The sequence below is a fragment of the Hydrocarboniphaga sp. genome, assembly GCF_028291725.1.
Classification (GTDB): domain Bacteria; phylum Pseudomonadota; class Gammaproteobacteria; order Nevskiales; family Nevskiaceae; genus Hydrocarboniphaga.
The window spans coordinates 112137-169807 of sequence record NZ_JAQGNT010000002.1; the positions used below are offsets into that span (position 1 = coordinate 112137).

At 64.1% G+C, this 57671-nt stretch carries 50 protein-coding genes (2 of these 50 cut by a window edge); 22 read left to right on the forward strand and 28 right to left on the reverse strand.

Going from position 1 to position 57671, the window contains the following annotated elements:
- A protein-coding gene (locus JWQ90_RS00635) for a hypothetical protein (protein WP_299687777.1) crosses the window boundary here: on the forward strand, positions 1 to 676 show its 3' portion. 92 nt of this gene lie to the left of the window's left edge; only the last 676 of its 768 coding nucleotides appear in the window; the start codon falls outside the window, past its left edge; it ends in the stop codon at positions 674 to 676.
- A gap of 30 nt (positions 677 to 706) precedes the next feature.
- The gene (locus JWQ90_RS00640) at positions 707 to 979 is read left to right on the forward strand and encodes a hypothetical protein (protein ID WP_299687780.1); all 273 of its coding nucleotides are present in this window, start codon (positions 707 to 709) and stop codon (positions 977 to 979) included.
- Between the two features lie 69 nt (positions 980 to 1048).
- Here the strand turns inward: JWQ90_RS00640 and serS are convergent, their stop codons facing one another.
- The 4 genes from serS to JWQ90_RS00660 all read right to left on the reverse strand — a co-directional run bounded on the left by serS (position 1049) and on the right by JWQ90_RS00660 (position 6950).
- Complete coding sequence (gene serS / locus JWQ90_RS00645; protein ID WP_299687783.1) at positions 1049 to 2335, reverse strand: serine--tRNA ligase; 1287 nt, start codon at positions 2333 to 2335, stop codon at positions 1049 to 1051.
- Between the two features lie 48 nt (positions 2336 to 2383).
- Positions 2384 to 3718 carry a replication-associated recombination protein A gene (locus tag JWQ90_RS00650; protein WP_299687786.1) on the reverse strand — a complete coding sequence of 445 codons (1335 nt, stop codon included), beginning with the start codon at positions 3716 to 3718 and terminating at the stop codon, positions 2384 to 2386.
- Positions 3715 to 4410: an outer membrane lipoprotein chaperone LolA gene (gene lolA, locus JWQ90_RS00655; protein ID WP_299687788.1), complete on the reverse strand. Its 696-nt coding sequence runs from the start codon at positions 4408 to 4410 to the stop codon at positions 3715 to 3717. The genes JWQ90_RS00650 and lolA overlap by 4 nt, the downstream gene beginning before the upstream one ends.
- A gap of 101 nt (positions 4411 to 4511) precedes the next feature.
- Positions 4512 to 6950, reverse strand: a complete 2439-nt coding sequence (locus tag JWQ90_RS00660) for a DNA translocase FtsK (protein ID WP_299687790.1) — start codon at positions 6948 to 6950, stop codon at positions 4512 to 4514.
- A gap of 229 nt (positions 6951 to 7179) precedes the next feature.
- On the opposite strand from JWQ90_RS00660, the gene JWQ90_RS00665 reads away from it, so the two are divergent.
- From JWQ90_RS00665 to infA, 5 genes are all read left to right on the forward strand, one after another.
- On the forward strand, positions 7180 to 7512 hold the full coding sequence (locus tag JWQ90_RS00665; RefSeq protein ID WP_299687794.1) for a hypothetical protein: 333 nt from the start codon (positions 7180 to 7182) through the stop codon (positions 7510 to 7512).
- Positions 7467 to 8696 carry a peptidogalycan biosysnthesis protein gene (locus JWQ90_RS00670; protein ID WP_299687797.1) on the forward strand — a complete coding sequence of 410 codons (1230 nt, stop codon included), beginning with the start codon at positions 7467 to 7469 and terminating at the stop codon, positions 8694 to 8696. Before JWQ90_RS00665 ends, JWQ90_RS00670 begins: the two co-directional genes overlap by 46 nt.
- A 3-nt stretch (positions 8697 to 8699) precedes the next feature.
- Complete coding sequence (gene aat, locus JWQ90_RS00675; RefSeq protein ID WP_299687800.1) at positions 8700 to 9443, forward strand: leucyl/phenylalanyl-tRNA--protein transferase; 744 nt, start codon at positions 8700 to 8702, stop codon at positions 9441 to 9443.
- A 12-nt stretch (positions 9444 to 9455) separates the two neighbouring features.
- Positions 9456 to 10154, forward strand: coding sequence for an arginyltransferase (locus tag JWQ90_RS00680; protein WP_299687802.1), 699 nt, complete (start codon positions 9456 to 9458; stop codon positions 10152 to 10154).
- A 96-nt stretch (positions 10155 to 10250) separates the two neighbouring features.
- Complete coding sequence (infA, locus tag JWQ90_RS00685) at positions 10251 to 10469, forward strand: translation initiation factor IF-1 (RefSeq protein ID WP_007186111.1); 219 nt, start codon at positions 10251 to 10253, stop codon at positions 10467 to 10469.
- A 140-nt stretch (positions 10470 to 10609) separates the two neighbouring features.
- Here infA and clpA read toward each other — a convergent pair whose 3' ends face one another.
- On the reverse strand, positions 10610 to 12895 hold the full coding sequence (gene clpA / locus JWQ90_RS00690) for an ATP-dependent Clp protease ATP-binding subunit ClpA (protein ID WP_299687805.1): 2286 nt from the start codon (positions 12893 to 12895) through the stop codon (positions 10610 to 10612).
- The gene (gene clpS, locus JWQ90_RS00695) at positions 12895 to 13221 is read right to left on the reverse strand and encodes an ATP-dependent Clp protease adapter ClpS (RefSeq protein WP_299687808.1); all 327 of its coding nucleotides are present in this window, start codon (positions 13219 to 13221) and stop codon (positions 12895 to 12897) included. The genes clpA and clpS overlap by 1 nt, the downstream gene beginning before the upstream one ends.
- 339 nt (positions 13222 to 13560) lie before the next feature.
- Here clpS and gspC point away from each other — a divergent pair, with 339 nt between their 5' ends.
- The 4 genes from gspC (at position 13561) to gspF (ending at position 19375) form a co-directional block, all read left to right on the forward strand.
- A complete protein-coding gene (gene gspC / locus JWQ90_RS00700; protein WP_299687811.1) occupies positions 13561 to 14466 on the forward strand; it encodes a type II secretion system protein GspC in 906 nt (301 codons plus the stop codon).
- Between the two features lie 88 nt (positions 14467 to 14554).
- The gene (gene gspD, locus JWQ90_RS00705) at positions 14555 to 16663 is read left to right on the forward strand and encodes a type II secretion system secretin GspD (protein ID WP_299687814.1); all 2109 of its coding nucleotides are present in this window, start codon (positions 14555 to 14557) and stop codon (positions 16661 to 16663) included.
- Between the two features lie 7 nt (positions 16664 to 16670).
- A complete protein-coding gene (gene gspE, locus JWQ90_RS00710) occupies positions 16671 to 18158 on the forward strand; it encodes a type II secretion system ATPase GspE (protein WP_299687817.1) in 1488 nt (495 codons plus the stop codon).
- Entirely contained in the window at positions 18158 to 19375 is a 1218-nt protein-coding gene (gspF, locus tag JWQ90_RS00715) for a type II secretion system inner membrane protein GspF (RefSeq protein ID WP_299687821.1), read from the forward strand. The genes gspE and gspF overlap by 1 nt, the downstream gene beginning before the upstream one ends.
- 84 nt (positions 19376 to 19459) lie before the next feature.
- Here gspF and plsX read toward each other — a convergent pair whose 3' ends face one another.
- Genes plsX through JWQ90_RS00730 form a run of 3 tightly spaced genes read right to left on the reverse strand, consistent with a single transcriptional unit; the run spans position 19460 to position 21261 of the window.
- Complete coding sequence (gene plsX, locus JWQ90_RS00720) at positions 19460 to 20491, reverse strand: phosphate acyltransferase PlsX (RefSeq protein ID WP_299687824.1); 1032 nt, start codon at positions 20489 to 20491, stop codon at positions 19460 to 19462.
- Between the two features lie 26 nt (positions 20492 to 20517).
- Positions 20518 to 20712, reverse strand: coding sequence for a 50S ribosomal protein L32 (gene rpmF / locus JWQ90_RS00725; RefSeq protein WP_299687827.1), 195 nt, complete (start codon positions 20710 to 20712; stop codon positions 20518 to 20520).
- A 39-nt stretch (positions 20713 to 20751) separates the two neighbouring features.
- Positions 20752 to 21261, reverse strand: a complete 510-nt coding sequence (locus JWQ90_RS00730) for a DUF177 domain-containing protein (RefSeq protein WP_299687830.1) — start codon at positions 21259 to 21261, stop codon at positions 20752 to 20754.
- 53 nt (positions 21262 to 21314) lie between these two features.
- Between JWQ90_RS00730 and JWQ90_RS00735 the strand changes: the two genes are divergently transcribed.
- A complete protein-coding gene (locus JWQ90_RS00735) occupies positions 21315 to 21938 on the forward strand; it encodes a nucleoside triphosphate pyrophosphatase (RefSeq protein ID WP_366919395.1) in 624 nt (207 codons plus the stop codon).
- Between the two features lie 72 nt (positions 21939 to 22010).
- Here the strand turns inward: JWQ90_RS00735 and JWQ90_RS00740 are convergent, their stop codons facing one another.
- Both JWQ90_RS00740 and JWQ90_RS00745 read right to left on the reverse strand, forming a co-directional pair.
- Complete coding sequence (locus JWQ90_RS00740) at positions 22011 to 22670, reverse strand: HAD-IA family hydrolase (RefSeq protein ID WP_299687837.1); 660 nt, start codon at positions 22668 to 22670, stop codon at positions 22011 to 22013.
- Positions 22671 to 23627, reverse strand: coding sequence for an RluA family pseudouridine synthase (locus JWQ90_RS00745; RefSeq protein WP_299687840.1), 957 nt, complete (start codon positions 23625 to 23627; stop codon positions 22671 to 22673).
- 331 nt (positions 23628 to 23958) lie between these two features.
- Between JWQ90_RS00745 and JWQ90_RS00750 the strand changes: the two genes are divergently transcribed.
- A complete protein-coding gene (locus JWQ90_RS00750) occupies positions 23959 to 27063 on the forward strand; it encodes an Rne/Rng family ribonuclease (RefSeq protein WP_299687843.1) in 3105 nt (1034 codons plus the stop codon).
- Positions 27064 to 27120: 57 nt separating this feature from the next.
- Here the strand turns inward: JWQ90_RS00750 and kdsB are convergent, their stop codons facing one another.
- From kdsB to msbA, 4 genes are read right to left on the reverse strand one after another with little or no spacing between them, the layout of a single operon-like run.
- Entirely contained in the window at positions 27121 to 27903 is a 783-nt protein-coding gene (gene kdsB / locus JWQ90_RS00755; RefSeq protein WP_299687846.1) for a 3-deoxy-manno-octulosonate cytidylyltransferase, read from the reverse strand.
- Positions 27900 to 28082, reverse strand: a complete 183-nt coding sequence (locus JWQ90_RS00760) for a Trm112 family protein (RefSeq protein ID WP_299687849.1) — start codon at positions 28080 to 28082, stop codon at positions 27900 to 27902. Before JWQ90_RS00760 ends, kdsB begins: the two co-directional genes overlap by 4 nt.
- A gap of 12 nt (positions 28083 to 28094) precedes the next feature.
- Positions 28095 to 29099, reverse strand: a complete 1005-nt coding sequence (gene lpxK, locus JWQ90_RS00765) for a tetraacyldisaccharide 4'-kinase (protein WP_299687852.1) — start codon at positions 29097 to 29099, stop codon at positions 28095 to 28097.
- A gap of 22 nt (positions 29100 to 29121) precedes the next feature.
- Positions 29122 to 30870 carry a lipid A export permease/ATP-binding protein MsbA gene (gene msbA, locus JWQ90_RS00770; protein ID WP_299687856.1) on the reverse strand — a complete coding sequence of 583 codons (1749 nt, stop codon included), beginning with the start codon at positions 30868 to 30870 and terminating at the stop codon, positions 29122 to 29124.
- Between the two features lie 88 nt (positions 30871 to 30958).
- On the opposite strand from msbA, the gene arsC reads away from it, so the two are divergent.
- Entirely contained in the window at positions 30959 to 31315 is a 357-nt protein-coding gene (gene arsC / locus JWQ90_RS00775; RefSeq protein WP_299687859.1) for an arsenate reductase (glutaredoxin), read from the forward strand.
- Between the two features lie 108 nt (positions 31316 to 31423).
- On the opposite strand, the gene JWQ90_RS00780 is transcribed toward arsC, so the two are convergent.
- The 5 genes from JWQ90_RS00780 to gltX all read right to left on the reverse strand — a co-directional run bounded on the left by JWQ90_RS00780 (position 31424) and on the right by gltX (position 36380).
- Positions 31424 to 31876, reverse strand: a complete 453-nt coding sequence (locus JWQ90_RS00780) for a DUF1499 domain-containing protein (RefSeq protein ID WP_299687862.1) — start codon at positions 31874 to 31876, stop codon at positions 31424 to 31426.
- Between the two features lie 15 nt (positions 31877 to 31891).
- Complete coding sequence (locus tag JWQ90_RS00785; RefSeq protein WP_299687865.1) at positions 31892 to 32722, reverse strand: M23 family metallopeptidase; 831 nt, start codon at positions 32720 to 32722, stop codon at positions 31892 to 31894.
- A 35-nt stretch (positions 32723 to 32757) separates the two neighbouring features.
- Positions 32758 to 34677, reverse strand: coding sequence for a threonine--tRNA ligase (thrS, locus tag JWQ90_RS00790; protein ID WP_299687868.1), 1920 nt, complete (start codon positions 34675 to 34677; stop codon positions 32758 to 32760).
- 70 nt (positions 34678 to 34747) lie between these two features.
- Positions 34748 to 34939: a hypothetical protein gene (locus JWQ90_RS00795; protein ID WP_299687872.1), complete on the reverse strand. Its 192-nt coding sequence runs from the start codon at positions 34937 to 34939 to the stop codon at positions 34748 to 34750.
- Between the two features lie 16 nt (positions 34940 to 34955).
- The gene (gene gltX / locus JWQ90_RS00800; RefSeq protein WP_299687875.1) at positions 34956 to 36380 is read right to left on the reverse strand and encodes a glutamate--tRNA ligase; all 1425 of its coding nucleotides are present in this window, start codon (positions 36378 to 36380) and stop codon (positions 34956 to 34958) included.
- 81 nt (positions 36381 to 36461) lie between these two features.
- On the opposite strand from gltX, the gene JWQ90_RS00805 reads away from it, so the two are divergent.
- The 3 genes from JWQ90_RS00805 (at position 36462) to hisI (ending at position 38584) form a co-directional block, all read left to right on the forward strand.
- The gene (locus JWQ90_RS00805) at positions 36462 to 37313 is read left to right on the forward strand and encodes a 6-carboxytetrahydropterin synthase (protein ID WP_299687878.1); all 852 of its coding nucleotides are present in this window, start codon (positions 36462 to 36464) and stop codon (positions 37311 to 37313) included.
- Positions 37314 to 37388: 75 nt separating this feature from the next.
- Entirely contained in the window at positions 37389 to 37985 is a 597-nt protein-coding gene (locus tag JWQ90_RS00810; protein ID WP_299687881.1) for a hypothetical protein, read from the forward strand.
- A gap of 116 nt (positions 37986 to 38101) precedes the next feature.
- Positions 38102 to 38584, forward strand: coding sequence for a phosphoribosyl-AMP cyclohydrolase (hisI, locus tag JWQ90_RS00815; RefSeq protein ID WP_299687884.1), 483 nt, complete (start codon positions 38102 to 38104; stop codon positions 38582 to 38584).
- Between the two features lie 14 nt (positions 38585 to 38598).
- Here hisI and JWQ90_RS00820 read toward each other — a convergent pair whose 3' ends face one another.
- The 3 genes from JWQ90_RS00820 to JWQ90_RS00830 are packed head-to-tail and all read right to left on the reverse strand — an operon-like array spanning position 38599 to position 42786.
- Complete coding sequence (locus JWQ90_RS00820; protein ID WP_299687887.1) at positions 38599 to 40884, reverse strand: DNA internalization-related competence protein ComEC/Rec2; 2286 nt, start codon at positions 40882 to 40884, stop codon at positions 38599 to 38601.
- Positions 40833 to 41546: a lipoprotein-releasing ABC transporter ATP-binding protein LolD gene (gene lolD, locus JWQ90_RS00825; protein ID WP_299687890.1), complete on the reverse strand. Its 714-nt coding sequence runs from the start codon at positions 41544 to 41546 to the stop codon at positions 40833 to 40835. The genes JWQ90_RS00820 and lolD overlap by 52 nt, the downstream gene beginning before the upstream one ends.
- The gene (locus JWQ90_RS00830) at positions 41539 to 42786 is read right to left on the reverse strand and encodes a lipoprotein-releasing ABC transporter permease subunit (RefSeq protein ID WP_299687893.1); all 1248 of its coding nucleotides are present in this window, start codon (positions 42784 to 42786) and stop codon (positions 41539 to 41541) included. Before JWQ90_RS00830 ends, lolD begins: the two co-directional genes overlap by 8 nt.
- Before the next feature lie 107 nt (positions 42787 to 42893).
- Here JWQ90_RS00830 and JWQ90_RS00835 point away from each other — a divergent pair, with 107 nt between their 5' ends.
- The 5 genes from JWQ90_RS00835 (at position 42894) to JWQ90_RS00855 (ending at position 48244) form a co-directional block, all read left to right on the forward strand.
- Positions 42894 to 44000 carry a ferredoxin reductase gene (locus JWQ90_RS00835; RefSeq protein ID WP_299687896.1) on the forward strand — a complete coding sequence of 369 codons (1107 nt, stop codon included), beginning with the start codon at positions 42894 to 42896 and terminating at the stop codon, positions 43998 to 44000.
- A gap of 127 nt (positions 44001 to 44127) precedes the next feature.
- The gene (locus JWQ90_RS00840; protein ID WP_299687899.1) at positions 44128 to 44448 is read left to right on the forward strand and encodes a hypothetical protein; all 321 of its coding nucleotides are present in this window, start codon (positions 44128 to 44130) and stop codon (positions 44446 to 44448) included.
- A gap of 79 nt (positions 44449 to 44527) precedes the next feature.
- A complete protein-coding gene (locus JWQ90_RS00845; protein WP_299687902.1) occupies positions 44528 to 45562 on the forward strand; it encodes an agmatine/peptidylarginine deiminase in 1035 nt (344 codons plus the stop codon).
- Between the two features lie 10 nt (positions 45563 to 45572).
- Positions 45573 to 46466, forward strand: a complete 894-nt coding sequence (locus tag JWQ90_RS00850) for a carbon-nitrogen hydrolase (RefSeq protein WP_299687905.1) — start codon at positions 45573 to 45575, stop codon at positions 46464 to 46466.
- A 119-nt stretch (positions 46467 to 46585) separates the two neighbouring features.
- Complete coding sequence (locus JWQ90_RS00855; RefSeq protein ID WP_299687908.1) at positions 46586 to 48244, forward strand: Calx-beta domain-containing protein; 1659 nt, start codon at positions 46586 to 46588, stop codon at positions 48242 to 48244.
- Positions 48245 to 48325: 81 nt separating this feature from the next.
- Here JWQ90_RS00855 and ald read toward each other — a convergent pair whose 3' ends face one another.
- The 5 genes from ald to JWQ90_RS00880 form a co-directional block, all read right to left on the reverse strand.
- Positions 48326 to 49441, reverse strand: coding sequence for an alanine dehydrogenase (gene ald, locus JWQ90_RS00860; protein ID WP_299687911.1), 1116 nt, complete (start codon positions 49439 to 49441; stop codon positions 48326 to 48328).
- Positions 49442 to 49539: 98 nt separating this feature from the next.
- Positions 49540 to 52389 carry an Ig-like domain-containing protein gene (locus JWQ90_RS00865; RefSeq protein WP_299687914.1) on the reverse strand — a complete coding sequence of 950 codons (2850 nt, stop codon included), beginning with the start codon at positions 52387 to 52389 and terminating at the stop codon, positions 49540 to 49542.
- Between the two features lie 768 nt (positions 52390 to 53157).
- A complete protein-coding gene (locus JWQ90_RS00870; protein WP_299687917.1) occupies positions 53158 to 54858 on the reverse strand; it encodes a type IV secretory system conjugative DNA transfer family protein in 1701 nt (566 codons plus the stop codon).
- Positions 54859 to 54870: 12 nt separating this feature from the next.
- Entirely contained in the window at positions 54871 to 55146 is a 276-nt protein-coding gene (locus JWQ90_RS00875; protein WP_299687919.1) for a hypothetical protein, read from the reverse strand.
- Positions 55147 to 56024: 878 nt separating this feature from the next.
- Positions 56025 to 57671: the 3' portion of an acyl-CoA dehydrogenase family protein gene (locus JWQ90_RS00880; protein ID WP_299687922.1), read on the reverse strand. Its footprint extends 105 nt past the window's final position; the window shows 1647 of its 1752 coding nt (coding positions 106–1752); the start codon falls outside the window, past its right edge; its stop codon occupies positions 56025 to 56027.

The following is a 57671-nucleotide window of genomic DNA, read 5'->3' on the forward strand; positions in this document are numbered from 1 at the left end:
ATCGGCAAGTCGCACGATCCAGGGTTATGCGGCGGCTTCCTTTCAAGCTCCGGTCGGTTTCGGTATGAGTTGGGGCGCCATCGGCGCTGGCGCGTATGCGCAGACGCTGGGCAGCAGCAGTGACGGCGCGGCCGGCATCTCGTTCGGTCTCGGCGATGCCGACAAATACGTCGGCCTGGAAACTTCCGCGGTCTTCTCGTCGCTGACGGGCCACGGCAGCTCCGATTCGTTCGGCGACTCCGGTTCCTTCGGCCTCAAGCTGCACACCAATCTTCCGGGTGACGCAGCGTTCGGCGTTGGCGTCATCGGCACCGGCGAATGGGGCAGCCAAGGCTTTAAAGACGCAAACAGTTCCAGCGTGTACGCAGCCGTCACCAAGGGCGTGCAGGTGGGCAACCACGTCGCGATCCTGAATCTGGGCGTTGGCGACAACCTCTTCAACGAGCCCGGCAAGACCAGCATCGGCGTCTTCGGCTCTGGCGCGTTCTACTTCACCAACTGGCTGTCCGTGATTGGCGAGTACTCCGGCCGCTTCACCAATGCCGCGATCTCGATCGCACCGCTGCCGCAGTTCCTGCCGCTGACGATTACGGTCGGCGCGATCAACCTCGGCAAGCGCTACGGCGGCGATGTCGAACTCGGCGGCACCGTCGGCCTCGGTTACAACTTCAAATAACCGCCAATCGATTTTGGCAGGAGCATCAAAATGTCGAATCTCATCAATTCAGTTCTGAAAACGGCAGTGGCGGCCGCGTTGCTCGGCGCCATGTCGCTTGCATCGGCCGCTAGCGGAACCAGCGGCAGCAGTGGCAGCGCGGGTGCCGGAATCGACACCGGCGGCGGCGGCTCAGCTGCCGGCTCCGGCGCTAGCAGCAATCCGAAGCTGGCGGAGGGTTCAGGCGGGCCGGTCGGCCTGCTGGAAAAAGTGTTCGGCGACACGGACCCGAGCAAGAAGAAAAAGAAGAGGGGAGCCAACTAGTTCTTCATCGGATGTACGCAAAAAAGCGGGCTTCGGCCCGCTTTTTTACATCCGCCGCTCGCAGCGGTCTTAACCGGCAAAAACCTCCGTCGCACCGCCCATGTACGGACGCAGTACGTCGGGAATCTCGATGCTGCCATCGGCACGCTGATAGTTCTCGAGAATCGCAACCAGGGTCCGGCCCACCGCGAGACCGGATCCGTTGAGTGTATGCAGCAGCTCGATCTTGCCGGCAGCCGTGCGATAGCGCGCCAGCATGCGGCGCGCCTGGAAGTCCTCGCAGTTCGAACAGGAGCTGATCTCGCGGTAGCGGTTCTGCGACGGCAGCCAGACTTCGAGGTCGTAAGTCCGCGCCGCCGTTGCACCCATGTCACCGGTGCATAGCGCGAGCACCCGATACGGCAGGCCGAGCTTCTGCAGGATCGCTTCGGCGTGGCCGGTCAGCGACTCCAGCGCGGCCGCGGACTGTTCCGGCTGGACGGCCCACACCAATTCGACTTTCTCGAACTGATGCTGGCGAATCATGCCCTTGGTATCACGTCCCGCAGCGCCGGCCTCGGCACGGAAGCAAGGCGTATGCGCGACGAACCTCAATGGCAGGGACTCGGCCGCGACGATCTCGTCGCGCAGCAGATTGGTCAGCGGCACCTCGGCGGTCGGGATCAGGCGCCAGTCCTGCTGGCTCCCCTCCTCCGACTTCAGCGCGAACAGGTCGTCGCCGAATTTCGGCAGCTGCCCGGTGCCGCGCAGGCTCACGGCGTTGACGATGTACGGAACGTACATTTCCTCGTAGCCATGTTCCTGCGTATGCACGTCGAGCATGAACTGGCTCAGCGCGCGGTGCAGACGCGCAAGGCCACCACGCAACACCGTGAAACGCGCGCCGGTCAGCTTGGCGGCAGCGGCGAAATCCATCAGCCCGAGCGCTTCGCCCAGATCGGCATGATCCTTTGCGCCTTCTGCCGAACGCGGCTGGCCCCAACGGCGCAGTTCGACGTTGTCGTTTTCGTCACGGCCCTCGGGTACGCCTTGCTGCGGCAGATTCGGCAGGCGCAGCAGGAAATCTTCGAAGTCCGCCTGAAGCACCGATAGCGCCTGCTCGTTGGCCGTCAGCTGCGCCTTGATCCTGTCCATGTCGGCCAGGATCGGCGACGCATCCTCGCCCCTGGCCTTGGCCTGTCCGATGCGCTTGGAACCGGCGTTGCGCTCGGCCTGCAGCTGTTCGGTTTCGGTCTGCAACTGCTTGCGGGCCGCCTCGAGTTCGATGAAGCGCGCGGTGTCGAAAGCGAAACCTCGGCGCTGCAGCTGGGTCGCGACCGCTTCAGGATTGGCGCGCAGGCGCTTGGGGTCCAGCATGATGTTCACCGATTGAAAAACCGGGGCGAAGTATAGCGGCCCGGCTCGTCAGCCTTTGCCGGAGGCACGCCGCGCGCGCAGCTGGGCGAGTTTCTCGCCGATCTTCGCCTCGAGCCCGCGCGGCGTCGGCGCATAGAACTCGCTGCCGATCAGAGCGTCCGGAAGAAACTGCTGGCCGGCGGCATTGGCGTCGGCCTCGTTATGGTCGTATCGATAGCCATCCCCATAACCCATGTCCTTCATCAACCGGGTCGGTGCATTGCGGATCGCCATCGGCACTTCAAGCGAGCCGGTTTTTTCGACCAGCGCGCGCACCGCGTTGTACGCGGTATAGACGGCATTGCTTTTCGGAGCGACCGCCAGGTAGACCACCGCCTGGGCCAGGGCCAGTTCGCCTTCGGGGCTGCCCAGCCGCTCATAGGTGTCCCAGGACTCGAGGCACATCGATTGCGCACGCGGATCAGCCAGACCGATGTCTTCCACCGCCATCCGCACCAGCCGGCGAGCGACGTAGCCGGCGTCGACGCCGCCGTCGATCATCCGCGCGAACCAGTACAAGGCCGCATCGGCATCGCTGCCGCGTACCGATTTGTGCAGCGCCGAAATCTGGTCGTAGAAATTCTCGCCCTGTTTGTCGAAGCGACGAAAACCGCGGCCGAGCAGGCGCTCCAGCAGCGCGTCATCGGGCTGTGCATCGTGGTGCCGCGAGCGTTCTGCCCGCCAGAGTTCGACCGCCGTCTCGAGCAGGATCAGCGCACGGCGGCCATCGCCGTCGGCGGCTTCCGCCATCCGCTGCAGCCAGGATGCCGGCAGCGTGTCGTCGGGCTCACCCAGGCCGCGCACCGGGTCGCTCAGCGCGCGTTTCAGCAGGCTGGCGATTGCCGGCTCGTCGAGCGCTCGCAGCACGAACACGCGCAAGCGCGACAGCAGCGCCGAATTCAGTTCAAAAGACGGATTCTCGGTCGTCGCACCGATCAGCACGACGGTGCCGTCTTCGACGAAAGGCAGCAGCGCGTCCTGCTGGCCCTTGTTGAAGCGGTGGATTTCATCGACGAACAACACCGTGCGTTGCGGTGTCAGGCCTTGCAGTGCGGCCTGTGCGCGCTGCGTGGTTTCGCGGATTTCCTTCACGCCGGCGAGCACCGCCGACAAGCTGACGAAATGCGCGTCCACATGCTGCGCAACCAGGCGCGCCAGCGTGGTCTTGCCGACCCCGGGCGGCCCCCAGAACACCATCGACGGCGGCCTGCCGGCCTCCAGCAGGGTGCGCAGCGGCGCGCCTTGCGCCAGCAGGTGATCCTGACCGACGACCTCGTCCAACTTGCGCGGCCGCATCCGCTCCGCCAGAGGAGCCGCCGAGGCCTGGGCGGCGCCTGGACTCATTTTGTGCTCGGCTTCACGATCGGCAGGCTCGGCGGCACGCTCTGCTGGCCGGATTCGACGATCTCGGCGTTCTTCGGCGGCGTGAACTTGAGCAGCGCCTCATCGACCTTGACGTTGACCTTGATGTCGGTAAACGCGACTTCGGTGCGGTTGCCGAGCCGGTCCATGAACACCATGCTTTCGGGCGCGCCGCGGCGCAGCCACATTTCGATCGCCTCGAAATCGCCATCGACATTGCGCGGCTTCAGGCGCACGCCCTGCGTGTCACTGCGGGCGCCGAGGTCTTCGATCGTGAACTCGTCGGTCAAGGTCGAGCGCTGCGCCAGCAAAGCCGCCGGCGTGCCGCTCAGCGTGTCGGCCGCGGGCCGCACCGTGACCTGGGAAAGATCCGGGTCGTACAGCCAGATCTTCTGGCCGTCGCAGACCATCAGCTGCTCATAGGGCTGCTCGTAATTCCAGCGAAACCGGCCCGGGCGCGACAGGATCATCTGCCCCGAACTGCTGGCGAGCTTCTCGCCGCGTTCGTTGATCTGCACCTGGGTGAAATGGGCGGTGACGGTGCGGGTGTCCTTGATGAAGCGGCTCAGCTCTTCTTCGCCACTATTGGCCAACGCGGACGACATGCCAGCCGCGGACAGCGCGAGCAGCAAGGCGGATCGGAACAGACAGTTGCGCATGAAATACCCGGACATGGTGGATTCTTGGGACAGGCGCGGGCGCCAATCGTTCTGGCGGATCGATCTAGGGCCTGTTAACACACGTCGGTCGCTGCGCTGACGTGTGTTAACAGGCCCTAGTCGCCGCTGCGCCCGCCCGGCGCCAGGATTTCGCGATTGCCGCCCGGGCCGCTGGGGCCGACGATGCCCGCGGCCTCCATCTGCTCGACCATGCGCGCGGCGCGGTTGTAGCCGATCTTCAGGCGGCGCTGCACCCAGGACACGCTGGCCTTGCGCGTCTCCAGCACGATCGCGACCGCCTGGTCGTACAGCGCGTCGGACTCGGCATCGTCTTCCCCGCCGCCGCTGCCGGGCGCGTTGACTGGCGCTTCGTCAGCAAGAATGTCCTCGATGTAATCCGGCGCACCGACCTGCTTGAGGTAGGCGACGACCTTGTGTACTTCATGGTCGTCGACAAACGCGCCATGCACCCGCGCCACGCTGGACGCGCCGATCGGCCGATACAGCATGTCGCCGTGGCCAAGCAGCGTCTCGGCGCCCTGCTGATCGAGAATCGTGCGGCTGTCGATGCGCGACGCCACCTGGAACGCGATACGCGACGGAATGTTCGCCTTGATCAGGCCGGTGATCACGTCGACGCTGGGACGCTGCGTGGCGACGATCAGATGGATACCGGCCGCTCGCGCCTTCTGCGCAATGCGCGCAATCAGCTCTTCGACCTTCTTGCCGACCACCATCATCATGTCGGCGAGTTCGTCGATGACGATGACGATGTGCGGCATGTTCTTCAGATAAACCGGCTCGGACAGCGCATCGTCGAACAGCTGCGGCGCATTCTTGGTCGGATCCAGGATCGGTTGACCGGCCGCCTCGGCTTCTTCGATCTTGCGGTTCAGGCCGGCCAGATTACGCACACCCATAGCCGTCATCAGGCGGTAACGGCGCTCCATCTCGGCCACGCACCAGCGCAGCGCGTTGGCGGCGTCCTTCATGTCGGTGACGACCGGTGTCAGCAGATGCGGAATGTCGGCATAAACCGACAATTCCAGCATCTTCGGATCGACGAAGATGAAGCGCACCTGCTCCTTGGTCGCCTTGTACAGCATCGACAGGATCATCACGTTGATCGCCACCGACTTGCCCGCGCCGGTTGTGCCAGCAACCAGCAAGTGCGGCATCTTCGCCATGTCGACCGACACCGGATTGCCGGCGATGTCCTTGCCCAGCGCCATCGTCAGCGGCGAGGTACTGCTCTTGTAGCCCGGCGAATCCAGGATCTCGCGCAGCCACACCATCTCGCGCTTGGTGTTCGGGATTTCGAGGCCGACGTAGGGCTTGCCCTCGATCACCTCGATCACGCGCACGCGCGACACCGACAGCGAGCGCGCGAGGTCGTTGGACAGATTGGTGATCTGCGCGCCCTTCACGCCCGGCGCCGGCTGCAGCTCGAAGCGCGTGATCACCGGGCCCGGCATCGCATTGACGACCGTGGCCTTGATGCCGAAATCCTTCAGGTGATTCTCGACTTCGCGCGACAGCCGCTCCAGTTCTTCCGGCGTGTAGCGCTTGCCGGTGGGCTTGGGCATGTCGAGCAGGCTGAACGGCGGAATCGGGTCGCCATCGAACACGGGCACGGACGGGGCGTCGAGCTTCGCCGGCTTGCGCGGCGGCTTCGGTTTCGCGCGCATCGATGGCGGCTCGTCGAAACTCTCCGGCACATCAAGTTCGGCCACTTCCATCGGCGGCGTGAACACCACCGGCTTGACGTCAGACGCGCCAAGCAGATCCATCTGCGTTTCGGCGGTACCGATCACCGGCGGACGAGTACCGACCTGCGGCGCCTTGCGGCGCTTCAGCCAGGGCAGGTCCTCGTCGACCACCGCAACCGCCGGTGGCGCGTTCTGCCGATCTTCGTCGTCGGCCGCCTGATGGTCATCGGTCACGACATCGGGACGCAGCGCCCAAAGCCGCATCACCATCGCGCCGACCGAATCCAGTACATCGACCCAGGAGAAAATAAGCGCCAGCGGTAGGGCGCAGAGCGTCAGCGTCAGTAGCAGCAGGCTGGAACCGACCGGGTTCAGGACAGCCACCAGCCAGGACCCGAGCGCCTGCCCGGCGATGCCGCCCGCGCCCTGCGGCGGGAACGACGGCCAGGTGCCGACGTGCAGCGCGCACAGGCCGGCAAAACTCGGCAGCAGAATGATCCAGGCCACTGCCCGAAGCGGCCACGGAATACTGGCTGCGTCGTTGCGGCCGCGATAGAAGCGCAGGCCGAGCACGAATACCGCCCATGGCAGGAAGAACGCGACATAGCCGAACAGGCTCAACAGCACGTCGGCGATCCAGGCGCCGACGCCGCCGACGAGGTTGTGCGCCGGGGCGCCAGTGCCCGACGACGACCAGCCGGCGTCGTCCGCATTGAAGCTGATCAACGCAACCAGCAGGAATACCGTGAAGCCGGCGCAGGCCAGCAACACGGCCTCACGCGGCAGCCGCTCCAGCCAACCCGGATCGGCAAGATCGTCAGTGGCCTGAGATTTGCTTTTAACCACTTGAATATTCAGCGCAAGACGCGGTAATGATGGTGCCTGAGTATAGCAAGGCGGCTGTTCTTCACCGGACCGTCGCCTGACAATGGAACTCTTGAATTGATTACGTTCAGCTTCACATACCAGAAAGCTAGCGCGGACAATCATCTGGTGGACATCCAGCAGATGTTTGAAGCGCGATCTCCCTGTAACCATAGTGCCAGCGAGTCTTGAGACTCGGACGAGGACCGACATGAGCAACCACGTGCGGCATTTCGTTCTGACGGGTGATGGACGCATCCGTGAATTTTCACCGGAGCAGGCAGCCCAGGTGGCAGCCGGCGCCAGCCGTATGCCGGAGTTCGCCGAGACGCGCGTCCGTTATCTGCAGTTGACGCTCGAAGATGAAACCGACTCCGAGATCCGCATTCAGAGTGCCGGCGCGAGCATCCGCTTCGACGCCGACGGCACGATGCTCGAGGCCGGCCCGGCAACGCCCGAGGACCAGATCAGCGGCTTCGAACACGATGCCGTCATCCAATGGGTGTTGCGCGACCGCCCCACGGTTGGTCCGACTTTTCACTGATCGCGTCGCTGATCAGCCCCAACGACGACAGAGCCTCGCCAGCCGGGCTGCGATTTTCCTTCGCGGCCGGGCTGTCAGGCGTCCCAGCCTCCGAATGGAATGCACTGTTCGACAGCGGCTATCCCTTCGCTCGCCACGCCTTCCTGTCGGCACTAGAAACCTATTCCTGCGTCGGTGAAAGCACCGGCTGGCTGCCCCGGCACCTGCTGGTGCATCGCGATGGGAAGCTGGTCGGTGCCGCGCCGCTTTATCTGAAGCTGCACTCGTATGGCGAATTCGTTTTCGACTTCGCCTGGGCCGAGGCCAGCCACAGCATTCGCCGGCCCTACTATCCGAAGCTGCTCAACGCGATTCCATTCGTACCGGCGGTTGGCCCTCGCATCGGCGCGATCGATTCCGCTGTTCGCGAGGCCGTCGCCGAGCAATTGACCGCGCTCGTCGAAGCCGAGTCGCTGTCGTCGGCTCATACGCTGTTCGTCGCCGACGATCAGGCCGAGGCCTACCGCCGCGCCCACTGGCTGGAGCGGCACGATCTGCAATTTCAGTGGTTCAACCGCGGCGATGCCGACTTCAGCACCTTCGCCGGGCGCTTTTCCAGCGACAAGCGCAAGAAAATGCTGCGCGAGCGTCGTCGGGTCGCCGAGGCCGGCCTGCGCTTTGAAACCCGCCGCGGCGACGAACTCGACGAAGCCGCGTGGATGGCGGTGTACACGCTCTATGCGAACACCTACGAGGAGCGCGGCCAGGCACCGTATCTGACGCCCGATTTCCTGCTCGGCTACGGCGCCGCGCCGGGCTCGCCGTTCCGCGTAATCCTCGGCTACGAGGGCGCACACTTGATCGCCGCCGCATTGACGCTGCAGGGCGGCGATACGCTGTATGGGCGGCACTGGGGGGCGGCCGATCGATATCACAGCCTGCATTTCGAATGCTGCTACTACCAGGGCATCGAATTGTGCCTGCGCGAAGGCCTGAGGCGCTATGACGCCGGCACCCAGGGCGAACACAAGCTGGCGCGGGGATTCACCCCGGTATTGACCCGTTCCTTGCATCACCTGGCCGAACCCCGGCTTCGAGATGCCGTTGAACACTTCCTGCAGCGCGAACGTCGTGCAGTGGCGGCGCGCGGAGTGGAACTGATGCACCATAGCCCTTACCGCCACGACCCCACGCCGACTGTTTGACCGATGGACAATCCGATCCGCCTGCACTGGCTGGATCCACGCGATCCGAGCCAGAGTTTCCCGTCGCCGCATCTCGCCATGCGCGATCCGAACGGGTTGCTGGCGATCGGCGGCGATTTGTCCGTCACCAGATTGATACGCGCCTATTCGCTCGGCATTTTCCCCTGGTACAACCCGGACGAACCGATCCTGTGGTGGAGCCCGGATCCGCGCGCCGTGCTGATGCCCGGCGGTATGAAAATCTCGCGCTCGCTATCCAAAACCCTGCGCCGCGGCGACTACGCGGTAACGCTCGATACGGCCTATCGCGACGTGCTCGACGCCTGCGCCGGGCCGCGCATGCGCAGCCGCGGCACCTGGCTCGGCAGCGACATGCGCGATGCGTACCAGGAGTTGCATCGACGCGGTTATTCGCACACCGTCGAAGTCTGGCGTGATGGCGAGCTGATCGGCGGTCTTTACGGCGTGGCACTCGGCCGTGCGTTCTTTGGCGAATCGATGTTCTCGCATGCCACGGACGCCTCGAAGATCGCCTTGTATTGGCTGTGCGAGCAGCTGAAAAGCTGGGACTTCCATCTGCTCGACTGCCAGGTCGCGTCCGAGCATCTGCGCACGCTGGGGGCGATCGATATTTCCCGCGAACGCTTCCTGAACCTGCTGCGGCCGGCAACGGCACTGCCGGGACGCACTGGCATCTGGCGTTTCGACATTCCCTCCCCCACACCGCGCGAGCATCTACCTCGGTAAGATGCAATAGCAATGGAACGGATCCGGCTCTACTTAAGCACCGAACATCCCTGCGGCTATCTGCCGCAGAGAACGGCGCGCAGCCTGTTCGTCGATCCGGACTTCACGCTCAATCCGCAGCGCTACGAGATGTTACTGTCGCAGGGTTTTCGGCGCGGTGGCGATCATGTCTATCGGCCACGCTGCAGCGGCTGTGCGGCCTGTATTCCGGCACGGATTCCAGTCCGCGATTTTGCGCCGAATCGTTCGCAGCGTCGCTGCCTGAAAAACAATGACGACCTGGTGATGGAGATCCGCCAGGAGCTTAGTGACGAGCAGTTCGATCTCTACCGGCGCTATCTGCGCGGTCGCCATTCCGGTGGCGGAATGAATCCCGAAGACAAACCCGGCTTCCACAATTTTCTCGATTGCGGCTGGGGCACCGCCGAGTTCTGGGAGATGCGGCTGGATGGCCGGATGGTGGCCTGCGCGGTCGTCGACCGCACACCGCAATCCCTGTCAGCGGTCTACACCTTCTTCGACACCGATCTACCGGACCGCAGCCTCGGTACCTATGCGGTGCTGAGACAGGTCATGCATGCACGCGATGCCGGCATGGACCACGTTTACCTCGGCTACTGGGTGCCGGGCAGCCAGAAGATGGAATACAAGCGCAACTTCCATCCATTGGAGATTCTGGCCAGCCGCGGCTGGCAGGTTCTGGAAACCTGAGATCGCCCGGCATGAAGGCTGAAGACGGCGGTTGCCCGCATCGATGCGAAAGCGGATAATGCCGGGCTATCCCGCATGTCCGAGTACACCTCGCTAATGGCGAAAGAAGATCACATTGAAATGCCCGGCACGGTCGCCGAGACCCTGCCGAACACCACGTTCCGCGTCAAACTCGACAATGGACATGTGGTCACGGCCCATATATCTGGCCGCATGCGCAAGAACTACATCCGCATCCTGACTGGCGACAAAGTCACGGTGCAGCTGACGCCCTACGATTTGACCAAGGGCCGCATCACATTCCGCGACAAGTAGTTCGCGCAACATGAATCAACAAAAAGCCCGCGAAAGCGGGCTTTTTGTTGGCCGTAGGTCGGCAATCCCTTGCCGACGTGTGCTCTCGGTTGCGCAATCGCTGCCTCACGTCGGCAACGGGATTGCCGACCTACATCGCCTCAGACCGGCTCCAGCTGCGCCACTTTCTCTTTGGACTCCATCTCGAACACGAGCTTGTCGTCCTTGACCGAGACATGGACGCTGCCGCCGTGCGCAAGCTTGCCGAACAATAGCTCCTCGGCCAGCGGGCGCTTAAGCGCATCCTGAATCGTGCGCGCCATGGGACGCGCACCCATCTTCGGATCGTAGCCGCGCGTGCCCAACCAGGCGCGCGCATCCTCGTCGATATCCAGCACCACACCTTTGGCGGCGAGCTGCTCTTCGAGCTGAACCAGGAACTTGTCGACAACCCGCGAAATCTCGACCGGCCCCAGCGCGGCAAACGGGATGATCGCGTCGAGACGGTTGCGGAATTCCGGCGTGAACATCTTGCGTATCACTTCCATCGCATCCATCGAGTGGACGTGCTCGACCAGACCGATCGAGCGACGCGAGGACTCCTCGGCGCCGGCGTTGGTCGTCATCACCAGGATAACGTTGCGGAAATCCGCCTTGCGGCCGTTGTTATCGGTCAGCGTGCCGTGGTCCATGACCTGCAGCAGCAGGTTGAAAACATCCGGATGCGCCTTCTCGATTTCATCGAGCAGTACCACGCAATGCGGTTGCTTGATGACCGCCTCGGTCAGCAGACCGCCCTGGTCGAAACCGACATAGCCCGGAGGCGCGCCGATCAGACGGCTGACCGTGTGGCGCTCCATGTACTCGGACATGTCGAAACGGATCAGCTCGATGCCCAACTGCAGCGCGAGCTGGCGCGTGACCTCGGTCTTGCCGACGCCGGTCGGGCCGGCCAGCAGGAAGTTGCCGATCGGTTTGTCCGGATTGCCGAGGCCCGAGCGCGACAGCTTGATGGATGAGGCCAGCTGCTCGATCGCCACGTCCTGACCGTAGATCGTCAGCTTCAGATCGCGTTCCAGCGTCGCCAGCCTGTCACGGTCGTTCGAGGACACGCTCTTCGGAGGAATCCGCGCGATCTTGGCGACGGTCTCTTCGATGTCGCGGACCTGCACGGTCTTGCGGCGCTTGGATTCCGGCAGCAGGCGCAGCCGCGCGGCTGCTTCGTCGATCACGTCGATCGCCTTGTCCGGCAGATGGCGGTCGGTGATGTGGCGCACCGACAACTCCACCGCCGAGCGCAGCGCGCCGCGGGTGAACTGCACATGGTGATGTTCTTCGAAGCGAAGCTTCAGGCCTTCGAGAATCTTGACCGTATCTTCGACGGTCGGCTCGGTGACGTCGATCTTCTGGAAACGGCGCGCCAGCGCGCGATCCTTCTCGAAGATGCCGCGATATTCCTGGTAGGTGGTCGAGCCCATGCAGCGCAGCTCACCCGTGGACAGCAGCGGCTTGAGCAGGTTGGACGCATCCATGACACCGCCGCTGGCCGCGCCGGCACCGATGATCATGTGGATCTCGTCGATGAACACGATCGCGCCCGGCTGCGTGGTCAGCTCGGTCATCACCGCTTTGAAACGCTTCTCGAAGTCGCCGCGATACTTGGTGCCGGCGATCAGGCTGCCGAGATCCAGGCTGTAAACAACGCTGCCGCGCAGCAGATCAGGCACGCGGTCTTCGATGATCAGCCAGGCCAGGCCTTCAGCGATCGCGGTCTTGCCGACGCCGGCCTCCCCAACCAGCAGCGGGTTGTTCTTGCGCCTACGGCACAGCGTCTGCATGACGCGCTCGATTTCCTGCTCACGGCCGATCAGCGGATCGATCTGGCCGCGCGCAGCGCGCTCGTTCAGATTCACCGCGAACTGTTCCAGCGCGGTCTTGCCGCTGGCCTTGCCGTCTTCCTTGTCCTCGTTGTCCTGCGACGCCTCGGGTGCCGGCTGCGGCGCCTGGCTGTTGTTCTTGGCGATGCCGTGGCTGATGAAGTTGACCACGTCGAGCCGCGTTACGCCCTGCTCGTTGAGCAGATAGACCGCGTGGGTGTCTTTTTCGGCGAACAGCGCGACCAGCACGTTGAGCGTGGTGACCTGCTTTTTACCCGCCGCCTGCACGTGGTAGATCGCGCGCTGCAGCACACGCTGGAACGACAGCGTCGGCTGCACTTCGACCTGATCGGCCGATTCGCGGTTGGAGTGGATGTTCTGACGGATGTAGTCGCGCAGTGCCTGCTCGAGTTTTTCGAGATCGGCGCCACCGCCACTCAGCACTTCCGACACGTTGGTATCGGACAACAGGGCCAGCAGCAGATGTTCGACGGTCAGCAGTTCGTGGCCTTCACCACGAGCGGCCAAGAACGCGGCGTCCAATGCTTTCTGGAGTTCATCGCTGAGCATTAAGCTTTCTCCATGACGGTGAGCAGCGGGTGCTGATGCTTACGGGCGTAGGCGTTTACCTGAGCAGTCTTGGTTTCCGCGATCTCCACCGGGAAAATCCCGGCGGTGCCGCGGCCCTTGGTGTGAACGTGGAGCATGATCTGCACCGCCGCCTCCCGGGTGTGATGAAAAAACTGCTGCAAGACCTGGACCACGAACTCCATCGGCGTGAAGTCGTCGTTGACGACGATCACTTTGTACATCGGCGGCTGCTGCAGGCGCGGCTTGGCTTCCTCTACGGCGAGGTCGCGAAGTTCGTCACGCTGGGTATTGCTGCTGCGGCTCATGGTCCTAGTGTAGCGCTGTACATGTAAAAAACGAGGCCGCCGGACATGACAGCTCGCGACTCTTGCGGGCCGGCTCGCGCGCCGCCGCCTGGCCACGCCCGACATCGCCTTGCACGTCTGATGGGACCAAAGCAATCTGGTTTCAGATACCAACAATTCAAGTGCCATTCCAGGCGCCGCCGGCTACGTTACCGATGGCGACGCATGGCAACACTTCGGCAACCACCGGCGCAATTCGTTCCTGCATCACGGTGTTGCGCAGGCTGCGCCGCGGGTTGGAGACCGAACCCGGGTTTATCCCGCTGTTATCCGTAACAAACAGCAGGTTATGATGGCCTTATGACCTCTTTGGCCGATAACCTGCCGCGCACGCTTGCGCTCGCCTACGAGCGCCACGGGCGCTGGCTGCCGGCCGCGGCGAAGGTTCTGTTCGCGCTTTTGCTGGCGCGGCTGCTCGCGGAGTTCGTCTGGCTGTGGGTGCCCGCCCCTGAGGCCAGTGCCTGGAAACCGGCGCCGCCGGCCATCAGCGCCGCCAATACTCCGACGGCGGCCAGCGGCCCCAATGCCGAGCTGATCGCCGGCGCCCATCTGTTCGGTGATTATCAGGCGCCGGCCGATCCGGCGCTCGACCAGATGGACAAGGCGCCGGACACGCGCCTGAGCCTGAACCTGCTCGGCATTCTCGCCGCCGATCGCGACCAGGAGTCGCGCGCGCTGATCGGCACTCAGGATGGCGAGGAGAAGCCCTACTCAGTGGGCGACGATGTCGTCCGCGGCGTTAACCTGCAAGCGATCTTCCCGGACCGCGTAATCCTGGCGCGCAACGGCCAGCTCGAAACCCTGCGCCTGGACAAGGACCGCGCCGGAGCGCCGCTGGCCGCTGGACCGGGCACCGCATCGGCAGTCCAGCAACAGGCCGGCAATCCGGACACCGCCCAGATGCTCGGCAACATCCGCGACCAGCTGCTGAACGACCCGAGCAAGGCTTCGGACTACCTGCGCATCCAGCCCGCCAACGTCAATGGGCAGCAGCGCGGTTATCGTATCTACCCGGGGCGGGACCGCTCGGTATTCAACGGCGCCGGTCTGCGGCCGGGCGACTTGGTGACCTCGGTCAATGGCGTGCAACTGGACGATCCGTCGCGAGCCCTGCAGATGCTGGGCGATCTGAGCTCGGCCAATACGCTGAATCTGACGGTCGAACGCGGCGGTTCGCAGCAGGCGATCACCATCAACATGAATTAAGCGGTCTGATTCAACATAGCGCGCAACGTTCTAACGTTGTTCATTTTCTGATGATTCGTTTTTGTTTCGGGGATCTGTCGAAGCTCTCATGACGCCTTCCATCTATGCGCGGCGCGCACGCGCCGCTGTGCTGCTCCTGCTGGGTTCGATGTGCGCCGTGCTGCCGGCATGGGCGCAGGTGACGCTGAACCTGAAGGACGCCGACATCAACACGCTGATCGCGACGGTCTCCGAGGTCACCGGCAAGAACTTCATCGTCGACCCGCGCGTCAAGGGCAAGGTCACGGTGATTTCGTCGAGCCCGATGGATGCGGCCGGCGTTTATGAAACCTTCCTGGCGGTGCTGCAGGTGCAGGGCTTCGCCGCGATTCCCGCCGGCGAGTCGATCAAGATCGTGCCCGAGACCAATGCGCGCCAGGACGGCGGCAGCTACAACTCCAGCGGCGAGGGCCTGGCGATCGACGAGGTCGTCACCCACGTCTACAACATCCAGAACGTGTCAGCCGCACAGCTGGTGCCGATCCTGCGTCCGCTGGTGCCGCAGTGGGGCCACCTCGCCGCCTACGCGCCGTCGAACATGCTGATCATCTCGGACCGCGCGGCGAACGTCGTTCGCCTCGAGAAGCTGATCCGGCAGATCGACCAGTCCAGCGACCGCGACATCGAGATGGTGCACCTGAAGAATGCCGGCGCCGCCGACATGGTACGCACCTTGACCGCCCTGACCCAGGGCGACAAAAACCAGGACCCGAGCGTCAAGCCGGCGATCGTACTGGCCGACGAGCGCTCCAACAACGTGCTGGTCGGCGGCGACAAGGCCGACCGTCAGAAGATGATCGATATCATCCGGCAGCTCGACGTCGAGATCGGCGAAGGCGGCGCGACCCAGGTCTACTACCTGAACTACGGCAGCGCCGAAAACCTGGCGCCGATCCTGGAGGGCTACGCCCAACAGGTGAATACCGAAGGCAAGACCGGCGCTGCTGCTGCGGCGCCGACTTCGAGCGGGTCCAACGCCAATGGCGTCAAGGTGCTTGCCGACAAGGAAACCAATTCGCTGATCATCACCGCGCCGCCGAAAGCGATGCGCCTGATCCGCGACGTCATCGCGCAGCTCGACGTGCGCCGCTCGCAGGTGCTGGTCGATGGCATCATCGCGGAAGTCAGCGCCGACAAATCCAGCCAGCTCGGCGTCGACTGGGCGGTTTTCAACGGCAACACGATCGCCGCTGCCGGCATCCTCAATCCGACCACGCTGACGGCCATCGCCAGCGCCAGCGCGGCGACCAGCACCACCGCGGCGGTTGCCGGCGCGCTCAGCCAGGGCATCAATATCGGCGGCGGCGCTCTCAGCAGTGGCGGCACCACGTTCGCGCTGTTGCTCAAGGCGCTCAAGGGCGACGGCAACACCAACGTGCTGTCGCAGCCCTCGCTGACCACGCTCGACAACCAGGAAGCCGAATTCTCGGTCGGCCAGGAAGTCCCGTTCCTGACCGGTTCCTACAGCAACACCGGCACCAGCAGCACCAGCGGCTCGGTCAACCCATTCCAGACCATCGAGCGCAAGGACGTCGGCCTGACCCTGGGCATCACGCCGCAGATCAACCAGGGCAATACGATCAAGCTCAAGCTCAAACTCGAGATCTCCAGCCTGGCCGCGAATTCGACCTCGGCCGTCGACCTGGTGACCAACAAGCGCACCTTGAGCAATACCGTCACCGTCGAAGACGGCCAGATCCTCGTGCTGGGCGGGCTGATCGACGACTCGCTCAACGACAGCCGTTCGGGCGTGCCCTTCATCAGCGACATTCCGCTGCTCGGCTCGCTATTCAAGTACCGCTCGGTGCAGCGCACCAAGCGCAACCTGATGGTGTTCATCCGCCCAGCGATCGTACGCACGCAGGCGCAGGGCGATTACTACACACGCCGCAAGTACGACTCGGCGCGCGAAGCGCAGTTGAACGGCACGGCCGGATCGATCCCGCTGATTGGCGGCACGCGTCCGGTGATGCCGGGCTTCGATACCGCTGCGCGCGATCATATGCCGGCCAGCGTACCGCCACCGGGCGCGCTGCCCGGTGCCGCGCCGCCGGCCACACCGGATTCCGAACCGATCAACGTACCGACGACGACCCGGCCCATCCCGCTGCTGCCGGAAGGCGAGAGCACCGTCGTTACGCCGACCGGCCGGCGGTAAACCAATAATGGAACCGATGCTGCGACGTCCGCCGTTCGCGTTTGCCAAACGGCATGGCCTGATCGTCTCCGAGGATCTCGGCGACCACGTGCTGGTCGCGGCGCGTCCCGGCGCGCAAATCGAAGCGCTGCAGGAGACGCGTCGCTTCATCGGCCGCCCGGTGCGCCTGAAGAACCTCACCGTCGCCGAGTTCGACGCACTGCTGTCGCGCACCTACGAAGGCCAGACCGCGGCAACCGCGAGCCTGATGGAAGGGCTCAACGACGAGGAAGACACCGACCTCAACGCAATCGCGCACCAGCTGCAGGAAAACCAGGATCTGCTGGAATCCAGCGACGACGCGCCGGTGATCAAGTTCATCAACGGCCTGCTGGTCGAAGCGATCAAGGAAAATGCCTCGGATATTCACGTCGAGACTTTCGAGAATCGGCTGACGGTGCGCTTCCGCGTCGACGGCGTGCTGCGCGAAATCATGTCGCCGCCGCGCGCGCTGGCGCCGCGCCTGGTGTCGCGCATCAAGGTCATGGCCAAGCTCGACATCGCCGAGAAGCGTCTGCCGCAGGACGGCCGCATCAGTCGTGCGTTCGGCGGCCGCAAGGTCGACGTGCGCGTGTCGACGATCCCGACCGGCGTGAATGCCGAGCGCGTGGTGATGCGTATTCTCGACAAGCAAGCCGATCGCCTGGATCTCGAACACCTGGGTATCGATGCGCAGCAGATCGAAATGCTGCGCCGGATCATCTTCAAGCCCTACGGCATCATGCTGGTCACCGGCCCGACCGGCTCGGGCAAGACGACGACGCTGTACTCGGCGCTGAGCGTGCTGAACGATCGCAGCCGCAACATCATGACGGTCGAAGATCCGATCGAGTACTACATCGACGGCGTCGGCCAGTCGCAGGTCAACACCAAGGTCGAGATGACCTTCGCGCGCGGCCTGCGCGCGATCCTGCGTCAGGATCCGGACGTGGTGATGATCGGTGAAATCCGTGATCTGGAAACCGCCGAAATCGCCGTGCAGGCCTCGCAGACCGGTCACCTGGTGCTGTCGACCTTGCACACCAACACAGCGGTCGGCGCAGTCACGCGCCTGCGCGACATGGGCGTCGAGCCCTATCAGCTGAGTTCGTCGCTGGTCGGCCTGATGGCGCAGCGCCTGGTGCGCACCTTGTGCAAGCACTGTAAACAGCCGTATCAGGCCAGCGTGACCGAAAAGGAACAGCTCGCCGTCGATGTGCATGCGCCGCTGACGCTGTACAAGCCGGTCGGCTGCCCGCTGTGCCGGCACATGGGCTTTCTCGGCCGCAGCGGCATCCACGAAATCATCGAGATGGATCGCAAGCTCGAGAGCATGATCCACGACGGCAGCAGCGAGCAGGCGCTGGAAGACTACGCACGCAGCCGCGGCCCCGGCATCCTGCAGTCCGGCCGCCACAAAGTGATCGCGGGTCACACCACCTTGCGCGAAGTGCTGCGCGTGACCGTCGAAGAGTAATGCCCGCTTACGAGTACAGCGCACTCAACGCCAAAGGTCGCCAGGAAAAAGGACTGATCGAAGGCGACAGCCCACGCCAGGCGCGGCAGGTATTGCGTGACCGCGGGCTGACCGTGCTCGCGGTCGAGCAGGTCTCGGACAAGGCCGCGGCTCAGCAGTCGTCGGTGTTCAACAATCGGGGCAGCATCAGCAGCACCGAGCTGTCGCTGTTCACGCGCCAGCTGGCGACGCTGGTGCGTTCCGGACTTCCGCTGGACGAGTCGCTGGCAGCGGTGTCGCAGCAGAGCGAATCCAAGCGCGTCAAACGCATTGCGCTCGGCGTGCGCAGCGGCGTGCTCGAAGGCAGCACTTTGGCGCTGGCGCTTAACCAGTTTCCGAACGCATTTCCGCCGCTGTTCCGCGCCACTGTCGAGGCCGGCGAGCAGTCCGGCAAACTCGACAACATCCTCGAGCGCCTCGCCGAATACGTCGAGAAACGCCAGGTGATGCGCAACAAGGTGATGCTCGCGGCGGTGTATCCGGCGATCCTGACCCTGGTCGCGATCGGCGTCGTCGTGCTGCTGCTGACCTATGTCGTGCCGCAGGTCGTCGGTGTTTACGCCGACATCAAGGCCGACCTGCCACCGCTGACCACGGGCCTGATCGCGCTGAGCAATTTCCTGCGCGACTACGGCGTGTTTATGGTGATCGGCATCGTCATCGGCGGCTTCAGCTTCAACCGCATGATGCGCAACGACTCATTCAAGCGGAAAATGCATTTGCGCCAGCTCGGCCTGCCGCTGGTCGGCCGGCTGACGCGCGGCGCCAACACCGGCCGTTTCACGCGCACGCTCGGAATCCTGTTTGGCAGCGGCGTGCCGATCCTCGAGGCGATGCGCATCGGAACCCAGGTCGTCACCAACCTGCCGATGCGCGAAGCGATCGAGGTTGCCGCCCGCAAGGTCCGCGAAGGCGGCAGCCTGCATCGCTCACTGGCCGAGAGCAAGCTGTTCCCGCCAATCACCGTGCACCTGATCGCCAGCGGCGAATCATCGGGCCGTCTCGACGAAATGCTCGATCGCGCCGCAGAAAACCAGGAGCGCGAAGTCGAGACCCTGGTCGCCGCAATGATGGGTATTTTCGAGCCCGTGCTGATTCTGGCTATGGGCGGCATCGTGCTGGTGATCGTGCTGGCGATCCTGCTGCCGATCTTCGATTTGAATCAGCTGGTGAAGTAGTGCGCCGATGTTGGGGTTCGCTGTGCTCACCCCAACAAAGGCATCGTAGGTTGGGGTGAGCGCAGCGAACCCCAACAGACACGATCAGGCCTTGAATGCCCCCGGCAACCCGGAACTCGCCAGCAGCTTGCTGATCCGCATCGGCACGTCTTTCTCGACTTCCTTCAGCGCCACTTCGAGCGCACTGCCGAACGACAGCGCGTCGGCGCTGCCATGCGACTTGATCACGATGCCCTGCAGTCCGACGAAGCTGGCGCCGTTGTAGCGCCGCGGATCGATGCGCCGCGACAGCGCTTTCAGTGCCGGCATCGCCGCCGCCGCTCCGGCACGCGTGAACACGTTGCGATCGAATTCCTCGCGCATGAACTGACGGATCAGCTTGGCGACGCCCTCGCCGGTTTTCAGCGCGACGTTGCCGGCGAAACCGTCGCAGACGACGACATCGAGATCCGAGAAGAACACGCCGTCGCCTTCGACGAAGCCGACGTAGTTGATCGTCGATTTCTGCAGCAGCGCGGCGGCGCTGCGGATCGTGTCATTGCCCTTGATTTCTTCGGCACCGATGTTCAGCAACGCCACGCGCGGGCGTTCCACGCCGTTCACCGCCGTGACCAGGGCGGAGCCCATCACCGCGAACTGCACCAGCTGTTCGGGCGTGCATTCGGCATTCGCACCGAGATCCAGCATATGCACCGGGCGAAGCACCGCCGGCAGCGCCGAGACAATCGCCGGGCGATCGATACCGGGCAGCGTTTTCAGCACGAAACGCGCGGTCGCCATCAGCGCGCCGGTATTGCCGGCGGACACCGCGGCGCTGGCCTGCCCGGCCTTGACCAGGTTGATGGCGACGCGCATCGAGGAATCTTTCTTGTGCCGCAGCGCCTTGGCCGGAGACTCGTCCATGGCCACGACTTCGCTGGTGTGCTGCAGGCTCAGGCGCTTGCCCGGCTGCCAGCGCGTATCGAGCAGCGCCGCGCGGAGCCGTACTTGATCGCCTACCAGCACGATATGCAGCTTTTTATGCTGCTCCAGGCACGACAAAGCGGCGGGCACGGTCACTGATAGACCGTGATCGCCGCTCATGGCGTCTACTGCGAGAACGACGGGCGCGGCCATCTTCGGTTACGCGCCGCCTTAGAGGATTAATCCTCGGTTGATTCCGGTGCAGACTTGTCGATCACCTTGCGGCCACGGTAATAACCGTCGGCCGTCACGTGGTGACGCAGATGCGTTTCGCCCGAGGTCGGATCGACCGACAGGGTCGGCGCCGACAGCGCGTCGTGGGAACGACGGTGGCCGCGATAGGAACGGGACTTCTTGGATTTTGCGACTGCCATGACGACTTCCTTCGGGCCTTATTTTTTCGCCCGTAATGTTTACTTCAGCTCTTTCTTCAATTGCGCAAACGGGTTCGGCTTTTTGGCCTTGACCGCTGGCGCCGGCTCCGGCGCATCCGCCGCCGCCTGCTCGCAGGCCTGGCAGCGCGGCAACATCGGCAGCGCCAGCAGCACCTCGTCCTCGACGACCTCCACCAGAGGTAGACGATCATCATCGACCTGATAAGGGTCGGCGTCCTGTAACACTTGCTTTGCTTCGGCCTCGCTGCGTACCAGTCGAAGATCGACATCCACCTTGAGCGGCCAGGCGAACACCGCTTCGCATCGGCTGCACTGCAAATCCAGGCTGCCCCGCAACTCGCCTCTCAGCCAGTTGCCAATAGCGTCCCGCACCAGCCCCAGCGATACCTGCATGCCCTGCGACGGGCCGGCCAGTTCGAGCCTGAGCCGCAGCAATTGCTGCGGGTCGACCTCACCGGCGTATTGCTCGGACCTTGCGAGGCCTTGGCTAACCTTTATGTACTGTGGGAGTGCCATAAGCGGATTCACCAGGGGCGCGGATGATAGAGTTCGCCCCCCACAATGTCAAAGCTTTCCTCACCATGGAATTGGCCCCGGCTCGGCCCGAAAACCCGGTCGTGATCAGCCCCGCAACACCGCTGGTCCTGGCTTCGACCTCGAAGTACCGGGCTGAACTGCTGGCCCGGCTGCAGCTGCCGTTCGTACAGGAGCCTCCGGGCATCGACGAGGCCGACCAGGCCGGCGAACTGCCCGAAAGCCGCGCCCGGCGCCTGGCCGCAGAGAAAGCGCGCGCCGTCGCCGACCGGTGCCCCGGGCAATGGGTGCTGGGCTCCGACCAGGTCGCGTTCTGCGAAGACGAGGTGCTGCACAAACCCGGCTCGCCCGAGGCCAATGTCGAGCAGCTGCTGAGTCTCAGCGGCCGCGAAGTGCACTTTGCCACCGCGCTATGCCTGACCACGGCAGGCGGTATCGAACACCTGGAACTCGATCTGACCGTGGTGCGCTTCCGCCCGCTGGATCGCGCCGCAGTCACCCGCTATGTCGCGGCCGAGCCTGCCCATGACTGCGCCGGAGGCTTCAAGGTTGAAGGCCTCGGAATCAGCCTGTTCGACGCCGTGGAATCGCGCGATCCGACCGCGCTGATCGGCCTGCCGCTGATCGCGCTGCGCCGGATGCTCGAGAAAGTCGGCTCAGCGGTGCCCTAGCCCGCTGAATCACTGGAATCGGACGGTGCTGTCCACCCGAGGCGGGCGTCCCTCACCGCCCATCCCAATGATTCAGCGGACTAGCCACAACGGCAAGTGGGCGGCGTACTCGAGCACCGCTTCCGCGCCAGCCTGGCGCAGACGGTTGTCGTCGTGTACACCGCAAATCACGCCAACCATCGGCATCCCGACCGCTGCCGCCATGTGCGCATCGTATTCAGTATCTCCGACCATCAGCGCCTTGTTGGCCGGCAGATCGAGTTCCTGCAGCAACTCCTTCAGCATCAGCGGATCAGGCTTCGATGCGGTTTCGTCCGCGGTGCGCGACGACACCAGCAGATCGCGGACCTCGGTGTGATGCGCCAGCGAACGGTTCAGGCCAGGCCGTGATTTTCCGGTCGCCACGGCGAGCTGATAACCCTCCGAATGCAATTTGCGCAGTCCCTCGAGCGCGCCGGCGAACAGCGGTGCTTCCGGCGGCAGCTTGCTCAGATAGGCCTCGCGATAGCCGGCGAGCAAGCGCGTCACATCACCGGAATCCAGCTCCGGAAACAGCCGGTAGAGCACGTCGTGCATGCCAAGGCCGATCAGGTCACGGATCTCGTGATCGCTGCGCTCCGGCAGCTTCAAGGCCGCAATCGCGGACTGCATCGAGGTGACGATCTGGGCGGCGGAATCGGCGAGCGTGCCATCCCAATCGAAAATCAGCAGCTCGAATCTTTTGTTCGTCACCTAGCGCCGCTCGGCCGCCGGCAGGCTGCTCAGGAAGTCACGCAACTCGTCCGGCATCGCCGCCGACACGATCAGCTTCGGAAACTCCTCATCCGCCGCCAGTTTCAAGAAATGCGAGTGCAGGAACATGCGTTTCAATCCGCGATCACGCAGCGGCTTGTGAACCTCGCGCTCGCCGTATTTGCGATCGCCAGCGACCGGGTGGCCGAGCGCCAGTGAATGCACGCGGATCTGATGGGTGCGGCCGGAGAAAATCTCGACCTCGCACAAAGTCGCGTCCTTATAACGAGCCTGCGGCGTGAACAGGCTGCGCGAAGGCTTGCCGTCTTCTTCGTCCAGCTCGGTGTAGCCCTCGCCGTTTTCCATCCGGGTCTTCATCAGGGCCGCGTCGACTTCGCGCGCCTCACCCTTCCAGCGGCCGATCAGCAGCGCGAAATAGCGCTTCTCGGCATGGCCGTGCTGAAACGCGCGTTGAGCGCGCAGCAAGGCGGCGCGGGTCTTGGCCAGCAGCAGCACGCCGCTGGTGTCGCGATCGAGGCGGTGAGCCAGTTCGATGAATTCGTAGGCGTCCCAGGCGCGGACCGCTTCGATTACGCCATAAGCCAGGCCACTGCCGCCATGCGAGGCGTAGCCAGCCGGCTTGTTGAGCACCAGATAATGAGCATCCTCGTGGACGATGCTGTCCTTGAGGCGCTGCAGCACCTCGTCCGGCGGCCTGACGACTTCACCCTTCTCGGCGATGCGGACCGGCGGAATCCGGACCTCGTCGCCCTCTTCCAGCTTGCGCGCGGGCTTGGCCCGGCCGCCGTTGATGCGCACCTGGCCGGAGCGAACCAGGCGGTAGACGTGCGACTTTGGCACGCCAGGTAGCTGTTTTATAAGGAAATTATCGATTCTTTGACCGGCGTCCTGAGCCCCGGCGCGGACATAGCGGACTTGCGGCTTGACTTGTGGCAAAATGTTACAACTCCGTGCTTACAAGCCGGAGCCTCTCGCCCGGCGGCGGTTCTAAAATCACACGCCAGGGGGACCACAAGGATCGGGCCGCCGCGATGGCTCGCGCTAAGTCTAGCAGCGCCACGCCCGATCCCGCGGATTGTAAATTTTGAGAGTTATTCAGCCTGCTCGCATGGAAGGACGATCCTCCGGCGTAGCAGATCCCAATGTCATTAGCATCGCTCCCGCAACAGACGGGCAACTTAAAAAGCGCCGGAGACTCCGACCATGATCAACGTGCGCCAGAAAATCACCCGTGTCGCGGTCGAGCGCTCCACCAAAGACCGCCTTAATGAAAAGAATCCTGATCAATGCCACCCAGCGCGAGGAATTGCGCGTGGCCATCGTCGACGGACAGAAGCTTTTTGACCTCGACATCGAACTCGCCAGCCGGGAACAGAAAAAATCCAATATCTACAAGGGCAAAATTACCCGAGTAGAACCAAGCTTAGAAGCCTGCTTCGTCGAATACGGCTCGGAACGCCACGGCTTCCTGCCGCTCAAGGAAATCGCTAAAAACTACTTCAAGCAGCCCAGCGGCAACATCCGCGAGCTGGTCAGCGAAGGCCAGGAGCTGATCGTCCAGGTCGAGAAGGAAGAGCGCGGCAACAAGGGTGCGGCCCTGACCACGTTCATCAGCCTGGCCGGCCGTTACCTGGTGCTGATGCCGAACAACCCGAAGGCCGGTGGCGTCTCGCGCCGCGCCGAGGGCGAGGACCGGGAAGAAGCCAAAGCCGCGCTCGAGCAGCTGCAGATGCCCGACACGATGGGCGTGATCGTGCGCTCGAACGGCGTCGGCCGCACCGCCGAAGAGCTGCAGTGGGACGCCAACTACCTGATCGAAATCTGGACCGCGATCGAGAAGGCCTCGGCCGACCGCAGCGGCGCATTCCTGATCTACCAGGAAAACAACATCATCCTGCGCGCATTGCGCGACTACCTGCGCCCGGACATTGGCGAAGTGGTGATCGACAACGCCGAGATCTACGAGCAGGCGCGTCAGCACATGGAACATGTGATGCCGCAGAACCTGCCGCGCCTGAAGCTCTACGCCGAAGAAGTGCCGCTGTTCTCGCGCTACCAGATCGAATCGCAGATCGAACTCGCGCACGAGCGCACCGTGCGCCTGCCCTCGGGCGGCTCGATCGTCATCGATCACGGTGAAGCGCTGACCGCTATCGACATCAACTCCGCCAAATCCACCGGCGGTGGCAGCATCGAAGACACCGCGCTCAACACCAATCTTGAAGCGGCAGACGAAATCGCGCGCCAGCTGCGCCTGCGCGATCTCGGCGGCCTGGTCGTGATCGATTTCATCGACATGAACAGCTCCAAGAACCAGAAGGACGTCGAGCGCCGCCTGGAGAAAGCCTGCGAAATTGATCGCGCGCGCATCCAGCTTGGCCGCCTGTCGCGCTTCGGCCTGATGGAGATGTCACGTCAGCGTCTGCGCCCGTCCTTGGGTGAACATACCCAGATCACCTGCCCGCGCTGTGAAGGCCGCGGCCAGATCCGCAGCGTCGAGTCGCTGTCGCTGTCGATCCTGCGGCTGATCGAGGAAGAGGCGATGAAGGACCGCACCGGCCGCGTGATCGCGCAGGTTCCGGTCGATGTCGGCACCTTCCTGCTCAACGAGAAGCGCGCGCTGGTGCGCGAGATCGAGGCGCGCTGCCACGTGACGATCGCCTTGATCCCGAACGCGACGATGCACTCGCCGCATTTCGAAATCCGCCGCGTCCGCGCCGATCATCTGCAGCAGGACGACAACGCCGCGCCTAGCCATCTGCTGGCGCGCAATCTGGACGCAAAGGCGCTGGAAGAATCGAACGCACCGCGCCCGGTCGTTCGCCCGGTGGAAGCGGCGGTGAAACAGATCATCCCGTCGGCGCCCGCGCCGACGCCGCCGGCCGCCACTCCGGCTCCGATCCCGCAGATGCAGCCGATAGTCGTGATCCAGGGCGAAGGCCTGTGGACCCGGATCCTGCGCTTCCTCGGCGTCGGGCCGAAGACCGCCGAACCGGTGATCGTCGCACCCGCCAGCCGCAACCCTCAGAGCAGCCGCTCGAGCAGCAGCAACAGCAGTGGGCGTCGCGACGGCAACCGCAGCGCTCGTCCGAACGACTCGCGCCGTGATGGCGGCAATCGCGATTCCGGCCGTGATCAGAGCCGCAGCGAAAGCGGCCGCGATCAGCAGCCACGCCGCGACAGCAACCCGCAGCCGCCGCGCAATCCGGGCGGCAACAATCCGCCGCGTCAGCCACAACCGCAGCCCCAGCAGCCGCGTCGTGACGGTGGTCGTCCGCAACAGCAGCCGCAGCAGCAGCGCGCGACCATCGTCGAAGGCGAGACCGCCGAGCCGAGCGCAGCCGCACCGCGGCCGCAGAATCCGCAGGGCGCGCCGCGCACCGGTGCCGGTGATGAGGAACGCAGCGGCCGCAGCCGTCGCGGTCGTCGCGGCCGCAACCGTGGCGAACGCCGTCCCAGCGAGGAAGGCGCGGAGGGCACCGATGTCAGCCGGGATGCACTGCCGGCCGATCTGGCGGCGGCGCTGACGCCGGCGGCAGCGGCCGCGGTAACGGTAACGCTGCTCAACGCCACCGATTCCGCCGGTGTGCCGATTCCGATGCCGATGGAACCGCCCGCCGGCACCGTGCCGAGCTTCATCCCGGTCGCGATCACGACGGAATCATCAGACAGCGAACGGCGGCCGGTGAATGCCGCCGTGGCACAGGCTTTCGCGCCGGACACGGTGCGCTACTCGCGCGTCGAATCGCGCTTCCCGGTGAACAATCCGGCCGCAGATGTGGACGCACCGACCGCAAGCGACACCGAAACGCTGACAGAAGCCGTCGCGCATGCGCCAGTAGCGGCTTTAGCCCCGGAGTTGAAGGTTCAGCAGGAACTGCTGATCGAGCCGGCCCCGGCCGTCGAGCAGGCTGCGGTGCCAATGGAAGTCGCCGCCGCCGACCCGCAAATGGTCGAAACCGCGGTCGAACAGGCTGCCGTCGTGGAAACGCCGGAAAGCCTAGCGCCGTTCGAGGCGCCGCTTGCCTCAGAGCCGGTGGCCGAGCCGGCCCCGGCCGCTGAAATTGCCGAGGCGGACGTGTTTGCCCAACCGCTACAGGTGTCCGCGCTGGAGATGTCGTCGGAGTCCTTCCCGACTCCGCCGCCGGTCGAAGCCGAGCCGGCAGCCGTTGAGCCGGCCACCGAGCCGCTCGTGGAAGTGGTGGCAGAAGCCGTTGTGGAACCGGCCGCCGAGCCCGTTATCGAAGCCGCTGCCGAGCCGGCGCCGGCAGAAGCGCCGAAGCCGGCCGCGCCGCGTTTCATCCAGGTCGAGACCGCGCATATCGACTCGCCGGCCAACGACTCGGAAGAAGGCAAGCGGCACAACTCGTAGTCGTATTGCGGCAATGAAAAGCCCGCCGGACATCGAGTCCGGCGGGCTTTTTTTGACTCAGCGGCGCGACAAGGCGGCGCTGACGAACGCCAGATCTTCTTCGGTGTCGACACCGCGCGGCGGCGGGTTGTCGGTGAATCCGAGCTTGATGCGCAAACCGTTCGCGAGCGCGCGCAGCTGTTCCAGCGCTTCGCAGTCTTCCAGCGGCGCCGGCGGCAGCGCGCTGAATTCCGCAAGACGCCCGCTGCGGTACGCATACAGGCCGATATGCCGATACGCGAGCCCTTCCGGCAGCAAGGGCTTGTCGCGCGTTGCGCCATCGCGTTTCCACGGGATCGGCGCACGCGAGAAATACAGCGCGTAATGGCGGCGATCGGCAACCACCTTGACCACGTTCGGATTCAGAAACTCTTCGACCGAATGCAACGGATGCGCGAGCGTCGCCAGATCGGCGATCGGATCGTCCGCCAGCAGCGCCGCGGCCTGGCGCAGCAGCGCCGGCGGCATCAGCGGCTCGTCGCCCTGAAGATTGACCACGATCACCTCGTCGGCCCAGCCCTCGATGCGCGCGACTTCGTTGACGCGGTCGGTGCCGGAGTTGTGGCTCGACGAGGTCATGCGCACTTCGGCACCGAAGCCGCGTGCGGCAACCGCGACTTTCTCGTCGTCGGTCGCGATCAGCACCTGCTCGGCGCCGCTGGCACGGGCGGCATCCCAGACGTGCGCAATCACCGGGCGGCCGTGCAGCTCACGCAACACCTTGCCGGGCAAGCGCGTTGAGCCGAGACGAGCCGGGATGACCACCTTGAATTTCAAAGACGGCATCATGGCGTCGTTCATGATCCGAGTTCCTCGTCGGCCAGCGCGCGCGCCTCTTCCTCCAGCATCACCGGAATGCCGTCGCGCACCGGGTAGGCCAGGCGCGAGGCGCGGCACCAGAGCTCCTGCTGGTCGGCATGCCATTCCAGCGGCGCCTTGGTGACCGGGCAGACCAGGATGTCGAGCAGACGCTTATCCATTCTCAAATCACCTCAAATCACATTTATCTGGTCGTTTGCAGCGTTCAAAACCGAGCAGGATTCTCGCACACGCTTCTCATCTGCCGGTGACAGCTCCGCCGACACCGGCAGCGCCCACCAATGGCCTTGTGCGAACGCATGACATTTGACCGCGTCCTTCTCGGTCATCAGCACCGGCAGTCCATCGCCGAAAGCGAGATCCTGGGGACGGTAGCGATGGTGATCGTCAAACGCATGCCGATGTACGCGCAGACCCGCCGATTCCAGGCTGGCGAAAAAACGCAGAGGATTGCCGATGCCGGCGATCGCATGCACCGCACTGCCGGCAAAATCCGCCAGCGTGCGCGGTTCGCCGCTGACCAGGCTACGCAGTCGACCGGTACGCAGATCGAAGCGCACCGACTCGGGGCCGCCATCAAAGCCTGCACCGTTGACGACGACCAGATCGACATTACTCAGCCGCGACGGCGGTTCGCGCAGCGGGCCCGCCGGCAGCAGCGCGCCGTTGCCGACACCGCGGGCGCCGTCGACGACGCAGAACTCGAGTTGTCGAGGCAGGCGATAGTGCTGCAAGCCATCATCGGCGATCAGCACGTCGACTTCGCCGCTGGCGATCAGCAGCCGAGCGGCCGCGACGCGATCGGGATCGACGACCACCGGCACGCCGGTACGCAGCGCGATCAACAAGGGCTCGTCGCCGACCAGGGCGGGATCGCTGCCGGCCTCGACGCGAAACGGGTACTGAGGCGCGCGGCCGCCATAGCCGCGGGAGATCACGCCCGGGCGCCAGCCCCAGTCGCGCAGATGCTCGACCAGCCAGATCACGAACGGCGTTTTACCGGTACCGCCAAGGCTGATGTTGCCGACGACGATGACCGGCAACGCGAGCGGAACACGCGCCGATTCGAGCCGGTGGCGGCGCGCATCGGTGATGGCGCCGTAAAGCCGGGATAGCGGGGTCAACAACAGTGGCGCCGACTGTTGCGAATACCAGCGCCGCTGCAGCCAGGCTTTCATCGCTTGCACACGCGCCTGGGGCCTACACGGCAACGGCCGTGGGCTCCTCGAACTGCATCCGATATAGCGATGCGTAAATGCCGCCGCGTTCCAGCAATTCCTCATGCCGGCCCTGCTCGACTGCGCGACCGTCCTGCATCACGACGATGCGATCGGCGCGCTGCACGGTGGACAGGCGATGCGCGATCACCAGCGTCGTACGGCCGGCCACCAGATGATCCAGCGCCGTCTGAATCAGGCGCTCCGACTCGGTATCGAGCGCGGATGTCGCTTCGTCCAGAATCAGGATCGGCGCGTTCTTCAGCAGCGCGCGCGCGATCGCAAGACGCTGGCGCTGGCCGCCGGACAAGCTCGTGCCGTTCTGGCCGATCATCGTGTTCAGACCTTGCGGCAGTTTCTGGATGAACTCCCAGGCATTCGCCGCTTCGGCCGCAGCGATCAGCTCGGATTCCGGCGGCAGCTGGTCGAAGCCGTAGGCGATGTTCTCGGCGACGCTGGCGTTGAACAGGCGCACTTGCTGATCGACCAGCGCGATCTGCGAGCGCAGCCGCGGTACCGGGTAGTCGCGCAGATCGTGGCCATCGATCAGCACGGCGCCGCCGTCGACATCGTAAAAACGCGGAATCAGCGACAGCAGCGTCGATTTGCCGGAGCCGGAGCGGCCGACGAAGGCGACGGTCTGGCCCGGTGCGATAATCACCGATACCCCTTTCAGCGCATCCGGCAGATCCTGCCGGTAGCGGAACCGCACGTCGAGGAATTCGATCGCACCGCGGGCGCGTTCCAGCGGCCGGGTACCGCCGACGGGCTCCTGCTCTTCACCCATCAGCTTGAAAATATCGGCCGCCGCGGCGATGCCGCGCTGCACGCGCTCGTTGACATTGCCGAGATTCCTCATCGGGTTCATCAGCGCCAGCATGCTGCCGACGAAGGACACGAAGGTGCCCGGCGTAATCTCGCTCAAGCGATCCGGTTGCGTTGCAAAAAAAACGATGCCGGCAACGGCCCATGCCGCGATGAACTGGATCACGGCCTCGCTGCCGCCACGGGTCGCAACGATCTTCATGGCCAGCGAACGTGCGCGATCGTTAACCCGGTTGAACGCACGCGCTTCGTATTCCTGTGCGCTGTGGATCTTGACGATACGCTGGCCCGATACGCTCTCTTCGGCGGCCTGTGCGACCTGGCCCATGTTGTCCTGGATGCGCTTCGAGACCCTGCGGAAGCGCTTGCTGACGTAGCGCACGATGGTGGCGATGATTGGCGCGACGATCATGCAGAACAGCGCCAGCTTCCAGTTCAGATAGAACATCCAGCAGATCAGGCCGACGACCGTCAGGCCATCCTTGATCACCGTGGTCAGCGCATTGCTGGCCGCTTCGGCAACCTGCTCGACGTGGTAAGTGAGACGAGCGACCAGTTGCGCCGAGCTGATGCGATCGTAGAAGCGCACGGGCATGCGCAACATGTGTTCGAACAGCTCGCCGCGCAGCTGCTTGACCACGCTGCGCGCGATCCACGACATGCCGTAGCCGGAAGTGAAGCCGGCGACACCGCGCACGATGAACAGCGCCACGATGGCCCACGGCAGCCAGCGGATCGTATACGGATCGGGCGCGACGAAGGTCCTGTCGAGCAGCGGCCGCATCAGGCTCATGAAGCCGACTTCGGTGCTGGCGGTCAGCGCCATGCCGACGGCGGCGATCGCGAAGATTTTCCAGTGCCCGGCGGTATAGCGCAGCAGGCGTTTGTACACGGCCCAGGGGCTCATGTCCGCGTCTGCGGCAGGGGTGGTGGTAGCGGCCTTAGTTTCTGACATCGGACGAATGTTAGCGTGATTGGGCGTGTAAGCTCACACCATGGCGATCAAAGACCAGATCCTGCACAACCCGCGCTGCAGCAAATCGCGCGAGGCGCTGCAACTGCTGCAAGACCGCGGCGTCGAGCTGCCGGTCGTCGAATACCTCAAGAAACCCCTGAAGCAGGCCGAGCTGCGCGAGCTGTGCTGGCTGCTCGACGTGCAGCCGCTGGCGATCGTGCGGACCGGCGAGGCGTTGTTCAGGCAACTGGGGCTCAAGCCCAGAAACGGCTTCAGCGACGAGCAGTGGCTGGACGTGCTCGCCGAGCATCCGCTGCTGATGGAGCGGCCGATCGTGGTGTATCGCGGCAGGGCGGCAATCGGCCGGCCGCCGGAAGTGGTGCTGAAGTTGCTGTAGTCGGGGTAGGTTGGGGTGAGCATAGCGAACCCCAACATCAGCGCGGACGAATGTTGGGGTTCGCTACGCTCACCCCAACCTACAAAGGAAAACACCGGGTCACTTCCGTTACGGCATCGCCTCGAAAGCCTGGCGTAGCTGCTCGACCCGCGCGCGATTGACGCCGCGGTCGTCGTAGGAGAAGCGCGCGATCGAGCGCACGTCGACGCGGCCGTCAGGCAGCATCAGCAGCTCGAGATCGTCGCGCAATTTCAGTTCCGGCGACAGGAACACCGCATGGATGTAACCCTCCTGCTCGTCCTCGATCTTGCCGCCCATGCGCTCGACCACTTCATGCAGCATCACGTAATTGGCAGCGGAATCGCCGCTGTAACCGAGCGCGGCTACGCGGTGTATGTCGTCGGTTGCGAGTGAAGACACGCAACTCGGCCGCTTCGGGCATCCGCCAAAATGACCGGCATAGATGTATAGATGGCCGGGCGGCGTGAGTGTGCGATAGGCACCAAAGGCGATTCCAGCCAAGGCCAGCAACAGCAGGCCGACTATCAGTCGTTTGAACATGCGTATTCCTGTCCTCTAACGGGGATTTTTATTCGATTTGTCCGACGGGTCCGCGACCATCGGCGGGACCAGCCGCTGCGGATCGACACGCGCATCGAGCCAGCTGATACGCCAGTCCAGATGCGGTCCGGTGGCTCGACCGGAGGCTCCGGAAAGCGCGATCACGTCGCCCTGCTTCACCGCGTCGCCAACCTTTGCCTGCAATTGCGACAAATGCAGAAACGCCGACGTCAATCCATGCCCGTGATCGATCATGAGGGTGCCGCCGGTGTAGTACAAGTCGGGTTCCGCCAGCGTAACGATACCGCCCGCCGGGGCCCGTACCGGCGTGCCGGTCGGCACCGCGACATCGACGCCGTAGTGCGGCTGCTTCTTCTCGCCGTTGAGGATGCGCTGTGACCCGTAGACACCGGAAATGCGCCCCGTTGCCGGCCAGGCGAACGCGGTCTCGTAGTCGTCGCGCGGCGAGTCGATCATTCGCGCTTTGCGCGCCAGCTGGGTCTCGCGCTCGATGCGCGCCGTGACTTCCGGCGGCGGGTTGACCTTGTCCGGCGGCAGCGTCAGTTTCTGGATGCTGTAGGTCCGCGGCGCGATCCTGTGCGACTCGGCATGCGTCCTGCCGTCGGCCGTGCGCACTTCGAGCCTGGGTTCGCCCTCCTCATCGCGATCCAGGCCGATGACGAAGTGGCCGTCGTCGCCCACGCGGATGGGCTTGCCTTTGAACGCGACCTGCGAGCCCGCCGCGACCTGGCCGATAATCAGCTCGCCCTGGCGCCAGATCCCTTTGATTTCGACCGCTGCCTCGCCCTTTGCTGCGGCAGCATCGGCGGCAATCCCGAACAACATCGGGATTGCCGCCACCATCCAAGCGAGCTGCCGCATCAGCCTGGCGCGCGGGCTTCGGAGGCCAACTGCGCCACCGCGTCGGCCAGCGACAGCGTCTCCTGACGCTCGCTGCCCAGGCGACGCAAAGTCACCGTTTTCTCTTCCGCTTCGCGACGACCGACCACGACGATCACCGGCACTTTCTGCATCGAGTGCTCGCGGATCTTGTAGTTGATCTTCTCGTTGCGCAGATCGGTTTCGACACGCAGGTTTGCCGCGATCAGCGCCTCCTTGACCTCGACTGCGTAGCTGTCGGCGTCGGAGACGATAGGCGCGACCACCGCCTGCACCGGCGCCAGCCATACCGGCATAGCACCCGCATGATGCTCGATCAGGATGCCGATGAAGCGCTCCATCGAACCGACGATCGCGCGATGCAGCATCACCGGATGACGGCGCGCGCTCGCCTCGTCGATGTAGGTCGCGCCGAGACGCTCGGGCATCATGAAATCCACCTGCATGGTGCCGACCTGCCAGGAGCGGCCGATGGAGTCGCGCAGGTGATATTCGATCTTCGGGCCGTAGAACGCGCCTTCGCCCGGCAGCTCACCCCATTCGACGCCGGCGCTTCGCAAGGCAGCGCGCAGCGCTTCTTCGGCACGGTCCCAGACTTCCTCGGCCCCGATCCGCTTGTCGGGGCGCAGCGCGATCTTGATCGACAGATCGGTGAAGCCGAAGTCGGCATAGACCTTCATCGCCTGCACATGGAATGCGGTGACTTCGTGTTCGATCTGGGCTTCGGTGCAGAAAATATGACCGTCGTCCTGAGTGAATGCGCGCACACGCATGATGCCGTGCAGGCCGCCGGACGGCTCGTTGCGATGGCAACCGCCGAACTCGCCGTAACGGATCGGCAGATCGCGATAGCTGTGCAGGTTGGCGTTGTAGATCTGCACGTGGCCGGGACAGTTCATCGGCTTCAGCGCATAGGTGCGCTTTTCCGATTCGGTGAAGAACATGTTCTCCTGGTAGTTGTCCCAGTGTCCGGATTTCTTCCACAGGCTGACATCCATGATCTGCGGCCCGCGCACTTCGGCATAACCGCTGCGGCGGTAAACGCCGCGCACGTACTGCTCGACCGCCTGCCAGATCGCCCAGCCGCGCGGATGCCAGAACACCATGCCCGGCGCTTCCTCCTGCTGATGGAACAGGTCGAGCGCGCGCGCGATCTTGCGGTGATCGCGCTTCTCGGCTTCCTCCATCATCTTCAGATAAGCCTTCAGCTCATCGTCGCTCGCGAACGCGACGCCATAGATGCGCTGCAACTGAGCATTATTGGCATCGCCGCGCCAATAGGCACCCGAGACCTTGGTCAACTTGAATGCGCTGCCGAGCTTGCCGGTGGACGGCAGATGCGGGCCACGGCACATGTCCAGCCAGGTGTCACCCTGGCGATAGATCGTGATTTCTTCGTTCGGCTTGATGCCCTCGGTGACCCATTCGGCCTTGAAGGTTTCGCCGCTCTTCTCGAAAAACTGGATCACCTCCTCGCGCGGCCAGACTTCCCGCCGGATCGGCAGATCGCGCTTGACGATGTCGCGCATGCGGGTTTCGATCGCGCCCAGATCGTCTTCACTGAAAGGCTCGGCGCGAGCGAAGTCGTAGTAGAAGCCGACATCGGTCGACGGACCAAAGGTGATCTGGGTGCCCGGGAACAGCTCCTGCACGGCCTGAGCGAGCACATGCGCGGCGTCGTGACGGATGGTCTCCAGCGCTTCGGGCTTGTCGCGGGTGACGATGCTGATAGCCGCGTCGGTCTCGATCGGCCGGGTCAGGTCCCAGAGTTCACCGTTGACGCTGACCAGCGCGGCTTTCTTCGCCAGGCCGGGCGAAATGCCCTGCGCGATCGCCAAGCCAGTCGGAGGCGCATCGAAGCTTTTGACGGCGCCATCGGGGAAAGTGATGTTGATGGACATGCTGCGCATCCTTCGCCGCGATCGTTCGCGGCGCCTATATATTTACTGCATTTATTGCGTCGTTGGCGGCTCAAGGCTCGTAGTGCGGCGGAATCCACTCGTTCAGAAATTCCTCCGCACTCATCGCCAGCAGCCGGCGTTCTTCAAGCTCGTAAGGGTCGGCGTCGTAGTTGATCGCACGGATCGCGATGCGTCCGTCGCCGGCGGCGATGATTTCGCAACCTCGCTCGGCCGCCAGCCGAATCGCTTCGACCATGCCCATGCGCTTCCCCTTCCCTTCAGCCCGCGGCGCGCGAACGCGCCCAGGCCACGGCGGCGTCGAGCCGCGCCAAGGTTCGATCGCGGCCCAGCAGCGCCAGCGTCTGGTCGATCGGCGGCGACACCGCCATGCCGACGACGGCCACGCGGATCGGCTGCGCGACTTTGCCCAGGCTAAGGCCTTCAGCTTCGGCAAACTGGTTCACCGCCTCATGCAGCGCAGGCGCATTCCAGTTGCTCAGTGCTTTCAGCGTTTTGTACAAGCCGGCAAGAACATGCAGGCCTTCGGCGTTGAAATGCTTGGCTGCATCCTTGTCGTTATAGCCGCTCAGCTCCGCATACAGAAAGTGCGATTTCTCGGCCATTTCCAGCAAGCTGCGGCAGCGCTCGCGCTGCGACAAAATCACATCGACCAGCGCCGGACCATTGGCCGGATCAACGCCCATGCGGCGCAGATGCCAGTCGAATTCCACTGCGATCATTTTCGGATCGGCGATTTTCAGATACTGGTGATTGACCCAGTAGGCCTTCTCCATATCGAAGCGCGCCGGTGACGACGAGACTTTGGACAGGTCGAACATCGTCTGCATTTCTTCGCGCGTGAACAGCTCCTGGTCCCCAAAGCTCCAGCCCAGCCGCACCAGATAATTCAGCAGCGCCTCGGGCATGAAGCCCATCGCGCGATATTCCATCACGCCGAGCGCGCCATGGCGCTTGGACAGCTTGGCGCCGTCGGCACCGAGGATCATCGATACGTGCGCGTACTTCGGCAGCGTCGCGCCGAGCGCGAGCAGGATGTTGATCTGGCGCGGGGTGTTGTTCACATGATCATCGCCACGGATCACATGAGTAATGCCCATGTCCCAGTCGTCGACGACAACACAGAAATTGTAGGTCGGCACGCCGTCGGCGCGCGCGATGATCAGGTCATCGAGCTCGACATTGGCGAACCTGATCGGGCCCTTGATCAGGTCGTCGAGCACGACCTCGCCCTCGACCGGATTGCGGAAACGCACCACCGGCGGCGCACCGGCAGGCGGCCGCGGCAGGGTCTTGCCGGCCTCCGGGCGCCAGCGGCCGTCGTAGCGCGGCTTTTCCTTGCGCGCGGTCTGTTCGGCACGCATCGCGTCGAGTTCTTCGCGGCTCGCGTAGCAGTGGTAGGCAGTGCCATCGGCCAGCATCTGCTCGATCACCTGCCGGTATCGATCGAAACGCTGGGTCTGATACACCGGCGCGAAGTCCGACTTCAGGCCCAGCCACTCCATGCCCTCGAAGATCGCATCGACCGCTTCCTGGGTCGAGCGCTCGCGGTCGGTGTCCTCGATGCGCAGCAGGAACTTGCCGTTCAGGCGCTTGGCGACCAGATACGAGAACAGGGCCGTGCGCGCCCCGCCGATATGCAGGAATCCGGTGGGGCTGGGTGCAAAGCGGCTGACGGCGGACATGGCGATGGAGATCGGTTCGAAAAGATTCTGAATAGCCGGTGATTCTATCAGGACACCCCCTGCGGGCCGTAAAATGCGGCGATGACCAGCCTCTTCGTCGAACAGCTCACGGTAATCGACTGCGCCTACCTGGACGCCGCCCGCGGCTTGGTCGGCGAAAGCTGGATCGTCGACATCGAGTTGATCGGCGATCTGGACGAGCAGTCCATGGTGCTGGACTTCGGCGAAGTAAAACGCCGGCTCAAGCAGGCGATCGACGGTTCTGTGGACCACACCCTGGTCGTGCCGCGGCTGGCGCCGGAGTTGAGCCTGAGCCAGAGCGGCGCCAAGACCGAACTGGTATTCCGATCCGAGCTGGGCGCTTTCGAGTACCAGTCGCCGCCGGTCGCCGTCAGCCTGGTCGAGGCGGACGCGATCGATGCCGCGGCCGTTGCGGCCTATCTGAAACCGCGGCTCGCGGAAGTTCTGCCGCCGAACGTCAGCGAACTGCGCCTTCACCTGCGCAACGAGCGCATCGAGGGCGCCTATTACCACTACACACATGGCCTGAAGAAGCACAAGGGCCATTGCCAGCGCATCGCGCATGGCCACCGTTCGCGCATCGAAATCCGCGTCGACGGCCAGCGCGCACCGACGCTCGAGGCCGAAGTCGCGGCGCGTTGGCTCGACATCTATCTCGGCACCAATGAAGACCTGGTCGCGCGCGGCAACGGACGCCTGCGCTTTGCGTATCAAGCGCCCGAAGGCCGCTTCGAAATTGCGCTGCCGGAAGCCCGTGTCGAGCGGATGGACGGCGACACCACGGTCGAACGAATTGCCGAATGGCTTGCCCAACTGGCATCCCCAGGATCGGCGTGCGGGCAGCTTGAAATACGCGCTTACGAAGGCGTAATGAAGGGCGCCGTTGCAAGACGCACGAGGGCCGCTCGCTGACCACGCAAAATTCACGCTTTATTCAGCGCAAGCGCTGATAATCCCACTATGAACAAGTCCTTCCCGACTGTACCGATGTCCCGCCCCCTGCGCTGGTTGAGCCTTGCCAGCGTCGTGGCCTTGACTGGCTGCGTCGGGTACTACCCTGATCCTTACCCGTCTTCGCCGCAGCCTTACTACAGTGGCGGGGGCGGCGGCGGTTATTACGAGCAGCCGTACTACAGTGCTCCGTACTACGGTCCCGCCTACGGCAGCACCACGATCTATTACGAGCGCTATTCGCCGGGCTATTCGTATCGGCCCGGCTATGGCTACTACTACCCGCGTCCGGGCCGGCCCAACGATCATCACGATGATCACCACGACGATCACGACAACCACGGCGGCGGCTGGGGAGACAAGGGTCGTGAAGTCACCGGCAGCAACCCAGGCCGGTATCCGCACGATCGCGACGATAACCGCCCCTCGAACAACAACAACCAGCCTCAGGCGAATCGCGGCAATGGCTGGAGTGGCCGCGCACCCGGCGGCAACTCCGCTCCACCCCAATCCCAGCAGCGTCCGCAACCGCAGCCGCAAGCGCAGCCCCAGCGTGACAACAACAGCCCTCCGCCGCAGCGCGACAATGATCGCCGCGGCTGGGGCAACAAGGCGCGTGACAACCAGAACTAAGGAACCTCTGATCAAGTCCCGCGCGTCCGCGCCGCGGGACTTGATCAGAGGTTCCCTAAAGCGTGCCGGCCGCCTTGTGGGATAATGGCGGCCTGTTTTTTGAACCCAGCCCGCCGATGAGCACCGCAGCCGACGTCCGCTTCTTCCCCCGCGTCACCATCGAACAGGTCGAGGAAGGCCACGAACTCGCGCCGAAGTTCGACGAGCACGGCCTGATGCCCTGCGTGACCACTGCAGCCGCCACCGGCGAAGTGCTGATGCTGGGCTACATGAATGCCGAGGCGCTGAAAGCTTCGATCCTGAGCGGTGAGGCGCACTACTACAGCCGCTCGCGCAAGACGCTGTGGCACAAGGGTGCGACCAGCGGCCTGGTGCAGAAAATCGTGGATCTGCGCATCGACGACGACCAGGACGCGATCTGGCTGCGCGTGGAAGTCGCCGGCGACGCCAGCTGCCATGTCGGCTACCGCTCGTGTTTTTACCGCTCGATCCCGACCGGGGATGTCGGCGCCGCCGGCGAACTGCGCTTCGAAGAGAACGAGAAGACCTTCGACCCGAAGCTGGTTTACGGCGATGCGCCGAACCCGACGATTCTGTAGCCCAGGTCTGGTGCTCAGGGTTCGACCGCCGCATTCCACCAATGCGCGTCACGGCGCCGGCTCTCGGTCACCTGCCAGTCTTCGCCGGAGCGCTGCAGCAGTAGCGCGCCGCTGACGCCGGTGACGTACTGACGCGCATCGATTGCGGCATAACGCGCCGTGACCTCTGCCCGCGGATGGCCGAAGTGGCTGCGCCAGGCGGCGCCGTAAATCACCAGGCGCGGATGCACCGCGGCGACGAAGTCCGCGCCCGACGAGCTGCGGCTGCCGTGGTGCGGCGCGACCAGCACCTCGCTGCGCAGCTCGGGCGCGTGCTTGTCGATCAGCCGCCGCTCGGCCGCCGCCTCGATGTCGCCGGTCAGCAGCAGGCGATGCGGCGCCGCGCCGATCGCCAGCACGCAGGAACCGTCGTTGTCGGTCCAGTCCGCGCCGCCGTCGGGATGCAGGAATTCAAAGTGCACGCCGTCCCAGTCCCAGCCCAGCCCGTCGCGGCAAGCGGGCCGGTCCGGCGCACCGGTTTCGCTGTCGATGCCGAGCAGCCGGCGTACCGCCTTCAGGCCGCCGATGTGGTCCTGATCGGCATGCGAGATCACCACGCGGTCGAGCCGCCGCAAGCCCTGCCCGAGCAGATACGGCACGACGATCGATTCGCCGGCATCGAAACCTTCGTCGAATGCCGGCCCGGCGTCATACAGCAGCACGTGATGCGCAGTGCGCACGACCACCGACAAGCCCTGGCCGACATCCAGCACCGCGATGTCGAAGCCCTGGGCCGGCGCCGGCTGCGGCGGCATCAACAACGGCAGCAGACACAACAGGCCCGGCACGCGCAGCGGCAGGCCGCGCGGTGCCAGCAATAGCAACAACCCGAAGCTGGCCAATACCAGTGCCGCGGGCGGCGGACTCGCCGCAAACCAGGCCGGCGCCGCATGCTCGGCGACGACATTCAAGCCGCGTTGCAGCTCCGAAAGCGCGGACGCGGTCACGCCGAGCAGCGGCACGCCGGCCGCGGGCCACAGCGAGGCGATGCACAGCGCGAGCAGCGCGATCGGCGTCAGCACCGCGACCACCGGAACCGCGATCAGGTTGATCGGAGCGGTCGCCCACGAAAGGCCCTGAAAGAAGAACAGGCTCAGCGGAATCAGGGACAGCGTCAGCGCGATCTGCACGCGCAGCGCCTCGACCGCAAAGTGGCCGGTTTTCAGGCGCCCGGACGTGATGTAGAAAATCGTCGCGACCGCAGCGAACGACAGCCACAGGCCCGGCGCCATCACCGCCAGCGGATCGAGCAGCAGCACCGCGATCCAGGCCAAAGCCAGCACCCGCGACGGATGACGCAGGCGATCGAACCAGGCGGCGCCGAGCAGGAACAGCAGCATCAGCGCGGCGCGCTGCACCGGCGGCTCCCAGCCCGCCGCGAAGGCATACGCCAGGCCGACGAGCGCCGACATCAGCATGCCGGCTTTCTGCGCCGGCAGGCGCAGGCACAGGGCCGGCCCCAGGCTCCACAGCCATCGCCCCAGGTAGAAGCCGAAGCCCGCGATGATCGCGACGTTGAAGCCGGACACGGCAATGAGGTGGCTGGTGCCGGTGAGCCGATAGGAATCCCATTCGGCGGACGAGAGTCCCGAGTCGTCTCCAAGGGTCAGCGCCGCCAGCAGCGGCAGACCCGGATGATCCGGCAGCCAGGCCCGCATGCGGTCGAGCACGCCCTGGCGCCAGCGTAGTGACAGCGGGCCGGCGCTGCCCTCGCAGCGCTCGGCATCACGCACGGTCGCGGTGGCCGCGATGCCCTGCCGGAACAGCCAGCCCTCGTAGTCAAAGGCATTCGGATTCATCGACCCGTGCGGCATGCGCAGCCGCAAGCTGAGCTGCCAGCACTCGCCGGCGCGCAGCATCTCGGTGGATCGATACCAGGACGTGCGCATCAGCGGCAGCGCCGCGTCCGCCGGCTGGAACTGGAAGCGCCACAGGCGCTCATCGCCGGCCTTGCCCGGAGTCTGCTGCGGCAGCGAGGCGACATGGCCGATCACTACGCGCTCTTCGCCATGCCGCGAGGCCGGCCAGCGCGTCTGCAACGCCGTATCCGCACGCCAGAAACAGTAGATGGCGCCGAGGTAGAGCACCGCGTAAGCCGCGCGTCCGCGCCAGGGTAGCAGCGCCGGAATCGCGGCAAGCAACAGCCAGCGCAAAGCAGGCAGTACCGGCAAGGCGTGCACGATCAGCACGCCCGCGGTGAACAGCGCCGCTAGGAGGTAAGGGCTTCCGGCAGCGCCAGACGGCCTGCGTCCAGCGTCCATATGCGGTCCATGCGCGCGGCCAGTTTCATGTCGTGCGTGACCACGACCAGGCTGGTGCCGAGTTCGCGGTTGAGCTCGAGCATCAGGTCGAAAACCTTGTCGGCGGTGCGCGCGTCGAGGTTGCCGGTGGGCTCGTCGGCGAGCACGCAGGCCGGGCGGGTCACCAGCGCGCGGGCGACGGCGGCGCGCTGGCGCTCGCCGCCCGACAGCTCGCCGGGCTTGTGCTCCAGGCGCTGGCCGAGGCCGACCCGGTCCAGCAGGTCCGCTGCCTGACGGCGCGCGCTGGCCGGCGACTCACGGCGGATCATCAGCGGCATCATCACGTTCTCGAGCGCGCTGAATTCCGGCAGCAGGTGGTGGAACTGGTAGACGAAACCGAGCCGCCGGTTACGCAGCACGCCGCGCGCGGCATCGGACAGCTGCGACATGCGCTCGCCGGCAACCCAGACATCGCCGCGCGTGGGCGCGTCGAGGCCGCCGAGCAGGTGCAGCAAGGTCGACTTGCCGCTACCGGACGCGCCGACGATCGCGACTCTTTCGCCGTGACCGATCTCCAGATCGATGCCGTCGAGCACGTCGAGCTTCAGGCGGCCGTCGTCGAAGGTCTTGCCCAGACCGACCGCTTTCAGGATGGGTTGAATGGTGTCGATCGAACTACTCATAGCGCAAAGCTTCAGCCGGCTGCACACGCGATGCGCGCCAGGCGGGATACAGGGTCGAGAGTAACCCGAGCGCCAGCGACAGCATGCTGATGCGGATCACATCCGAGGACTTGAGTTCGGAAGGAAGATCGCTGATGTAGTAAACGTCCGGCGACAGGAACTGGTGCCCGGTCAGCGCCTGCAGCAGCGGCACCAGGGTCTCGACGTTCAGCGCCAGCGCGACGCCACCGACCACGCCGAACAAGGTGCCGACGATGCCGATGATCGAGCCCTGCACCATGAAGATCGCCATGATCGAGCGCGGCGTCGCGCCCAAGGTGCGCAGGATTGCGATGTCGGACTGCTTGTCCTGCACCACCATCACCAGGGTCGACACGATATTGAACGCGGCGACGCCGACGATCAGCGACAGGATGATGAACATCACCATCTTCTCGGTCGCCACCGCCTGGAAGAAATTGGCATGGCTGCGCGTCCAGTCCTGCACGTAGAACGTGCCCTGCAACTGCGCGGCCAGATCGCGCGCGACCGCCGGCGCGCGGAACAGGTCATGCAGCTTCAGGCGCACACCGGTGACGCCGTCGCCCATGCGGTACAGCGACTGCGCATCGGCCATGTGGATCAGCACCAGGCCGCGATCGAACTCGTACATGCCGATGCGGAAGATGCCGGCGACGGTGAAGCGGCGGAAGCGCGGCAAAACACCGGCCGGCGTGATGCTCGCGACCGGGATCATCAGGTCGACCTTGTCGCCGACGATCACGCCCAGAGTCTCGGCCAGCTCCGAGCCGAGCACGATCTTGAATTCGCCGGCTTTCAAATCGGTCAGCTGGCCGATCTTCATGTGCGAGCCGATCTCCGACACCTTGTTTTCCTCGTCCGGCAGCACGCCGCGCAGCAAGGTGCCAGACAGGCCCGAATCCAGCCGCAGCATGCCCTCGCCCTCCACGTAGGGTGCGACCGCCTCCACCTCCTTGTCCGCGAGCGCCGCCTTGGCGATGCCCGGCCAGTCGGGCAGCGAGCCCTGGTAGGCTGAGATCGTCGCGTGCGAGGCCATACCCAGGATGCGCGTGCGCAGTTCCCGCTCGAAGCCGTTCATGACCGACAGCACGGTGATCAAAGCGGTCACGCCGATGCCGATTCCGAGCATCGAAGCGAGCGAAATGAAGGAGATGAAGTGATTGCGTCGCTTGGCCCGCGTATAACGCAGGCCAGCGAACAGTTCGTAGGGTTGGCGCATGGCGCGCGGATTACATCACAAAGCCGGCGCTCAACGGGCGCGGATCTGGCAGGATTTCTGCGTAACAGGCCCGTTACGGTGTAGTTACGGGGTTCGGGGGAGTCGGGATGCAACGGCCGGTAGAACATCAGTCTTCGCAAACGGCAGGCCGCCGCCTGGGCGCTCTGCTGCGCAGCCCCTGGCTGGCGCCGCTGAACGATCTGGATTCGCTGGACGAGCTGATCGCGCCCTTCGCGGGCCGTTTCGCGTTTAGCCGGCTGCTCGCCCGGGTCGTCGCGATCACGGTCGAGACCGCCGATACGCGGACCTTCTGGCTGGCGCCGAACCGGCACTGGCGCGGCTTCCAGGCCGGGCAGCATGTTCCGGTCAGCTTCGAAATCAACGGCCGGCGGTATACCCGGAGCTACAGCCTGAGCTCGGACCCGGCCGACCGCCGCCGCATCGGCATCACCGTCAAGCGCCATGCCGGCGGCCGCGTTTCTCAGGCCCTGCACGAGCAGCTGCGGGTCGGCAACGTGATCTCGCTATCGCAGGCCAGCGGCGATTTCACGCTGCCGGCCGCACTGCCGGCGCAGCTGTTGATGATCGGCGCCGGCAGCGGGGTTACGCCGATGCGCTCACTCCTTTATGCGCTGCGTCGTTCCGGCTATTCGGGCGACATCGTGTTCGTCCACGTCAGCCGCCGCCACGAGGACGCGATTTTCGGTGCCGAACTGCAGCAGCTGGCCGGCGCTTGGCCGGCACTACGGATGGTCTGGCTCCACACCGCGCAAAGTGGCCGGCCGCAGCTAGCCGACCTGCTGGCGCAGGTTCCCGACTATCGCGCAAGGCAGACGCTGCTATGCGGACCGCTGCGCTTCATGCAACCGCTGCAGCAGCACTGGAAAGAATCGGGCCTGTCGGAGCGGCTCAGTTGGGAACAATACGGCCTGTTCGCCGAACCGCAGCCCGGCGAGCAGCCCCGGCAGGTGCTGTGCCTGGCGTCCGGCACACAGTTCCAGGCCGCGGCCGGCGAGCCGCTGCTGGTCGCTGCGGAACGCGCCGGCCTGCATCCCGTCTACGGCTGCCGCAAGGGCCTTTGCCGCAGCTGCCGCTCCATCAAAAGCGGCATCACCCGCAACCTGCTGACCGGCGAGGTCTGCAGCGAATCCGGCGTACTGGTCCAGCTCTGCCTGCATGCAGCCGAAAGCGACGTGCAGCTGCTGGAACTCTAGCCATCCTCCAGCCGGACGCGGCCCAATCGCCGCTGGTCGCGCGCCGGGATACGGACGGCGAGCCGGCTCCGCGCGCCGGCGGGCCGTTGCTATAGTCGCCGCGAGTACACACCTGCCGGCCGTCACGATGAAAACCCTGCTTGCCGCCGCCCTGTTAGCCGTATGCCTGCCCGCCGCCCAGGCCGAGGTGCTGGATCTGCCGGCGCGAGTCGCGGCCGACGCGCAACTACCGGCCAGAGGCAGCAGCATGGCCGTGGTCAATCAGCAATACGGCGAGCCGAAAGTGCGCCATCCAGCCGTCGGCGGCGACTCGCCGAAGCATCCGCCGATCACGCGCTGGGACTACGAGACGTTTTCGGTGTTCTTCGAAAACCAGCATGTCGTGGACGCGGTAAGGCCCGATGCGCCGACGCCGATCGCGCATCGTGAAGACCTGACCACCCGGTAGCCGCGCGTCGCGACGCGCAAGCTTCATCCACTCCGTGTAAGGTCTGCGCCCCGGCCCTGGCTGCAGACCAAAGACCGCGATGACCCGCAGTTACCTTCCGCCCGAATGGGCGCCGCAATCCGCCGTGATGCTGACCTGGCCGCGTGCCGAGGGCGATTTCGCCCGCCATTTCGACGCGGTGGAACAGAACTTCATCGATATCGCGGTCGCGATCACGCGGCACGAGGAAGTCCACATCAACTACGGTCTGGACCCGGCGGCGCTGCGCAGCCGGCTGATCCAGGCCGGAGCCCATCCGGCGCGGCTGCGCGTGTATCGCGTCGAAAGCGACGACGTCTGGGCGCGCGACCATGGCCCGATCACCGTGATCCGCGACGGCCGCCTGCTGCATCTGGACTTCGTATTCAATGGCTGGGGCGGCAAATTCTCGGCCGAGCGCGACACGCTGCTGACCGCGCGCCTGGCCGAACTCGGCGCCTGGAGCGCGCCGGTCGAAAGCCTGGATTTTGTGCTCGAAGGCGGCGCGATCGAGGTCGACGGCTGCGGCACGCTGCTGACCACCGAGCGCTGCCTGCTCGCACCCACGCGTAATCCGCATCTGAATCGCGAGCAGATCGAAGCCGTGCTGAAGCGCGAATTCGGCATCGAGCGCGTGCTCTGGCTGCGCCACGGCGACCTGCTCGGCGATGATACCGACGGCCATGTCGACACGGTCGCGCGCTTCTGCGACGCGCACACCATCGCCTACCAGGCCTGCGACGACGCCAGCGATCCGCACTACGCCGAGCTGCAGGCCGTGGCCGCCGAGCTGGCCGAGTTCCGCACCCGCGACGGCAGCCCCTACGACCTGATTCCGCTGCCGCTGCCGGGCGCGATCTACGATGAAGACAGCCGCAGGCTGCCCGCCGGCTATGCCAACTTCCTGATCATGAATGCGACAGTGCTGGTGCCGGTCTACCACGATCCGCTCGATGAAATCGCGCTGGAGCGGCTACGCGAGGTATTCGAGGATCGGGAGGTGATCGGCATCGACTGCCGCGCGCTGATCCAGCAATACGGCAGCCTGCATTGCGTGACGATGCAGATCCCCGCCGCGCCGAGCGTGCGCGCTTAGGAGACCCGCGATGAGCCGCAGCAAGAACTTGCGCGTCGGTATCGTGCAGCAAAGCTGCACCGACGACCGCGACCACAATCTGGCGGTGTCCGCCGCCGGCATCCGCGATGCCGCGAGCCGCGGCGCGCAACTGGTGCTGCTGCAGGAGCTGCACACCGGCCTGTATTTCTGCCAGCACGAATCCACTGATCTGTTCGATCTGGCCGAAACGATTCCCGGCCCTTCCACCGCAGCGCTGGGCGCGCTCGCCAAAGAACTCGACATCGTCATCGTCGGTTCGCTGTTCGAGCGCCGCGCGCCGGGGCTCTACCACAACACCGCGGTGGTGCTCGAGCGCGACGGTACGCTGACCGGCAAGTACCGCAAGATGCATATCCCGGACGACCCGGGCTACTACGAGAAGTTCTACTTCACTCCTGGCGACCTCGGCTTCACGCCGATCCAGACCAGCCTCGGCAAGCTCGGCGTACTGGTGTGCTGGGACCAGTGGTATCCGGAAGCCGCGCGGCTGATGGCGCTGGCCGGCGCCGACCTGCTGTTCTACCCGACCGCGATCGGCTGGAACCCGGACGACAGCGATGAGGAACGCACACGTCAGCGCGACGCCTGGATCACGATCCAGCGCTCGCACGCAGTCGCCAACGGCCTGCCGGTGATCGTCGCCAACCGCACTGGCTTCGAACCCGATCCGAGCGGGACGCTGCAGGGCTCGCAGTTCTGGGGTTCGAGTTTCGCGGTCGGCCCGCAGGGCGAGTTCCTGGCACAGGCCGGCACCGAGGCCGGCGAGGTGCTGGTCGTCGACATCGATCTGGCGCGCTCGGAGAACGTGCGCCGCTGGTGGCCGTTCCTGCGCGACCGGCGCATCGATGCGTATGCCGATCTGACCCGGCGTTTCAGGGACTGAAACCCGGGAACGCGCAAGCCCAGCGCTCAGCCCGATTGACTCTGCCGGAACCGTGGTTCACCTTGCGACCGGGAACTGGGCGCGAGATCGGCGCCCCAAATCGTCACCGGGGGATCAACATGATCATCAAAATGTCGGTGAGCGGGCTCGCCTGCATGACGCTGTTCGCCAGCCTGTTTGCCACGACCGCGGTGGTCGCGGCACCCACCGTGGTGCCGCCTTTCGACAGCAGCTACCAGATCAGCACGATCGCGGAATCGGGCGGCGTGGACCCGGTCCCGGGTGTGCCCTCGCCCTACGGCGGCCTGGCTTTCCGCGACGGTGATCCCGACACGCTGCTGATGGTCGGGCATGCCTACACCACCGACGCTGGCGGCAGCGCGGCGATCTACGCGATCGGCGTCAGCCGCGATGCCGACGGCCATATCAATGGTTTCGTCGACAACGCCACGCTGCGGGCGCTGGGCCCGGGCTACACCGACCCGGCGCGCGGTGCCGGAACCGGCTTGGCCTACAGCCCCGATGCGCTGCTGTTCTATGCAAGCAATGGCGACAGCAGCCTGGGCCAGATCAAGCCCGGCAGCACTGCGCCTGACAAACAGATCAACCTTGCCGCGCTGGTGCCGGCTTCGGTGGTCGAGGGCGGGCCGCTGATCTTTGTACCTCAGGGCTTCGCCGGTGCCGGCAAGCTCAAGATGGCCGGCTACAACGGCGATTTCTATCGTCTGAGCCTGGCCGCGGACGGTGTCGGAACCTACGAGGTCAGCAAGGTCGACGATGTCGGCATGCTGGCCGGCAGCGGAACCAACGCCAGCGGCTCCTACAACCGGCCGACCGGCTTTGGCTATGTCGCCGCCGGCAATCCGCAGTTCACCGAGACCGGCTTGCTGGCCACGCAATGCGACTTCAATACCGGCGACAGCCAGTTGTTCGCCTACGACATCACCAGCAAGGGCGACCCGCAGCTGGCGTCGGCGCGCAGCATGGTTAGCAACCTATGCGCGACTGGCGCGGTGATCGACCCGGTGACCGGCGACATGCTGTTCACCAACTACTACGGTTTCCCGGCTCTGACCGTGCTCAGCGGCTTCACCGTGCCGCCGCCGACAGTCGCGTTCGTCTCCGCGACCTCATCGATCAGCGAAACCAAGGGCACGGCCACCATCAGCGTCAAGCGGCTCGGCAGCACCGCCTCGGCGGTGACAGTGAAATACAGCAGCAGCGCGGGCACGGCGGTCAACGGCACGAACTACAGCGATGTCTCCGGCACGCTGAGTTGGGCCGCGGGCGAGGCCGGCAACAAGAGTTTCAGCGTTCCGGTCGTCAGTGACGGCGTCTACAACGACAAGCTGACCGTCAAGCTGAAGCTGAGCAAACCGGTGGGCGCCGCGCTCGGCGCTCCGGCGAGCGCCAAGCTGTCGATCGTCAACAAGGACCCGCTACCGACCGTGGCCTTCTCGGCCGCAAGCAGCGTCGTCACGGAAGGCAGCCTCGGCGCCGGCGTCGCGGTCCCCGCGGTACTGGTGTCGCTGTCGAGTGCGAGCGGTAAAAGCATCAGCGTGCCGGTCACGCTCAGCAGCGGCAGCGATTCCCGGGTCAGCCTCACTTCTCCGGTCACGATCCCGGCCGGCCAGACCCAGGTCTACGCGGTGAGCGTGGCCGACGATGCAAGCGCGCAGAGCACGGTGAAACTCACGTTCAAGCTCGGCACGCCGAGCGATGCGGCGCTGGGCACCCAAGCGACGACCACGCTGAAGATCAAGAACAACGACCCGTAGGTCGGCAATCCTTTGCCGACGTGCGCGCGCGATGCGCAACCGAGGCCTCACGTCGGCAAAGGATTGCCGACCTACAACAACCTAAGCGAGCGCTTCCATTGCGGGCTGATACGCAAGGCCCAGCGCATCGGCCACCGCCTTGTACGTGATCTTGCCGCCGTGCACGTTCAGGCCTTCGCGCAGATGCACGTCGTCGAGCAGCGCCTTCCTGTAACCCTTGTTGGCGAGCGCAACCGCGAACGGCATCGTCGCGTTGGTCAGCGCGAACGTCGAGGTGCGTGCGACGCCGCCCGGCATGTTGGCGACGCAGTAATGCACCACGCCTTCTTCGACATAGGTCGGGTTCTGATGCGTGGTCGCACGCGAGGTTTCAAAGCAGCCGCCCTGGTCGATCGCGACGTCGACGACCACAGCGCCCGGCTTCATCGCCCGCAGATGCGCGCGCGTCACCAGCTTGGGCGCCGCAGCACCCGGCACCAGCACCGCACCGATCACCAGATCCGACTGCGCGGTGTAGTACTCGAGCGCATCGACCGTCGAATAGATTGTGTTCAGTCGTCCATCGAACAGCGAGTCGAGATAGTTCAGCCGCGCCAGCGAGCGATCGAGAATCGTCACATGCGCGCCCATGCCGACCGCGATGCGCGCGGCGTTGTAGCCGACGACGCCGCCGCCGATCACCAGCACTTCGGCCGGCGCCACGCCGGGCACGCCACCGAGCAGCACGCCGTTGCCACCCTGCGCTTTTTCCATCGCATGCGCGCCGGCCTGGATCGACATGCGCCCGGCCACTTCACTCATCGGCGCCAGCAGCGGCAGACCGCCGCGCGCATCGGTGACGGTCTCGTAGGCGATCGCGATGCAGCCCGATGCGATCAGGCCCTGGGTCTGATCGGGATCGGGTGCCAGATGCAGATAAGTGAACAGCACCTGCCCCGGCCGCAGCATCGCGCACTCGACCACCTGCGGCTCCTTGACCTTGATGACCATCTCGGCACGCGCAAAAATCTCCTGCGCAGTGCCGACGATCTCCGCTCCGGCGGCGACATAGGCCTCGTCATACAGTCCAATCCCGGCGCCAGCGCCGGCCTGGATCAGCACGTCGTGGCCATGCGCCTTGAGTTCCTTGACCCCGACGGGCGTAAGCCCGACGCGGTACTCGTGAACTTTGATTTCCTTGGGCGTGCCGATGAGCATCGCGACCTCCTATGTCAGAGGCCGCGATTATTTCATGGACTCGCGAGCGCAGCCTGAGCAACTCTCCTGGCCGGAAACGCTCGCGTTTCGACTGCCGCTCAGGTTCCGGTGACGGGAATGGACAGCCGCGTGATGATCCCGGACGGCGAGGTCACAGTGATCAGGATCGCGCCGCTGCCGGCCGTTCCGGAACCGGTTACGGTAAATCCGTAGACGGTACCGGCCGCATTCGAGTTGCTGTCCACCTGCTCATAACTTGCCGGCTCTGCGATGCTGCCATAGGTGGTCGTCGCAACGATCGTAGTGCCGGCTGCCATGTTCTGTCCCGCCGTGTCCTGAACACGAACCGAGAAACTCTTGGAGCCGATGGCGCTCACGGTCACCGACCCTGGTCCGGTTAAAGCTGCAGTGGAAGTCGACATTACGATGACGATGCTGTCATTGACGAACAACGTCTTCTGCGTATCACAGCCGGTGTTGCACAGCGGGCCGGTGAAGTTGCCACTGGCAGCGTCGAAATTACCGTTGCTGTTGAAGTCGACGAATTCTTCGCTGGTCGGGTCCCGTGCGCCGGATTCATCTCGATCGAGAAAAGGCTCACTGATATCGGTAAAGGGCTCACCGGAGTCGTAGACACCGTTGCCGTTCAGGTCGGTAAAGCTCTCTTCTCCGATGGCGGTGGCCAGCACCGTGTACCGGTGGTCGGATACGCGCGGACTCTGGCTCGTAAAGATGACGTTGCAGGCGCCGGCTGCCGTCACGCATTGAGGTTCTATGGACCCGCCTTCGGTGCGGAAGCTGATCGCGGTGCCATCGGGTACCGGGTTGTTGAAACGGTCAGCCATTCGTGCCGTGATCGTGCTAGTCACGCCGTCGAGATTCGCACCCTCAATATCGAGCGGGCTCGCCGACAGTGAAACACTGTCCTGATCCGGAATGCCGGTCGAGATGGTCAGCGTATCGGACTTCGCGGACACCGTCGTCGCACCGCTGGTCGCCGCGGCAGTCACCCGGACCGTTGTATGGACAGTGCCTGCTGAAACCGCGACAGTGACGGAGCCATCAGAGGCGCTAGTCGTCGACGCATGGTCGAGCGTGATGCCACCGACCGTGGTGTCCAGCGAGAATGTGACCGTCTGGTTCGGCATCGCTGTGCCCTGATCGTCGAGCACCTTGAACGTCACGATGGAGGTCTCGGGCTGGCCAACGCCGGTTCCCTTGATGCTCATCGTCGTCGGTGAAGCCGAGACGAAATTGAGCGACTGCAGCTTGCCGCCCGCTGGTGGCGTGGTTGTGGTCGTGCTGTAGAGCACCGAAGCCGACGCGGTGGTGACGTTGCCCTTGGGCGTCGTGACCTTGATCGTAAACACGCCGTTTGCCGAAGTCGTCTGATCATCAGGCGGTTTGACCACGAAGCTGTACACGAACGGGCCGTTGAACGTGCTACAAGGCTGCGTCACCGACGCATCGCCGACGATGCTGCCGAACGACGTCGATGCCGCAATCGTCGTGCTGCCCGGCATCGGCTGGTTGGCACTGTCGCCGACCACCACTTGCACGACCTGGGCGCCTTTGCTCAAGTCGATGGTGCTCGGCAGGATGGTCAGCTTGGCGTTGGACCCCGACATGATGATCGGCACGGACGCGCGCACCGACAGCGACGTCGCCGCATCGCAGCCGCTATCGCAGAGCACGCCGGTGAAGTTGCCGCTCTTGTCGTCGAAAGTCGCATTGTTGTTGAAGTCGACAAATTCCTCGTCGCTGTCACGTGCGCCGCTTTCATTCTTGTCGAGAAACGCTTCGGCCAGATCGCCGAACGACTCGCCGGAGTTGTAACGGCCGTTGCCATTGGTATCGACAAAGCTCTCTTCACCGATCGCGGTCGCCAGAATGGTGACGCGGTGATCGCTGCTCCGGGGATTGGCCGACGTGAAGTTCACCGAACACCCGCCCGCGGTCGTCAGACACTGCGGCTGGATCTGGCCGCCTTCAGCACGGAAGCTGATCGCCGTGCCGTCCGGCACTGGGTTGTTGAAGCGGTCGGCGGCAAGGATGTTGACGCTAGTCGTCGTACCGTCGTAGTCGCCACCTTCAATGTTGAAGCAACCGACGCTGATCGAGAAGCTGTCCTGGTCCGCAAGGCCGGTGGAGATCACCAGCGAGTCGGACTGTGCCGGCGGGATACCGGAGACGACGTTGCCGGAAGAGTCCACGACGATCGCGGTAACCCGGACGCTGGTCGCAACGGTGCCGGCGTTCACGGTGGTTTGCACCACACCTGCGGAATCCGTGATACCGGTCGATGGCGTCAGCGTGATGCCGCCAGCAGTGGTGTCCAACGTGAATTTCACGTTCTGGCCCGGCACCGGCCCACCGGCGCTGTTGGTGACGGTGAACTTGACGATCGCGGTCTGCGGGTCGCCCGTTCCCTTGATGCGAATGCTGTTGGGTGTCGCCGAGGTAAATTGAACGGCACTGGCCGGCGCCGACTTGACCGTAATCGTGCCAGTAGCGGTTAGGGAGCTGCCGCCGACCGTAGCCGTAGCAGTTACGACATCGTTTCCGCTGCAACCCAGTGCAGAATAAGTAGCCGAGGCTGACCCGGTGGAGGTGACAACTGGGTTGGGCTCGATTTTGGAGCTGCTCAGACTGGCGCACTGTGACGAAAAACTAACCGACACGGAATCGGTGACCAGCGCATTGCCATTGGCGGTGTCGACGATGTCCACGCGCAGTCCGGCGCTGCCGCCTGCGTCGAGAGCAGACTGCGACAGGTAGATCGATCCCGCGGAAAAACTGGTGCCCTGCAAGGTGCCGAGACGGTACACGGATGCGGTGGGCGTACCCGAACCATCACCCCCATTATCAACAAAACTCGGCCCGCCACCGCCGCAGCCCGCCAGAAGCGCGACCAGCATCACCAGCCCGAAGCAACTGAATCTACGCATCTGAACCCCCAACGTGGCAACAGTGCAAGCGTAGGACGTCGGCCGCAGGCGATGCTAGCGACCACTGCCCACACTCACAACAAAAACGGCCCGAACGGCCGGATCGGCGAAAACGGGCTTGGGTGCATCGGCGCCGTCGCTTAAACTGGCGCATCCGCCCCTGTAGCCCAGTGGATAGAGCATCCGCCTCCTAAGCGGTTGGTCAAGTGCCCATCCCCGGACGAATATCCTCTAACTTCAGTAGCATAAATTTGCGGACGCTTGCTACGCATTGCGTCAATATGCACCGATCTGCACTAGCCGTGCAGATGGAGTGCAGATAATAATTTACGACCTCGCGCTCTATGCCCAAGCGTCTGCGCCTCGTCCTTGCACATCGGCTGACGACTGAGTTCCGAGACTATAGGTTCTAAGTCGAGGCTTGCCGTCCATAGATACCAGCGTCGGCACCGGGCCGACTGGCGGACATGGCTAGTGATTCCAGGCGGCCCTGTTCATCCGAAGTTGGCACAGCAACGGGACTGCCTGCGATTTGGGAGAGCAATCAGCGTTAGTGACATCGCCGGGCGAGGACCCGAGCACGGACTCCGCCCTGGGCTGCCCTCGGCTTCGCTCTTGCTGGCAGCGGTAAAGGATAATGACCAGCCAGCTCTGGACAGTTGCAGTGTCCTGCGCTAGCGGGCGCGCTGAGTAGCGCGGGGGGGGGGGGTGCAGATGTTTAGCCGCGACCCATCCCTTGGTCCGGCCCGGAGGAGCCGCCTGCCCGATCTACAACTTCATGTCGTTGAGAACGACATCGATTTCATGGTTTGTGAGACTAGAAGTGGACATCGGCATGATCGGCGGTTCGACAACCTTATTACGCAGCTTCGGCCGAGCCGACGCGGGCCGCAAAAACTTGGTGAAGGTACGGTCCCGGTAGTAGCAGATCTTGTCGGCCTTGATCGGCGCCGCCGCCTCGACGATCAAAAGTTCCTTGCCTCGATCAAGTTCCCGGATTTCATGGGGCAGCATCAGCTCTCGCCGCGTGCTCCCCTCCGAGACGTTCCCATTCCAGGGATCGTTGACACGACGCGAGCGGCTACGAGTCGTGATGGTGCGAAAGCCCATTTCTTCGGACAAATATTTTGCGGTCTTGAGGCTATTCTGGGCATAAGCGATCCTTATGTTCGCCGTCGATAGAAACGTTTCGGTCACCGCACGCCCGTAGACCTCTTCGAGTTGGGACAGGTCCTGAATGACGGGCGCAAGCATGATGTTGTATCCGGCGAAGTACGCGATGCCTTTTTCCACATTCTCCAGCCTCCCCAACGCCGTGAACTCGTCGAGTAGAGCCAACACCTGCAGAGGTTCATCCCTGCTGGGGAGCAATCCCAACAGACCGTCGAAGGTCTGCTGCACGAAGATGTTCAACAGCGGCGACAGACGCGCGATGTCCCGAGGCATGACGCCCAGATAGATCGTCATTGGCTGGCGCCGCAAGTCACGCTGGTCGAAGTCCGTGCTCGACGTGGCACGATCCACCAACGGATTTGCAAACAATGAGAGCGCCGCTTTCAGCGACGACAACACGCCGGATTGTTCCTTGAACGCCTTGCCTAGAAATCCGTTGAACTGCATCACCGCCATTGGATCGAGCTTCGTCTCGTGCTCCTTCATGACCCAGGTCAAATAGTCGGCGAAGTTTTGTGTCGACAGAATCGCCCGGTAGACGGCGCCGAGCGATGCTCGCTCATTCACATCAAGCAAGAAGAGAATCAGCCCGTCGAGTAGTACCCTCGCCTCGTTGGTCCACATGGGGTCGGCACGCGGGGGTGTTACGACAAGCTTCGCGGTAATCGCCTGCACGTCATTGACGCGCAGGTTTCGATCCGACGAGACGAAGTCCAATGGGTTGTAGGCATGGGTTCGCCCTTCCGTATCCAGTGGGGCGAACAGCACGATTTGTTGTCCCATCGCTTCACGCGCGCCGGAGGTCTTCTCGAAGTTCTCCAGCTTCAGGTCATTGACGATCACCGAACCGCGCCAGGTCAGCAGGTTGGGAATAACGAAACCGACGCCTTTCCCCGATCGCGGCGGTGCAAATAGCAGCACGCCCAGTTGTCCATTCGCCCTCAGCAGCCGGCCGCGGAGTCGACCCAGGATCAGGCCATCAGGTGCGCGCAGTCGGGCCGAACGCACTTCGCTTTCGTCGGCAAAGTGAGCGTCTCCGAACAACGCAGGCCGGCGGGTGAGCGCCGGCAATAAAGCGAATAGGGCGCTCATAGCGATGGGCACCGAGAATGCCGTAAAAAGAAGCACTCGATAGTGCGGCGACGGCGAGTAAGTTCGCCACATCTGCAGAACCTCGGCGTAGCCGGGCATGTAGGTACTGGAGCCTACGAATGCCGCGAACAACATTCCTGCAAGCCACGGTGCTGCTACCAGCAGCAATAGCGACGGAATCAAATCCTTTGAAGAGTAACGCACGGCGACAGGGCTTTAGCCCCGCACTCGCAGGCCGGCGGTAAGCCGCGCGATCCTGTCGATCTCGTGCTTCTCCTCATCTTTCATCCACTGCACAACCGTCTGTCTGCGCCAACGCAGGGGACGCTGTCGGAACGGCGGCGGCAGTCTGTCCGGCGATCGACTGCGCAACGTCAACACTGTCGCCTTCGGAATCAGCGTCAATACGGCGAATGCGTCGACATCCAGCGTTTCGGATTCATTCGACTTCGGAGCGCTGAATGCGCGCAGAGAACCTTTTTCTTCCGTCACGTTCTTGACAGTATCCAGTCCCTGGACACTGCTCCTTTGACAATGGATGCACAGTTAGGCATGACGACACGCATGCCAATAAAGACCTATTTGTCCTTTAGCAAGTCGTCGTTACAGAGCACCGACAGCGTCGTTGGCACTTGCCATTGCGGAAGACAAAAGCCGAATCGCAGAAGGCACTTTCATGCAATCACGGCGTCGCCTTCCGCATTGTTCCAGGCCGGGCTCTACTCGCTCCGCTCACCAAGCCCTGCGGTCTTGGCCTTCGGTAACGCTCCCTGACGCATCACGGGGGCGGAGGCTGTGCCACCGTTCCCGCAAAGCTCGAACGTCATGTCGACGCGTCCTTGCGGACTTAACTTCCCGCCAACACCACGTTCCCCTGCGGGCGCCATAGCCGGCGATGGCCGTCAGCCACTTCGCGATCAGACAGCGCTTTGAATTGCTCTGTGTGCATTTGCTGTAGCTCTGGCTTGCCCGTTCGTTCCTCGTTGCAGTCCGCCAATCGCGAACAAGTTGCCCGAAGCGCGCGCGCTCAAGTGGCTTTCGCGGCAAAAAAGCGCGCCCTGCTGCGCGGGTCTCTTTGCGCCCGAAGCGGACGGTGGAGAGCTAAAATGGTCATAACTCCCAACGCCTTTCAATTGCTTCCAACCGCTGCTGACCATGAATTTCGGACAAGGCACTAAGCCGCTGCCTCGCCGCATCTGACTGGCGCGGAGTTGGTGTCGAAGTTTTTTCAACTGCAAAGCGCTCCTCCAATACCCCTAAGAAAACACCAGTCTCACGTATCCGCGGCCTGTAGAAGTTGACGACTATAGATGGCCCAGGACTGAGCCGATTCAACACCCTGCACTGCGTTTTTTTGAGTGAGCGTCGGATTACGCGAACAGCACGTCGTCTCCAGGCGACGAGACAGGATCGCCATTACGCACCACCGCGAGATGGTAGAAGGCCTCGGGAAAGAGCTGGGCGAAGTAGAATTGTGCAGTCGCGAGATAGGCTCGGGCATCCTCAGCCGAAGAGATGGTGCGGGTCGCGCCGATGAACCGCCAGCCCATGACCGCATGGCCCAGCGCGCGGAGGAAGTGGGTTGCCACTGAGCCCGCCGCAGTGCCGGGGATGCCGTCGCGAACCAGGTGGAGAATGTCCTCCGCCAGCTTGAACCAAAGCGACAGCATCGCAGCGACGACGGCTGTCGAGCCGGTTGCGCTCAGCGATGACTTCATCTCCTCGAACAACAATTCCAAGGCGCGTCCATGGTCGGCCAGCACCTTACGACTCAATAGGTCAAACGCCTGGACTCCGTTGGTTCCTTCGTATATCGCGAACACTCGCACGTCGCGGACGATCTGCTCGACGCCGTGTTCTGTCATGTAGCCGTGACCGCCGTAGATCTGGACGGCGAGGTTGGCAACTTCGAATGCGTTGTCCGACAAGAACGCTTTGGCAACCGGCGTGAGCAGCGATAGTCGCCGGGAGGCGGCTTCGCGCGCACGCGCGTCGGGATGTGCGTGCGCGATATCGAGTTGCAGTGAAAGCCAGTACGAAATCAGGCGTGCACCTTCGGTCCAAGCTTTCTGAGTGAGTAGCATGCGACGCACATCAGCCTGCAGGATTAGCGGATGTGCGGCCTTGCCCCGCTCGCCAACCGCGCTGCGGCCTTGCAGCCGGTCGCGCGCATATTGCAACGAGCACTGGTATGCCAACTCTGAAGCTCCGAGCGCTTGCACCCCCACGCCGAGACGCGCTGCGTTCATCATCACAAACATGCAGGTGAGTCCAGCGTTGGGTTCCCCGATCAACCAGCCGTGTGCGTCGTCAAATGCCAGTGCACAGGTTGGACTACCGCGGATGCCCATCTTGTGTTCCAACCCGACAACAGCGATACCGTTTACCGCCTTTTTCAGCCCTTGACTGCCGTCGGGTAGATGCTTTGGCACCAGGAACAAGGAAAGACCCTTGGACCCAACGGGCGACCCAGGCAATCGAGCAAGCACCAAATGGACAATATTTTCGGCCAGATCGTGATCGCCGCCTGAGATGAAGATCTTCGAGCCGCTGATGCGGTAGGCACCCGTACCGTCCGGCTCAGCGCGGGTTCGTACAAGACCCAGGTCACTCCCCGCCTGCGCTTCGGTCAGGCACATGCTGGTGGTCCACTCGCCAGAGGCTATCTTCGGGAGATAGCGTTCTTTGAGCGCGCTGGCAGCATGGGCACGCAGACAGTCGTAAGCGCCGTGGGCAATCCCAGGAAACATGCTCCAGGCGGGATTGGCGGAATTGAGGAGTTCGAGCATGACGCTGTGCAGAACCATCGGAAGACCTTGGCCGCCATGTTCTTCGTCGCAGGCCATCGCGGGCCAACCTGCTTCCACAAATAGGCGGTACGCCTCGGCATAGCCGGGAGGCGTTATGACCCGCCCATCGATGAGCCTGCAGCCGGCGTCTCCGGAAATCCGTGTAGGGGAGAGAATCTTGGAGGCGAAGTTGCCCGCCTCGGCGATCACGCGGTCAATGAGGTCGCG

Coding starts and splice junctions, on each gene's coding strand:
- JWQ90_RS00640 (WP_299687780.1), top strand. CDS start 707: ATGTCGAATCTCATCAATTCAGTTCTGAAAACGGCAGTGGCGGCCGCG.
- serS (WP_299687783.1), bottom strand. CDS start 2,335: ATGCTGGACCCCAAGCGCCTGCGCGCCAATCCTGAAGCGGTCGCGACC.
- JWQ90_RS00650 (WP_299687786.1), bottom strand. CDS start 3,718: ATGAGTCCAGGCGCCGCCCAGGCCTCGGCGGCTCCTCTGGCGGAGCGG.
- lolA (WP_299687788.1), bottom strand. CDS start 4,410: ATGTCCGGGTATTTCATGCGCAACTGTCTGTTCCGATCCGCCTTGCTG.
- JWQ90_RS00665 (WP_299687794.1), top strand. CDS start 7,180: ATGAGCAACCACGTGCGGCATTTCGTTCTGACGGGTGATGGACGCATC.
- JWQ90_RS00670 (WP_299687797.1), top strand. CDS start 7,467: ATGGGTGTTGCGCGACCGCCCCACGGTTGGTCCGACTTTTCACTGATC.
- aat (WP_299687800.1), top strand. CDS start 8,700: ATGGACAATCCGATCCGCCTGCACTGGCTGGATCCACGCGATCCGAGC.
- JWQ90_RS00680 (WP_299687802.1), top strand. CDS start 9,456: ATGGAACGGATCCGGCTCTACTTAAGCACCGAACATCCCTGCGGCTAT.
- infA (WP_007186111.1), top strand. CDS start 10,251: ATGGCGAAAGAAGATCACATTGAAATGCCCGGCACGGTCGCCGAGACC.
- clpA (WP_299687805.1), bottom strand. CDS start 12,895: ATGCTCAGCGATGAACTCCAGAAAGCATTGGACGCCGCGTTCTTGGCC.
- clpS (WP_299687808.1), bottom strand. CDS start 13,221: ATGAGCCGCAGCAGCAATACCCAGCGTGACGAACTTCGCGACCTCGCC.
- gspC (WP_299687811.1), top strand. CDS start 13,561: ATGACCTCTTTGGCCGATAACCTGCCGCGCACGCTTGCGCTCGCCTAC.
- gspD (WP_299687814.1), top strand. CDS start 14,555: ATGACGCCTTCCATCTATGCGCGGCGCGCACGCGCCGCTGTGCTGCTC.
- gspE (WP_299687817.1), top strand. CDS start 16,671: ATGGAACCGATGCTGCGACGTCCGCCGTTCGCGTTTGCCAAACGGCAT.
- gspF (WP_299687821.1), top strand. CDS start 18,158: ATGCCCGCTTACGAGTACAGCGCACTCAACGCCAAAGGTCGCCAGGAA.
- plsX (WP_299687824.1), bottom strand. CDS start 20,491: ATGGCCGCGCCCGTCGTTCTCGCAGTAGACGCCATGAGCGGCGATCAC.
- rpmF (WP_299687827.1), bottom strand. CDS start 20,712: ATGGCAGTCGCAAAATCCAAGAAGTCCCGTTCCTATCGCGGCCACCGT.
- JWQ90_RS00735 (WP_366919395.1), top strand. CDS start 21,315: ATGGAATTGGCCCCGGCTCGGCCCGAAAACCCGGTCGTGATCAGCCCC.
- JWQ90_RS00750 (WP_299687843.1), top strand. CDS start 23,959: ATGAAAAGAATCCTGATCAATGCCACCCAGCGCGAGGAATTGCGCGTG.
- kdsB (WP_299687846.1), bottom strand. CDS start 27,903: ATGAACGACGCCATGATGCCGTCTTTGAAATTCAAGGTGGTCATCCCG.
- JWQ90_RS00760 (WP_299687849.1), bottom strand. CDS start 28,082: ATGGATAAGCGTCTGCTCGACATCCTGGTCTGCCCGGTCACCAAGGCG.
- lpxK (WP_299687852.1), bottom strand. CDS start 29,099: ATGAAAGCCTGGCTGCAGCGGCGCTGGTATTCGCAACAGTCGGCGCCA.
- msbA (WP_299687856.1), bottom strand. CDS start 30,870: ATGAGCCCCTGGGCCGTGTACAAACGCCTGCTGCGCTATACCGCCGGG.
- arsC (WP_299687859.1), top strand. CDS start 30,959: ATGGCGATCAAAGACCAGATCCTGCACAACCCGCGCTGCAGCAAATCG.
- JWQ90_RS00780 (WP_299687862.1), bottom strand. CDS start 31,876: ATGTTCAAACGACTGATAGTCGGCCTGCTGTTGCTGGCCTTGGCTGGA.
- JWQ90_RS00785 (WP_299687865.1), bottom strand. CDS start 32,722: ATGTTGTTCGGGATTGCCGCCGATGCTGCCGCAGCAAAGGGCGAGGCA.
- thrS (WP_299687868.1), bottom strand. CDS start 34,677: ATGTCCATCAACATCACTTTCCCCGATGGCGCCGTCAAAAGCTTCGAT.
- JWQ90_RS00795 (WP_299687872.1), bottom strand. CDS start 34,939: ATGGGCATGGTCGAAGCGATTCGGCTGGCGGCCGAGCGAGGTTGCGAA.
- gltX (WP_299687875.1), bottom strand. CDS start 36,380: ATGTCCGCCGTCAGCCGCTTTGCACCCAGCCCCACCGGATTCCTGCAT.
- JWQ90_RS00805 (WP_299687878.1), top strand. CDS start 36,462: ATGACCAGCCTCTTCGTCGAACAGCTCACGGTAATCGACTGCGCCTAC.
- JWQ90_RS00810 (WP_299687881.1), top strand. CDS start 37,389: ATGTCCCGCCCCCTGCGCTGGTTGAGCCTTGCCAGCGTCGTGGCCTTG.
- hisI (WP_299687884.1), top strand. CDS start 38,102: ATGAGCACCGCAGCCGACGTCCGCTTCTTCCCCCGCGTCACCATCGAA.
- JWQ90_RS00820 (WP_299687887.1), bottom strand. CDS start 40,884: ATGGACGCTGGACGCAGGCCGTCTGGCGCTGCCGGAAGCCCTTACCTC.
- lolD (WP_299687890.1), bottom strand. CDS start 41,546: ATGAGTAGTTCGATCGACACCATTCAACCCATCCTGAAAGCGGTCGGT.
- JWQ90_RS00830 (WP_299687893.1), bottom strand. CDS start 42,786: ATGCGCCAACCCTACGAACTGTTCGCTGGCCTGCGTTATACGCGGGCC.
- JWQ90_RS00835 (WP_299687896.1), top strand. CDS start 42,894: ATGCAACGGCCGGTAGAACATCAGTCTTCGCAAACGGCAGGCCGCCGC.
- JWQ90_RS00840 (WP_299687899.1), top strand. CDS start 44,128: ATGAAAACCCTGCTTGCCGCCGCCCTGTTAGCCGTATGCCTGCCCGCC.
- JWQ90_RS00845 (WP_299687902.1), top strand. CDS start 44,528: ATGACCCGCAGTTACCTTCCGCCCGAATGGGCGCCGCAATCCGCCGTG.
- JWQ90_RS00850 (WP_299687905.1), top strand. CDS start 45,573: ATGAGCCGCAGCAAGAACTTGCGCGTCGGTATCGTGCAGCAAAGCTGC.
- JWQ90_RS00855 (WP_299687908.1), top strand. CDS start 46,586: ATGATCATCAAAATGTCGGTGAGCGGGCTCGCCTGCATGACGCTGTTC.
- ald (WP_299687911.1), bottom strand. CDS start 49,441: ATGCTCATCGGCACGCCCAAGGAAATCAAAGTTCACGAGTACCGCGTC.
- JWQ90_RS00865 (WP_299687914.1), bottom strand. CDS start 52,389: ATGCGTAGATTCAGTTGCTTCGGGCTGGTGATGCTGGTCGCGCTTCTG.